The organism is Micromonospora sp. NPDC023814, assembly GCF_040639595.1.
GTDB lineage: Bacteria > Actinomycetota > Actinomycetes > Mycobacteriales > Micromonosporaceae > Micromonospora.
Genome location: NZ_JBFAAF010000044.1, coordinates 1 through 57,671, shown reverse-complemented (window position 1 = coordinate 57,671; position 57,671 = coordinate 1). Strand labels below are relative to the sequence as shown.

General features: G+C 70.5%; 24 protein-coding genes and 3 pseudogenes (1 of these 27 running past the window's edge). 14 read left to right on the top strand and 13 right to left on the bottom strand.

Annotation, left to right across the window (positions count from 1 at the left end):
* Nucleotides 1-10,523: the 5' portion of a hypothetical protein gene (locus tag AB0G14_RS22610; protein WP_357700386.1), read on the bottom strand. Its footprint begins 8,560 nt before the window's first position; 10,523 of the gene's 19,083 nt are visible here — the first part of the coding sequence; the start codon lies at nt 10,521-10,523; the stop codon falls past the left edge of the window.
* Nucleotides 10,426-11,208: a hypothetical protein gene (locus AB0G14_RS22605; protein WP_357700384.1), complete on the bottom strand. Its 783-nt coding sequence runs from the start codon at nt 11,206-11,208 to the stop codon at nt 10,426-10,428. The genes AB0G14_RS22610 and AB0G14_RS22605 overlap by 98 nt, the downstream gene beginning before the upstream one ends.
* A gap of 649 nt (nt 11,209-11,857) precedes the next feature.
* On the opposite strand from AB0G14_RS22605, the gene AB0G14_RS22600 reads away from it, so the two are divergent.
* A complete protein-coding gene (locus AB0G14_RS22600; RefSeq protein WP_357700381.1) occupies nt 11,858-12,112 on the top strand; it encodes a hypothetical protein in 255 nt (84 codons plus the stop codon).
* Nucleotides 12,113-12,303: 191 nt separating this feature from the next.
* On the opposite strand, the gene AB0G14_RS22595 is transcribed toward AB0G14_RS22600, so the two are convergent.
* A complete protein-coding gene (locus AB0G14_RS22595) occupies nt 12,304-12,441 on the bottom strand; it encodes a hypothetical protein (RefSeq protein ID WP_357700379.1) in 138 nt (45 codons plus the stop codon).
* 113 nt (nt 12,442-12,554) lie between these two features.
* A pseudogene (locus tag AB0G14_RS22590) lies at nt 12,555-12,764 on the bottom strand (ATP-binding protein); the annotation flags it as partial.
* A 283-nt stretch (nt 12,765-13,047) separates the two neighbouring features.
* Here AB0G14_RS22590 and AB0G14_RS22585 point away from each other — a divergent pair.
* On the top strand, nt 13,048-13,395 hold the full coding sequence (locus AB0G14_RS22585) for a hypothetical protein (RefSeq protein ID WP_357700377.1): 348 nt from the start codon (nt 13,048-13,050) through the stop codon (nt 13,393-13,395).
* 108 nt (nt 13,396-13,503) lie between these two features.
* On the opposite strand, the gene AB0G14_RS22580 is transcribed toward AB0G14_RS22585, so the two are convergent.
* Nucleotides 13,504-19,431, bottom strand: a complete 5,928-nt coding sequence (locus AB0G14_RS22580) for a hypothetical protein (RefSeq protein WP_357700376.1) — start codon at nt 19,429-19,431, stop codon at nt 13,504-13,506.
* Nucleotides 19,432-20,704: 1,273 nt separating this feature from the next.
* Here AB0G14_RS22580 and AB0G14_RS22575 point away from each other — a divergent pair.
* A pseudogene (locus AB0G14_RS22575) lies at nt 20,705-21,473 on the top strand (transposase family protein).
* A 415-nt stretch (nt 21,474-21,888) separates the two neighbouring features.
* On the opposite strand, the gene AB0G14_RS22570 reads toward AB0G14_RS22575, so the two are convergent.
* Nucleotides 21,889-35,196: a hypothetical protein gene (locus AB0G14_RS22570; protein ID WP_357700374.1), complete on the bottom strand. Its 13,308-nt coding sequence runs from the start codon at nt 35,194-35,196 to the stop codon at nt 21,889-21,891.
* A gap of 412 nt (nt 35,197-35,608) precedes the next feature.
* Between AB0G14_RS22570 and AB0G14_RS22565 the strand changes: the two genes are divergently transcribed.
* From AB0G14_RS22565 to AB0G14_RS22535, 7 genes are all read left to right on the top strand, one after another.
* Nucleotides 35,609-36,832, top strand: coding sequence for a thaumatin family protein (locus tag AB0G14_RS22565; protein ID WP_357700371.1), 1,224 nt, complete (start codon nt 35,609-35,611; stop codon nt 36,830-36,832).
* A gap of 46 nt (nt 36,833-36,878) precedes the next feature.
* Nucleotides 36,879-38,108 carry an FAD-dependent monooxygenase gene (locus AB0G14_RS22560; RefSeq protein ID WP_357700369.1) on the top strand — a complete coding sequence of 410 codons (1,230 nt, stop codon included), beginning with the start codon at nt 36,879-36,881 and terminating at the stop codon, nt 38,106-38,108.
* The gene (locus tag AB0G14_RS22555) at nt 38,077-39,426 is read left to right on the top strand and encodes a salicylate synthase (protein ID WP_357700366.1); all 1,350 of its coding nucleotides are present in this window, start codon (nt 38,077-38,079) and stop codon (nt 39,424-39,426) included. The genes AB0G14_RS22560 and AB0G14_RS22555 overlap by 32 nt, the downstream gene beginning before the upstream one ends.
* Nucleotides 39,427-39,471: 45 nt before the next feature.
* Complete coding sequence (locus AB0G14_RS22550; protein WP_357700364.1) at nt 39,472-40,176, top strand: transposase; 705 nt, start codon at nt 39,472-39,474, stop codon at nt 40,174-40,176.
* Nucleotides 40,177-40,320: 144 nt separating this feature from the next.
* The gene (locus tag AB0G14_RS22545) at nt 40,321-41,088 is read left to right on the top strand and encodes a basic amino acid ABC transporter substrate-binding protein (protein ID WP_357700361.1); all 768 of its coding nucleotides are present in this window, start codon (nt 40,321-40,323) and stop codon (nt 41,086-41,088) included.
* Nucleotides 41,061-41,900: an amino acid ABC transporter permease gene (locus AB0G14_RS22540; RefSeq protein ID WP_357700358.1), complete on the top strand. Its 840-nt coding sequence runs from the start codon at nt 41,061-41,063 to the stop codon at nt 41,898-41,900. Before AB0G14_RS22545 ends, AB0G14_RS22540 begins: the two co-directional genes overlap by 28 nt.
* A gap of 2 nt (nt 41,901-41,902) precedes the next feature.
* Nucleotides 41,903-42,655 carry an amino acid ABC transporter ATP-binding protein gene (locus tag AB0G14_RS22535; RefSeq protein WP_357700355.1) on the top strand — a complete coding sequence of 251 codons (753 nt, stop codon included), beginning with the start codon at nt 41,903-41,905 and terminating at the stop codon, nt 42,653-42,655.
* A 317-nt stretch (nt 42,656-42,972) separates the two neighbouring features.
* On the opposite strand, the gene AB0G14_RS22530 is transcribed toward AB0G14_RS22535, so the two are convergent.
* The gene (locus AB0G14_RS22530; RefSeq protein WP_357700353.1) at nt 42,973-45,987 is read right to left on the bottom strand and encodes a hypothetical protein; all 3,015 of its coding nucleotides are present in this window, start codon (nt 45,985-45,987) and stop codon (nt 42,973-42,975) included.
* A gap of 202 nt (nt 45,988-46,189) precedes the next feature.
* Nucleotides 46,190-47,326 carry a hypothetical protein gene (locus AB0G14_RS22525; protein ID WP_357700351.1) on the bottom strand — a complete coding sequence of 379 codons (1,137 nt, stop codon included), beginning with the start codon at nt 47,324-47,326 and terminating at the stop codon, nt 46,190-46,192.
* An 82-nt stretch (nt 47,327-47,408) separates the two neighbouring features.
* Between AB0G14_RS22525 and AB0G14_RS22520 the strand changes: the two genes are divergently transcribed.
* Nucleotides 47,409-47,741, top strand: a complete 333-nt coding sequence (locus AB0G14_RS22520; protein WP_357700348.1) for a hypothetical protein — start codon at nt 47,409-47,411, stop codon at nt 47,739-47,741.
* A gap of 44 nt (nt 47,742-47,785) precedes the next feature.
* On the opposite strand, the pseudogene AB0G14_RS22515 reads toward AB0G14_RS22520, so the two are convergent.
* A pseudogene (locus AB0G14_RS22515) lies at nt 47,786-48,622 on the bottom strand (CPBP family intramembrane glutamic endopeptidase).
* A complete protein-coding gene (locus tag AB0G14_RS22510) occupies nt 48,610-48,867 on the bottom strand; it encodes a hypothetical protein (RefSeq protein ID WP_357700346.1) in 258 nt (85 codons plus the stop codon). Before AB0G14_RS22510 ends, AB0G14_RS22515 begins: the two are co-directional and overlap by 13 nt.
* 524 nt (nt 48,868-49,391) lie before the next feature.
* Here AB0G14_RS22510 and AB0G14_RS22505 point away from each other — a divergent pair.
* On the top strand, nt 49,392-50,738 hold the full coding sequence (locus AB0G14_RS22505; RefSeq protein WP_357700344.1) for a hypothetical protein: 1,347 nt from the start codon (nt 49,392-49,394) through the stop codon (nt 50,736-50,738).
* Nucleotides 50,739-51,701: 963 nt separating this feature from the next.
* Here the strand turns inward: AB0G14_RS22505 and AB0G14_RS22500 are convergent.
* Nucleotides 51,702-52,022, bottom strand: coding sequence for a YbaB/EbfC family nucleoid-associated protein (locus AB0G14_RS22500; protein WP_357700341.1), 321 nt, complete (start codon nt 52,020-52,022; stop codon nt 51,702-51,704).
* A gap of 38 nt (nt 52,023-52,060) precedes the next feature.
* Nucleotides 52,061-52,717 (bottom strand): response regulator transcription factor, encoded by a 657-nt coding sequence (locus tag AB0G14_RS22495; RefSeq protein ID WP_357700338.1) that lies wholly within the window; start codon nt 52,715-52,717, stop codon nt 52,061-52,063.
* 351 nt (nt 52,718-53,068) lie between these two features.
* Between AB0G14_RS22495 and AB0G14_RS22490 the strand changes: the two genes are divergently transcribed.
* Both AB0G14_RS22490 and AB0G14_RS22485 read left to right on the top strand, forming a co-directional pair.
* The gene (locus tag AB0G14_RS22490; protein ID WP_357700336.1) at nt 53,069-53,518 is read left to right on the top strand and encodes a zf-HC2 domain-containing protein; all 450 of its coding nucleotides are present in this window, start codon (nt 53,069-53,071) and stop codon (nt 53,516-53,518) included.
* 603 nt (nt 53,519-54,121) lie between these two features.
* Nucleotides 54,122-55,114: a hypothetical protein gene (locus tag AB0G14_RS22485; protein WP_357700333.1), complete on the top strand. Its 993-nt coding sequence runs from the start codon at nt 54,122-54,124 to the stop codon at nt 55,112-55,114.
* Nucleotides 55,115-55,298: 184 nt separating this feature from the next.
* Here the strand turns inward: AB0G14_RS22485 and AB0G14_RS22480 are convergent.
* The coding region (locus tag AB0G14_RS22480; protein ID WP_357700331.1) for a hypothetical protein at nt 55,299-57,671 on the bottom strand (2,373 nt) is incomplete at its 5' end.

Here is a 57,671-nt window from a genome sequence, read left to right as displayed (position 1 = left end):
GCGACCTGACCGTGGCGCGGACTATACCGAAGCCGGACCGCGGGCGGTGCGCTCCGGGGTATGGAAACCTTCACGCGCTCGATGCGGATTTCTGGCATACCGATCGTCTCGAGCGTCCGCTCGGGTTCGTCCAGGCGGGCCGCTCCAGCCACCAGCCCCGGCCGCAGCCACTGGCCGGCATCGGGTGCACCCGGTGCGTGCGGCATCCAGCCCTGGGCGATCCGCTCGGGGCTTTCAGGGTGGGTCACGACGAACCGACCCCGTCGGTCCACGTCGACCGTCACCGGCGCGCGCGGCAGATGAGACGGAATCTCGATCGCCATTTTGGCGATATCCACGCTCCTTTGTTTTCGGCTGGTATGCAAGATGCGCTGCCCCGGCCCGGCCCAGGCCGAGCGGGTGGACGGTCTCACCAGCGTGATCGGCTCACTCGCGCTCGCCATGGCCAGCACGACCCGGGTCTCCGGGTGGAAATACCACAGGCCGTCCTGGCCGTCGTCCCACACGCCGACGTCGAGGCCGTCGAAGCGCGAACCGACGGGCAGCCAGCCGGCACCGGTGTCGACCTCGCTGCCGCTGACCGGTGCCGTACGGACGACGACCACGTCGCTCGGGACCGTGGGAACCGCCTCGTCCGGCTGCGGTGCGGCCGCGGTGCGCAGTCCGTCAAGGCGACGGTCGAGCAGGACGGCGCCACCGTCGGCCGTCACCGTCACCCACGGCTCGCCGTTGCGGTCGACGGTCTCGATCGTGGCGTACGAACCCACGTGCTCACCACCGACGTAGAACCGCACTCCGGCCGTGCCCCCGTGCACAAGCGTCCCGCCGAGGGACACCATCACCCGGTAGGCCGGATGCACGACCAGAACGTTCGGATCCTCCCTCTTCGCCACGAAATCCACCGCCCGGACGACCCCGTCACCGTCGATGACGGCCTGCCGACCCTCCGGATTGAACCGCACGGTGGCCTCGTCCATACCCTCGGGCAGCCACACCCAGTTGCCGAACGCCCTGCTCGGCCGTGCGATCCGTCGGGCGACGTGCCGCTGCCTCTCCCCCGTGCCCCACACCGCGATGTCGACCTGGTCTCCAACCCGCAGCCACGGCTCGTCGACGGCCCAGGTCCCGGGCACCCACCCAGCGACGACCGGTTCAGCGGTCACGCGGTGGGTGACGATGAACCATCCGGAGGGGGTGACATGGGCGTCCAGCGGCTGCGACCTCGACAACCGACGGCTGAGGACGAAGTCGCGGTTGGCGAACGTGAACAGACCAGAGCTCTCCAGAGCGACCTCGTAGGTGCCCGCCAGCAGACGGTCTGGCACGCCCGCACCGAAAGCCGAGCGAACGATCGGCGCTCGGCGTCGAGGGTTGACCGCCAGGACCTGCCTCGCGTCGACGGCGTCGTCGGAACCCTCGGACTCGGAGTCGGAGTCCGCGGAGTAGGAGTCCGCGGGGTAGGGGCCTGCGGCGTCCTCGTCGTCGGGATCGCCGAGAGCGTCATCGTCGTCATAGGGGATCGTTTCATCGTCCGCATCGAAGCCGTCACCGAGGTCGGCGTGTGCCGGGCCCGCTGCGGCGCGTGGGCTCGGCCCGGACCGGGTCGGTTCCTCGGGTCCCTCTCCTGAGGTCGATGGGGCGAGGCCGATCTGGGCGAACGCGTCGGCGAGCTCGTCCAGGACCGAAGCCAGGCCGGTTTCTCTCTGGTACCAGTCGGGAAGCGGCTCGTCGTGGTAGCGGCCGAGGTCTTCGATCAGGTCGTCCAGCGGCCGGTCGAGCCCGGTGGCCAACAGCGACTCCAGCCGGCTGGTGAGCTGCGAGTAGCGCAGCAGCTTCTCCCTGGTCTCGACGACCGCCTGCTCATCGAGCTCGAGGAGCGCGTTCGGCCGGTTGAGCGGATCGAGCAGGTTGGCCACGAGGTTCGGGGAACCGAGACCGACCAGGGAGCCGAGCTTTCCCACCAGCCGGCCGGGGGTGAAGGCGAAGTTGCTCGACCGCGGCAAGGCGCCCAACGTGAACAGCGTGCGGCCGGGTCGATTCGCCCGCCACCCACCGTCCTCCGTCGGTGTCGCGACCATCCAGACGTGCTGTTCGCGGTAGGTCCGCTTCTCCCCCCGCACGGACGTCACGACCTGCGCCGCCGGATCCGCCAGGAACCGGGACACCTCTTGACTGTCCAAGCCGAGCTGATGAAGCCGCCGGTGCATGCCATAGGTCGAGGCAAACCCGCTCATCTGCTGCGCGACCCGCTGCGACATCGAACCCAGCAGACCATCCACCACCGCGCCGTCCGGACGCCGCAACTGACCGAGATAGCGGGTGTTCACGGCGGTGTTGGGTTCGATGAAGTAGGCCATCGGATACACACCCTGCGCCAGGACCGCCGACCACAACTGATGCGTCTCCGCCAGCAGGACCGTCAGCTTCGCCTCGAAGCTCGGCTCACCCACGTGGTTCGGACCGTCGATCTCCGTCTCGCTGTACGCGATCGCCCCACCCAACCGCACCAACGGACTGTGCCGCCCACCGGCCCGGCTCGCCCGGATCTCCTCGATGTACCGGTCGAACACCGACCGCGTGTTGCCACCCCGCGGGTTGACCAGGCTCACCACGTCCGAGTCCCCGAAGTGAACGAACACCTCACCATGCGACGCCCGCAGCTCCCGCAGGTAACCCAGAAACGTCAGGCTACCCACGATCGCCTGCTGGACCCCCGCATGCGGGAAATTGAGCCGATAACGCAGCATCCAACCCTGCGGTCCGGAGCCCACCGCCCGACCATGACGCCAGAAGTCCGCGTCGACGACCGACCCCTCGCCGCCGTCCTCGTCGACGTCGAACACCGGCAGATCCAGGACGTGACCGAGCACGGTCACCGCCCCCGCCTCGTCACCCAACAGCGCGTCGACCGCCGCCTGCTCGTCGGCCACCTCCTCCCGCAGCTGCTCCTCCAACCGCGCCGTCAGCAACGACGACGCGGGATCGTTCCACCGGTTGATCCCGATCACCAACCGCATCCCGCCAAGCCGGCCGCCCATCGCCTCGCGGTACATCCGTACCAGCTCGACCGGAGACCGATCGGCCGAATCTGGCCGTCGCACCACGCGACTCGGGCCGAACACCACCGCGACGAAGCCCACCGAGTCCGGGTCGACGGCCGCGCTCGACGGCGCCTGCGCCGGGGCCCGGCCGGTGACCAGCTCCCGCACCAACCCCCGCTGGTCGCTGAACCCCTTCGCAGTCCGGGCCGCCTGTGCCGTCAACCGCTCGACCGTGGCCCGCGGCGACCGCACCAACGGACGCCGGATGTCGTCCCCATCCGCCAGTCCGACTCGCGGCGGCGGTGGCAACAGCCACGCCTCCTCGTCGATCTGGTCCACCGGCACCGCACCGTGATCCGGCCCCACCCGGCGCTGCCGCCGCAGCGACGGACCCGGCCCCGCCGCATCACCCGGGTCGGCACGCTGGCGGCGCGAGCCAGCCGTCTCCGCGCCGACGACCTCGTCCTCGGCCGGCTCGACGTCAAAGTCCGACCGGTCCCGCATGTCTACATCGGACGATGAGCTCGCCCCGCCATGAAGCCGCAGGACCCACGGATGCCGGTCGCTTTCCCGGTAGAACTCACCCGTCACCACACCGGTCTCCGGGTGCAGCGACACGCCCGTAAGGCCGCCCGGCGCCAACAGGCCCGGCACATTCAACTCCGCGTTCCGGGCGCCGAACACCGGAGGCGAATTGACGATCCTGCCCAACGACCAGCCCGCGAGACGACCAGACGCCGTCAACCGGGCTGCCTCGGCGGCCGCCGCCGGCGACAACGACGACATCCCATCGCCAGCGTCCATGGCAGACGGTCGGACCGTGGCCGCGCCTGTCGTCGTCAGGAGTCCGTTGACGTGTCCCGTCAGGTCATTGAGGAGTCGGCTCATGGTGCCCTCGGGCGAGACCAGACGAACGGACAGTCTGCCTGCCTCTTCGGGGGCGTGCCGGTGCAGGAAGGCACGCACCGCCTGCGGCGTCGCGTCGACGGTCGCGTCGTGCCGCGCCAGCACCGGCCGGCCACCACGGTTCAGGCCGACCACCACCGTGAACGTGCCCGGCGCGGAGAGCGCCGCCAAGGACGCGGCCGACAGCCCGTCGGCCGCGTACGCCGCAACCCCTCCCGGGAAGTGCGTGTAGGCGTATCCACGATCGTCGGTCCCAGAGCGCACCGTCGGCCCGGCGTCGGCCGCCTCTCGCGGCTCGACCGGGCGGGCGCCCGAGACGAGTTGGCCCAGGTCGGGCGGCACGTCCGTGTCGTCCAGCTCGACGATCCGCGGCTCGAGCGACGCCGCCTGCGCCACCGGCACTTCACCCTCGGGCTGGTCACGCGTAATCACCGACACCATGGCCGCCTCGGGTCGCGACAGCAGCGGTGCGAGGTCGTCTTCCCCGACACCGTCCAGGTACGCGCTGACGAACAGCGAGTCCCGCTGCGCCGGGGACAGATCGGCCAGTCGGTCCACGGCCGATCCCAGCTCGGCGGTGGTCAACGGATTCACCGGCGAGCCCAGCAAGACCACCGTCGCCCGCGACATCATCAGGTCGACCCGACCCCGGAAGAACGCCACCGTCAGGTTGTTCACCCCCCCGACCAGCTCCGCCAACCGCCGCGCCTCCACGATCGACGGGTAGTCCGCGGCCATCGCCACCAGCGTTACCGGGTCCAGCGGCTCTCCGCTGGCGAACCGCTCCTCGATGATCATCCGCGGATGGCGCGGGTCGAGCACCTCCCTCTCGGCCAGGAACGGTACGAACCCATGCCACACCATGCGGGTGAACAGCGACACCACACCCTCGACAAGCGAGTTGTACTCGGCGGTCCCGGGCCCGAACGTGTCCCGGTACCGGACGTATCCGGGGTGCTCCATCTTGTGGAACAGCTCGTGAACGAATGTGGCTGCCGCTTTCGTCAGGGTGCGCTGCTGATCCCGCTCGGTTGGCCCCAGCGGGAAGAGCTGGACAAAGACCATGCCGTCAAGGTGGGACCCGCCCCAGCTCCGCCATATCTTGAGGATCTGGTCCACGCGGTCGGGATCGGCCACGATCTCGTCCATGACCTCCGCCGCGATCCGCCCCGCCGGGTTGGTCGGGCGACCCCGGACATCGAACCCGGCCGACTCTCCGTGCTCCGAGGAGACCTTGCGGAGAGAGGGTTGCGCGGACAAAAGGTACCTGAGTTGTCGCAAGGCCAAGGACCGCCGGCTGGCCTCGCCTATCACGCTGAGCCATGCGCCGCGCTCGACGAACTCGTCGCGCAAGGTGCCGGGCTCGCCAGGACGGTCGGCCACCAGCCGGGGGGCTCGTGCCAACCGCCCGAACACGCGGTCGATCTGCTCGGCGGCGAGGTGCGCGATCCGCTCGAAGTGCGACAACGTGAACGGCTCGGACAACGCCCCATGCTCCGCCTCGCCCCTGCCGGCCAGTAGGGCGGTCAGTAAAGCAAGCAGCTCGTCGAAGGCAGACCGCAGCTGCTGCCGGTACTGCTCGTCGGTCGACCGGCTACCGGCGGACCCGGCGGAGCCCGCCTGAGACCTCCGAGACACCGGCGCCAGCGCGTAGACGAGGGCATCGCGCCGGCCTGGCGACGGCGGCACCGACAACGCCGCCATCAGCTCCGCCGGCGGCGCGTACTGCACGACATCCCGATACAGCAGGTAAAGCGCGACCCTGAGGACATCGGGGTTCACCGGCGCCGGCCGCTGGTCCGGGTCCGGGTCCGGGTCCGGCGAAAACAACAACCTCACGTGGCTGCTCAGCCACCGCGCCGCCAGCGCACGGTGCCGCAACGGCATCTCCAGGAACTCAGCGATCGCCGCAGGCACCGTCGGCGCGAAAAACTCCTCCGGACGGATCCCGGCCAGCGCCGCCGCCATCCGCTCCGGATCGAACACCCGCGGCGGCATTCCGCGTACGACGGCGTCAGCCGCGTCCAAGGCAGCCACGCCGCCCTCGAACCGCCCCGCCAACACCTCGGCCAACCACGGCCCCGCCTCCGGATGCTGGGCGACCTCGCGCAACACCTCCCGCACCGCCGGCACCGACCACAGTTGCGCAAGCTCTTGATCATCACTGAACTGCACCAACCCGACCACCGCCGCCGCGGCGTAGCCGGCCCCCCGCATCGACGAGATCAGCCACGCCTTGCCCTGCACGGTCAGGAGGACCGCCGGATCCCCCGCCCGGTAACGCGCCACGACCTCGACAATCGCCCGGTCCGTCAGATGCGTTGTCTGCCACGCTTGACCCCGCAGCCACATTTGGCTCGCGTCATGCCAGGCCAGGAAGGGCGCCACCTCGGCGAACCCCAAGCGCGCAGCGGCCCGCTCCGGCCCCAGCGCGGCCACGAACCTCCGCCGGCCACCGGCCCGCTCCGCCCGCAACAAGACCGCCGGCACGCCAGTTCGGGTGTGCAACCACAGGCCACCCTCGTAGACCGCCAGATCCCACAACCACCCCACCGTCACGTAATCGGCCAGCCACGGCAGCACGGAGCCAATCTCCCCGGGCGGGAGCACGAACATCCCGTCATGCGGCCATGCTGGATCCACCGTCACCGCCACCTCGTCGGCTGCCGCCCGCAGCACCGCGGCCGCCTCCGGTCCAACCGACGCCAGCGCCGACTCCACCGACCGCTCGACCTGGCCCAACCGCGTCGGCACCGGCGCCACATCCACCCCTGAGGCTGCCGCCTGATCAGCCATCGCCCGGCCCACCACCAACGCCGCCACGACCGTCGGAACGTGGATCGGCCACGCCGGACCTCGGCCAGCCAGGAACAGCTGCTCACGCAGCAGGTCCGGACGAGCCATCAACCGCTCGAACAGAGGGTGGACGGCAACCCGCGTACGCAGACCGGGACTAAGGTTCAACAAACCCAGCTGCGCCCACCGCACCAGCATCGGCTCGGAGGCGTCATAGAACACGAACGCTCCCGACGTGACCATCTGGTGCAACACCCGCACGACCAATGCCGGACTCACCGGCGCCACGACCTCCCAGACGCTCCCGCCCTCGGCTACCACCCGCTCCCTGGCCGGCAGCACGGACGCCGCCACCAACACATCACCGATGAACGCCGCCACGCGATCCCGAACCTCGGGGACGATCACTGCCGACCGCGACGACCACCAGGTCCGTAGATCCCCCAACGCGCCCGCGATCTCGTCGTTGCCCAACACGTCGTCGACAAGGTCCAGCACCGGGCCGCCCTCGGCCAGACCCGACACCTCACCGACCAACGCGCGCACCCGGTCCGGCGACAACCTCAGCTCCGGCAGGGTCGTCCCCACCAGATCCTGGTACCGCGTCACGAAACGCTCGACCAACGCCGGCGTCGCCGACGACGAAGACCCGGACTCGGGTGCCCCACCGAGCAGGGCGAACCGCGGCACCCATCGCCCCGACACCAACTCGAACTCACCCAACCGCACACCGGTATCGGGATCCACCTCCACGAAACGGCGATACCCCGCACGCCAGCCGAACGCCCGCCGCTCGTCCGCGCCCTCCACAACAGACTCAAAGGCCTCAACCGGCGTCAGAACCCCCTGCAACCCACCCACGGACTCCCCACCACGAGCCCCCCGCACCACCTCATCAGCAACCCGATCCAACACCGACCGGTCGCCGGCACCGAACAGATCCGCCCACAACTCCCGCCGCCAACCCGGCCACTGCCCCACAACCGCAGACCGACCCGCCAGCCGCCCCAACACGAACGTCAATGCCCCGGCAGACCACGGCCACGGCATTCGATCACCAGCCGCCACCCGCCAGAACGCCTCCGCCCGCACCAACCCACCAAATAGGTCCTCCCATGCCGCCGCCCACGACACCCCGGCCCGAACCGACACCTCCCAACGCCCCACATCAAGCCAGCCACCGGCGTCACCATCCACCGTCGGCACCACAGCCACCGGTGGCATCCCCACCACCCCGGAAACCAGCTCCGCACTCCCAACCAACGCCCCGTAAACACCCCCCGGATGAAACGCCCGCACCTGCCGGCCCAACGCCGACACCGGGCGCGCGTACCGGTCGTCCGTCAACCGCAGCCGTCCCACCCACGCCGCGCCCGCCGATGTCAACGACGCCACCGTCACACCCTGGCCCGCGCGGCCGGTCGCCAGCCGCTCCAGTCCGATGACAGCGGCCTCTTCGACGGCCTCCGCTTCCTGCGGATCGAGGAACACCTGGTCGTCGAGCGCCTCGCGCGCCGGCGGCGGTGCGGACCCCAGCTGTCCGATGGCCTCTCGCACGGCCCGCACCGACAAGGGCGCCTTCGGCGACCCGAGCATCGCGACCGCGAACGAGCTGACGAAACGCTCGGTGTCGCCGAGGAAGTAGAGCGCCATCAGGTTCTCGGCGCCGATCAGGTGGATCAGGCGCAGCGCGTTGACATACTCATCATAGCGAAGTCTGTTGATGCGAGGCGCGGGGTACGGCCGGCTGGGCGCGTACGGGCCGCCGACCGTCGCCAAGACGCGCTGCCACCGGCCCCAGTCGTAATACAGCAGCCACCAGCTCATTTCGTGCAGGGCGGTCGGCACGCCCTCCAGCCAGGCCCTACCGCTGCCGGTGTGCCAACTGAATGCCTCTCCGAAGGAGCGGTGGCCCGCATGCTCCCGGAAGTGCACGTCCTCGTGCATGCCGACCTGGAAGAGTTCCACCGCCATGTTCAGCCTCTCCTCATCGCGGTCGGGAAGCCACCGATCGACCAGGATCGCCCTGCCCTGCAGTGCCAGGCCGGACCAGTTGCGCATGGCTTCGGCCCACTGGAGCCTTCGGACCGGGTCGTCGAGCTGCGCCGTGATCACCTCGAGCGCGATCTGCGACTCGCGGTTGGAGAAGGTGAGAAGGTCCAGCCGAGCGCCGTGCTCGCGGTTGACATCTAGCGTGTGGATGTGCTCTCGGATTGCGTTCATGGCGAGCTCACGGATGCCGTCGTCGGTCTGCATCTTGGGCTCGAAGTACTCCCAAGGGTCGAGGATCGTGTCGTCGGGCGAGCCGGTACCGCCGACGTACGGAATCTCCAGGCGGCTGTACGGCGCGAACGTGATGTTGTTGCTCTCCCGGGCCTCGTTGATGATCTGGTTGACCCGGTCCCAGCCGAGCAAGCGCCCGGGGACCCGATCCTCCGGCCGCCGGCCGCGGAGCCGGTTGGCGACCCGGCCGGTCCGGGTAGCTTCGAGCTCATCCCACAGGCGGACACCGTACGGCTCGGGGTGGCTGGGCAGGATCTCTTGGAATTCCCGGAGGGCCTCCGCCGGCCGGGCGGGTTCCCTGCTCATCGCCGCCTCGGCGGCTTCGACGGCGGCCAGCGACGGTAGGTCGACGACCGCGCGAACCATCGCGGTGCCGCCGAGGTCGGCGAAGCGGTTGGTCACCTCGTGCATCAGCCGCAGCAGCATGGCGTCCTCGCGCAACTGCTCGTGTGTGCGCCACGCCACCGGCGGGGCACCCTCAAGTTGCCGGGCCAGCACGAACCGGAAGGCCTTGAGCTTCTCCACGCCGGGCAGCGCGAACAGCGTGTTGTACCTGGTGTCGGGGCCGTGGTCGGTCAGCATGTCGGGCGTGAACCGGCCCGCCGGCTGACCGTGCGTGGCGACCACGCCGCCGCGGTCGGCGGCGGAGACCAGCGCCGCCATCCCGCCCTCGACCCGGGCGTCGACGACCCGCTCCAGGACCGGCCGCACCACGGGCAGCCGCACGCGGTCCAGCACGGCGGCCCGCACGTCGGCCGAGGCGAGGAGCGCCGCGAGCGTCACGTCGTCGGCGTTCAGCAGCATCGCCACCGCGAGGAACTGGTCACGCTCCCGCGGCCGCGGTGTCAACAGCTCCACCAGGAGCCGCTGCTGCTCCGGCACGGTGAGCGGAAGGTGCCCGGCGAGATGGCGCATCGCCTGTGATGCCACACCGGCCTGATGGACGGCCGGCTCCGTCACGGCCGTCCCCGGCGACGTCGCCTGGTGCACCAGCTCCAGCAACCGCTGGCCATGATCGCGATCCGTGTACTCGGCCTCGTCGATGCCGAGAACGCGGGTCGCCAGGGTGGCCAGGCCCGCCCGGTCCGGCGTGAGCCGGCCGGCCTCCAGCACGTCGTAGAGACGGCGTACGATCCGCAATCCGTCGGCGGTTGGCCAGAGGCGCGGCCCGTACAGCCGCACCGCCAGCCCCGCCACTCCGCGGCTTCGGCGCACCAACCACCCGCGCATGGCGATCGCGGCCGCCGACGGTGATTCGGTCGTAGCCTCCGTCGCCGGCGGGTGCAGAGACTCGGCCAGGGCCAGTATCTGTGCAGGGGTCGCCAAGAGGGCTGACGCGTTGCCGGTCGCCGCCGCGGCCAGCACGTCGGCCGCGAGCCGGTCGGCCGGCCGTACCGGCTCACTCGCGGGCATCCGCAGCAGCGCGCGGACGTGATCGTCCGGGGCCGGCGGCGGTCCGGCTGGCTCGGCCGCCGACGCGGCATCGTCGTCGGCCATCTCGACGGCGACCGTGATCCTGTGCTGGTCCACGCGGTGTTACCTCCGGATGGGGTGGGTCAGGAAGCCATGCAGAGCCCGGCGAGGGCGGTCGGCGCGACCACGGTCGGCATGCGCCGCCCGGCGTCCGCTCCACCGCGAGCCTGGACAGGCTCGCCGCCGCGAGCTCCACCCGCGAGCGGCAGCCGGTGCGGATACCACGGCCGGGTTCGGCCGGGGGGTAGCAGGGGGGGATCCCGCGCTCCCGCATCACGGCGGTCACCCGGGACCGCAGGAACGGTGCGGGGACGGTGCCGCACGCCTCGTACGCCTGGCGCAGCCAGGGCCGCGGCTCGGCCGCCACGGCGCCAATCGCCAGGCACGTCTCGACCAGGTCGGGACGGTGGCCCCGCCGCCGGGCCAGCGCGGCACTCGCCCGCGCCGCGACCGTGTCGCCGCACGCCAGCGCGCGCACGAGCAGGACGGTCTCCCGCGTGATCCACGGCTCGGCCCGCGAGCGCCACGACTCCACCTCGGCGAGCAGCCGGTCGGCGAGGGCCACGTCGCCCGTCCGCACGGCGCGCCCGGCCAGTCTCGGCAGCAGCTGCTCGACGCCGATCCGCCCGCCTGCGTCGCGCAGCCGTTCGACGGCGCGCCAGCCGTCGCGCAACGCGGCTGCGGTGTCGCCGCCAAAGCGGTCCGCCATGCCACGCACACGACCCACGCGGGCAGCGCCCGGTCTCCGGCCGGTCCGGCATGACCGTCAGGCTGTCGGCAGTCCGGCGGGCATCGCCAAGCAGCGCGCGTGCCTCTGCCGCAAAGATCCGGGCCAGGTCGGCAAGGACACTCGGCCCCGCAGCGTCGCCGGCCGGCAGGGCCCGCGCCGCCGAGACCACCGCACCGCCGCCAGCTCCGCCGCGCTGACCGCCGTCTCCGCGGTGGCGGGAAGCACGGGGCTCTTCCTTTCCGTGGAAGGCGTTGTCCGGGTCGGAGAACCACCATGCGTAGGGGCCCGCGGGGTCAGCGCCGGCGGGCGATACTTCCGTGTGGACGGACGCTGACGCGGCGGCCGCCGTGAGGTCCGGCGGGAAGCCCTGGTCGCGCGGCGAGGACGCGATCGCCTCGGCCAGCTCGTCGTTCCGGCCGGTCCGGACCAGCAGCGGCAGCAGCCGGGCGCGGATGCCCTCGCCTTCCGGGCCGGCGCCGGCGTGCCACAGTGCCGCCCGGATCCACCGGACCACCCGCTCCGGGTCCTGCTGAGATACGGCGGGGTTCGCTCCGTGGCTCTCCGCCATCGCGGCGAGCCATGCGGCGAGCCGGGCGTCGGACGGCATCAGAGGGCCGGCCAGGGCGAGGTGACCGGCGAGCGCCGCGTCGTCCGCGGTACCGCCGAGGCTGGCGCGGCGGAGCAACGCCGCGGCCAGCGCGCGGTGCAGCCGGGCGACAGCGATCGGCCCGGCATCCTCGACGAGGCGTGCGGCGAGCGCAGGGCAGCCCGCATGGAGCCGGTCGGCGGCGTCGACGACCAGCACGCCGGGCTCCACGAGCCGGTCCGCCGCCACGCCGTACGCGCCGAGCCGTTCCCGCGTGGCCTCGGCGAGCACCGGTAGGTCGTCCAGCGACAGCGGCGCCACCGCAGCCGCCGTGGTCAGCACCATCGCCGGCACCCCGAACGCACGGGCCCGCACGACGAGCTCGTCGCCAGGGGGAGACGCGGTCGGCGCAGTCGGATCGGCGATGCACAGGCGGCCGCCGTGCAGCGCCAACCGTCACGCCCGGTCGAGACTGTCCATGACGGACATCAGAGTGCCGGATGGCCGAACAGCGGTCCCAGCGCCGCGCGCAGCGCCGGAAGCACCGCGCTGTCCGGCGACGCTCCGCAGACCCGGGTGAGCAGCGACTCGGCCGCGTCGTCCGGCAGCCGCGGCACATCGACCACCAGGTCGGCGCGCGCCGCCAGCTGGATCGCCGCCGGCTGGGACCCGTCCCGGCAGGCCGCGACGACGAGGCAGCCGCGGCGGGCGCCGCGTCCGCCAGGCAGCGGAATCCGTACGGGTCGGTGGCGTCCGCGAAGCTGGCCCGGATCACCAGCACGCCGGCCCTGCGCCAGTCACGGGCGGCGGCTTCCAGCAGAGCCGTCTTGCCGATCCCGGCCGGCCCGCGCACCAGCACGAGCCGCCCCCGCCCGGCGCTGTCGTGCTGGGCGCCGCGCAGCGCCGCCAGCTCGGCCCGCCGACCCGAGAACGTGGTGCGCTGACGCATCCGCTCCCGCAGGTCCACGCCACTCCCCAATCGCCCGTCCGCCTGTACGACGGACCGGTCGCCCCGTGCGTTCATGCTGGCGTGGCGCCATCCGCCGTCGCGCGGATCGGCCTGAGATCCCCCGCTCTGATGGAGCGGTGGTTACCTGCTGCCGGCTGGTGCAGGGGTAGCGATAGTTGGTTCGGCTGGTTCCTCCTGGCGGGTGTGCCCAAGCGGTTTCGTACTCGTCGGGGCTGAGGTAGCCCGGTTCCTTCTGGATGCGGCGGGTGTTGTACCAGCCGTAATGGCAACAGAGGACGCCCGTACCAGCCGCTGGCCGTCGAGTCTGGGAATCGAGATCGGCGCCTCGTTGAGGACCGCGGCCGCTGTTGACCCCTGCAACAACGTTGAGGGCTGGCCCCTGGTTTCCGCGTGGGGCGCAGCGGTCGCGGTGATCGACGAGGATGATCTGCCCCTGGTTCGCCGGCGGGCTGAGGCCTTGGACTGGGCGCAGGATTATCACGACGTGGCGCTGGTCGACAACAAGGGCGTTGTCGTGGCCTCAGCCAGGATCAATGACGGCGCCACAGGGCTGAGCCAGGTCCTGGCCCTGCTCGCCGAGCATGGTCCCGAAGGCGGCAGCTGCCGGTAGCGATTGAGACGAGTCAGGGACTGCTGGTCGCAGGGCTGCGGTCCGCCGGCCCCGGTGTCGGTCGGCTCATTGGCCGCCAGCCCCGCCGCCGACCAGCCCCGGACGCGTTCAGGAGGACACCGGCGCGCAGCGCACCAGTGTCTGCATAAGCGGCTTCAGAGCATCCCGAGACCGCGGGAGCTTCCTGTGAAGGGCGAACACCGCACTGCTCCACTCGTACCTCCCGACCGCGTCCAAGCCGGCGATCCAATCCGGCTCGCCGCCCGCCACATACGACGGAGACAACGCGAACGCCAGCAGCCGCAGCACTTCCACGTCAGCCCTGTCCCCATCAGTGTGGGCGTTGTCTGCCGCGAAACCGGCAAGCGCATGCATGGCGACGTGAGTCAACCCGGGCAGAGCATCAATGAGAACCGACCGCCGCCCAACGTTGTCCGTCGCAGCGAGGTACGCACGCTCAATGGCCGAATCGTACCGGCGCAGACCAACACGGCCTGGCCATGAACCCCGATCGGACGTCCACGCAGAAACGGCTCGTCGACCACCGACAACAGCCGCCCGGAGACCACCCCGACCAGCCCGCATCACGCCACCACCCTCGACAGCCGTGGCCGGTCCAACGCCGTCACCGGCACCCGACCTCGGAACCCACTCGATCACATCCCGAACCTGCGCTCCAGCCCTCCCACCCACGACCCGACCCCGCCACGGCTGACCCGGCCCGACCACCACCTCCGGATCAGACACCCGCAACTCCCCGAACCACCCAGGCAACCCCCCCGACGACCGCTCCGAAACCGGGCCCACGACGAGGTTCCGCAGCCGCTCCACACCGGACAACGCATCCGCGTCATCCCCGGAAAGCCGGTGGTAGAGCCCGGGGGGGATCGGCAGGCCCGTCCGCGACGGCGTCGCCGGCCGCTCCGGCTCGTCCGGGTCTGTGGGCGACGCGCCGGAAGGAGCCTGCGCTCGATCAGGCGGTGGGACCGAGCCGACGGGCAGGGTAAAGCGCGTCGGCTGAGGCTTGTGGAGCAGCGCCGAAACCCGGTGCTCGCTCTCCATCCTGTGCACGATCACCGCGTTGAGCGCCCAGCCAAGGATCTCGGCGAGTCGCTCGGCGTCGTTGGCGTGGTCGGGGTGGACGGTGAGCTGATGTGTTTCGCCGCGATGGGTGCGGAAGAACGCATGCCGCAAGTCGTCCGGGGCCAGCCGGAGTTCGGCACGGGTGCCGGGGCCGGGCACGGCCGTGGTGATCTGTACAGCGAACCGGTGCCCGTCGGGCGGGAACGCTTTGATCCGCCCGGCGGCGCGCACGTCGATCCGGTACCCGGCCAGTCGCGGACCGTTGACCGCCGCCCACAGCCGCATGGTGAGCGGATCGTTCCGGTGTGCCTCCCCGAGCGCCCGCCCGGCCGCCGCAAGGTGGGTGTCCAGGACGACCCCCTCCGACGCGGGCTCCTCTACACCGACGTCGTCGGTCTTGAGGGCGGGGTCGGCCGGCAGGGTGTCGCGGAGCCGGGCCAGCGGGCTGTTACCAGTGACCAGGTAGCCGTGCCGGCGGCGCAGGTCCGCGGTCACCGCCGCCCACCGCCGACCGTCGGGGTCCTGCCCGGTACGCAGGCCGAACCGGTCGAGCAGCAGGGACACCTTGATGCCGACCCGCTCGGGGGTCAGGTCGGCGCGGGCGGTGCGCAGCGGGTCGTACGCGTGGTCCAGGTCCTTGGCCAGGTCGTACAGCTCGTTGATCGCACGATGGTCCCGGCGGGTCAACCGCACCCGCTCGACCGGCGCCGCACGCCACAACGCCGGCGGCTCCCCCCGCCGCGACACCGTACCGATCCGGATTACCGCCCGGCGGACCAGACGGCCGTGGTGATCGAGCCGCTGCCGCAGCGACCTGGGCATGTGCCGCAGGGTGTCGAGGGTCCCCGGCCAACCCGGACCCGGCACCGGCCTGATCCGCTCGTTCACCGTCTTGGCCCGGTCGAGCAGCCGGTGGATCTCATCTGCCAGCTCGGCCTTGGTGCTGGTCATCCGCTGGGTCTCGGACAGCGCCGACCTGATGCTGGCGACCTGCCCGTACAACGGCGCCGATACCCGCAGGATGTTCTCGCCGAGACCGGTGACGAGCTTGGCCGCGGCGCCGACGCCCAACACCACACCCGCCGCGATGCCGACCGGGAAGACCAGGGTGAGCGGGCCGGCCGCGGCCAGATACGACGCCATCGTCGGCAGGTGCTTGTAGTAGAGCTGCAACCGCCCGGAGACCTCGCGCGGGCGGCCGGCCGCGTCGTTGGCCCGACCCTGCGCCCGCGCCTCGGCCAGCGCCGTCATGCCCAGCGACCGCACCTTCCGGAGCCACCAACTGTTCCCGGGATCCGCCTGCGAGTGCTCATCGATCGCACGCGGCGGGGTCAACTCCGCGTTGCGGTCCCCGTTCAGCAGGTAGTCGGCCGCCTGGTCGATGTACCGCAACCGCTCCAGCGTGTCCCAGCTCGCCACCGCCACCAGGTCGGCGAACTCGTGCCATTTCAGCCCACTCCACCCCGCCCCGTAGGCGCCGCCACTAACCGCCGCGGCCACGACGTTCAGCTGCAACAGATCGACCGCGCTGGCCGCCAGGAAACCCAGCACCAACGACGGCAACTGCGCCGCGCTGTGTTGTGAGCTCACCCGGAGCGCGTTGTGCAGGCGGCTCGGCTTGCCGTCGGCCACGCCCCGCGCGACCAGGTTGTAGGTCTCGGCCAGCTCCGACCGGTGGAACGGAGATTTGCGACGACCGATCATCTCGGCGATCAGATTGTCGGTCTGCCCGGCGATGTCCGCCATCATGTCGGCAACCAGTCGCCGGGTCTGTTCGAGGTCGGCGCGCATCGCACCGTCGACGCGCAGCCGGCCGGACACCTGGCGGTCCCTCTCCTTCCGCGCCAGCAGCTCCCGGATCCGGTAGTAGGCGCTCTCCACGAAGTCGTTGCGCAGCTTGTCGTTGGTGCGGGACCACGCATGGGCGTACCGGTCGGAGGCCACCTTCTCCGGATGGTCGAAGACCCAGTCGGCCGCGGCCTGGGCAAGGTTCGCCAGCACCGTCAGGCCCACGGCGATCCCGCCGGTGACGGCCCGGCTGGGATCGGCCGCCACCACGGCGGCGAGCGAGGCCAACGACTGCGCCAACCCGGACGGAGACCGCTTCGTGATGTTGGCCATCGGCCCGGCCCAGGACGGTTTGTCGAGCGCCGACCTGTCGACCTCCAGGTCCGGCTTGGCCAACCGGTCCTTCGGTAACTCGTCGCCGCCGGCGCTCATCCGCGCGTTCGCCGCGTCCGACCATGCCTGCGGCGCCGCGGCCGCCCCCTGACCGGCGAGGCTGGCCGCGATCAACTGTGTGGTACGGCCGGCCAACAGGCCCGCGCCCGCCGTCGTCGCCATCGGCAGGACCGTCGACACCACCCGCCGCATCGTGTGTTCCGACAACCCAGGCTTGCTCGGTACCGGCGCCGGTGACGTGCCGCTCCGCGCGGCGGCACGGACGGCCGCGATCGGTCCGGCGTGCTGGGCCGCGAGCGCCGCCCGCAGCTCATTACCGACGGCGGCCGGCAGACCCGGCTCCTGGAGCAGTTCCCGCATGCTCTGCGCTTGCATTCCCAGCAGGCGGTCCAGCATCCGCTGGTGGAACGTCGGGCGTCCCGCCTTCGCCCGCGTCCACCGCGCGATCGTCGAGGTGCCGGCGTTCCGCAGGCGAAGCAGTGCCTCGTGCTCGGCGAGCAACCGCAGGCCGTGCAGGAGCTGATCATCCAGCGGCTGGCCCAGCTCGAGGCCGAGCGCCGGCCGGCCGGAGGCGGCTTCGGCCGCGAGCCACGCCGTCAGCACCCCGGCCACCCCGACTCGCAGCGCGGCGTCGCCGGCGTCGCGCCGCACCTGGAGCACCCGCCGGTCCCCCGCCACGTCCAGCCTGACCGCCATGGTCCGCGGCCACTGCGCGCCGGACACCACCTCGATGTCGAACGCCATGAGCCGGCGGTCGTCATCCGGCTCCGGGCGCACCCCCGGGTCGAGCCGCAGCCGCAGCACGTCGCGGTCGCCGTCCTTGTGCACCCCGGCACCCCGCAGCTCCCGCGACGTCGCGGCGAACGCCGCCGCAGCCGCCCGTACCGCCTGGACGAGCTTGTCCGGATCGGTGTCGGCGCGGGTGCCGAACAGGTGCTCCATCACCCGTACCACCGCCGACGGGGGCAGACCGGCGCCGAGCAACCAGCGGCCGACCGCCTCGGCCCGGGCCAGCCCGCCCTTCTGGTCGCGGAGCACTCCCAGGTCGGCCAGGTCCCGCGCCATACCGGCGTCGAGGGCGGCGACGACATGTGCCGGGGCTTTGTCCGACGCGGACTCCAACCGCTGCAACCGGTAGGCCAGCCTGGCCAACCTCCCCTGATCCTCGGGCCCGAAGTGCAGGAACCGCTTCCGGGCCACGCCCTTCGGGTTAAGCAGGTCAGGGCGGGCCGAGTGCGAGTACACCTGCCAGAGCCGCCGGCCCAGCCCACGGCGCAGCGCGCCGACCCGCCCGCCGGCCCAGACCAGCCAGCCAGCCAGCTCGTCGGTGGGCAGGCCGACCGGCACCCGCAGCACCGCCTCCGGAAGCCGGCCGCGCACGGCGGACTTCACGTCGTCGGGCGCAAGCAGCAGTGTCGGCGTGGCGTACGCCTCGTCCATCTCCACCCGGATGTCGAACGACCGCCCGTCGCGGTGGTACCGCACCACCCCCGGCCGGCCGTCAACCGCGATCATCCGCCGGCCGAACGACGCCGGATCGGACACGCCATCGATGTTCCGCAGGGCGGCGTCCACCATCGCCTGCTCCGTCGAGTGGATCACGCCGCCCACCGGCACGGACTCCGACCGCACCGGGTCGTGCAGCGGCTCGGGCTTCGAGCGAGTGGATCCGGCCGCAGCGGGCCGCGCCGGATTCTCGGGGCGCAGCATGGTTTCGATCCACGGCCCGCGCCGGCGTCCCATCGCCCGTACGGTCCTGCGCATCCACGGCGACCGCTGTCTCCAGTACTGCGCCTGCAGCGTCGCCGCCCGCTGCTTCGCCCCGGCGGCCTTCGCATCAGCGCTCGCGTCCCGGTCACTGGCGATGATTTCGGCGATCACACCGGCCAATTCGGTGGTCAACGCGTCCACACTGACGTCCGTACGTACGCGCAGGACTCGTGGGGAGCCGTCGTACTCCACGTCGTTGACCGCGCTCCGGCCGTCCGGCTCGACGAGGATGAGCGGGACGACCCGCCCGCCGTTGCCGGGTAGCCGCAGCCGCAGTTCGTGTCCGCCGTCGTCGGGAAGCTCTCTAGCTAACCCGCCCTTGAGGTCGCCGATCAACGAGACCAGGTCGGTCAACGCGCCGTTGATCCGCTCCAGTGCGCTGGCCGGGTCGGTGACGGCCGCCCGGCTCCAAACCCGCTCCAACACCCGGCGACCGTGGGCGTTGAGCTCGCCGAGCTGGGACAGCAACCGCCGGCGCACCGTCGAGTGCGGCTGTCCGTCCAACAGGCCCATGTCGCCCAGCCGCAGGATCAGCGCTTCCTCGTCCCGTACCGTCCACTCGTCCGGATGTTCCTTGGCGTACATGGACATCACGGCGACTGCAGCCCACCGCCCGCGATCGGCCGGCGTCAACACCGCGAACCGTCCGGGCCGCGACGCCTGGTCCAGCACCAGGCCGTCACGCTGGTACAACAGGTGGCTCAGCCGCGCCCACCACTGCTCGGCGAACCACTGGGTGGCGGTTCCGGCCAGTTCGGCGGCGACCACGTGCGGGGCGGACCCCTGGGCCACCACCAACCGGGCGGTGTGTTCGTTACGCCGTACGACCGACGCGACGCTGTCCGCGATGGCGAAGCGCGACTCCGGCGCTGGGCCGAACTCGACACTCACCGTCAGCCGCCGCGTGCCCTGACGGAATGTCAGCTCACCGGGCAACGTGTCCGGCAGCCGGTCCGACTCGAGCTCGACCCCGAGCCAGCCCCACGCGAATGCCCGACGCACCGCCTCGATCGGGCCGACCGCTTTGACGGCCGCTGCCACATCAACCGGCGTCTCATCGATATGCTTCGCGTCAACGGGCGGGCCAGCCGGCGCCTCGGGGTCGGCTCGGGCTACTCCCCGGTCTGGCGGCTGACCGCCGGGTTGTCCGGGCGACCGTCGCCGCATGGGCCCCGCACTCGGCAGGTAGACACCCCGGCGGTCCGTGACGCCGAGCGCCGCGGGCGGCAGCGCACCGCTCTCGGCCGCCTCGAGCCGGGCCGATATGCTGCCGATCGGTTCGGCGAGCGTCTCCCCGGTAAGGCTGCGCAGCGCGGCAACCACAGACGGCGCCGCGCCCTGTATGAAGGTCGACTGACGGGACACGGCCGGCGAGTTCGCCAGCGGCTCGGCGGTGAATTCGGGCAAGAAGACCGGCTTCTCGTCACCACGCACACGTGCTGCGAGGCTTTCCCCCGACGCGGTTCCAGATGCCACACCTGCCGAAGATGGTTCCGCGGGAGGTGACTCGTCCTGCGTCTCCCCGGCCCGCGCCATCCAGGTCATCGATCCGGCGAGCGTGGTCTCCCTGCTGCTGAAAGCATCCTCATCGACGCCGACCACGCCCGCCGAGGGTCCGCAGTCGGCAAAGGGTCGCCCGGTAGCTGCCGTCTCCCCGTGAAACGGCGTCGCCGGGAGCGTCACCCACGGCGACGGTCGGGTCGGATCCCTTTCCAACCTCGCGGCCGCTAGTTCACCCATTCGACGCCCATCGTGTAGTCAACTTGATGCTCCGGTCGAAACGACGGCAGAACCCCTTGATCGAGCATGCCCGGTCGACTCGAAGGCGCGACTCCGCTCAGTTGAATTCAAAGCGAACCACGATTGAAGATGACTTCAGCGCTCGTCGGAACCGGCGGGCACGGCATCAGCTGTTTGACATGGATAGAAGCGTTGAAGCAATCACCCTGACCAGCCATGTTGGTAGAAGGCCAGCGACAACACGCCAGTTCGTAGCCGGCCCGGAACAATTCTGTTGCGAGCCGTTCAGGCAGCTCACGACAACCACAATTAAAATTCGGGAACTCGACGGATGCTGGTCTCTTCGTGTTTACCGCTGCAACTGCCTGTTGCGGTGGTTCCCCATCAATTAAGGAGACCTTCAACTACTGAGCCCTTTCCAAACCTGATGTTGCTGGTCAGGCTGGTAGGCGGGGGCCGTAGATCGATGAGGGCGAGGCTCCAGGTAAGACAGCAAATCGACCAAAACCCGATGCCCCGACCGGGAGCCTCGCCTGTGCTGTCCTACCCCTCCACGATCTCGTTGTCCAGCCGGACCTTGAATCACCTGGCCGATCGCATCCGCAGCCACCGCAACCACCGCCGATCCAGGTGGCGGCGCCTCGACGCGGGACGGCAGGCACTGCTCGCCCTGGCTCACCTGCGCAACGGTGATACCTACACCCGGCTGGCCGCCGGGTTCGCCGTCGGCGTTACCACCGCATGGCGGTACGTGCATGCTCGCGACGGCCGCCGACGACCTGGCCACCGCCATGGACCGGATCCGCCGGCTGGCGTACGCGATCCTGGACGGCACCCTGATTCCGATCGACCGGGTCGCCGACCAGAAGCCGTACTACTCCGGGAAACACAAGCACCACGGCGTGAACGTGCAGGTCATCGCCGATGCCGCCGGCCGCCTCGTATGGGCTTCGCCAGCGCTGCCCGGCTCGGTCCATGACCTGACCGCAGCCCGAACCCACGGCATCATCGAGGCGCTGACCAGTGCAGACGTGATGACCTTCGCCGATAAGGGCTACCAAGGAGCCCGCGGCAGCGTGCGCACTCCGTTCAAGCGGCACCGCTTCCGGCCGAAGCTGTCACGCCGGCAGAAGGCCGTGAACCGCGCCCACGCGAAAATCCGCGCCCCCGGCGAACGCGCGATCGCCACCCTCAAGACCTGGAAAATCCTGAACAAGCTGCGCTGCTGCCCACGGCGAGCGACCACGATCGTGCAGGCCATCCTCGTTCTGCACCACGTCGAAGCCAACCGCTACGCAGGATGAAAAAGGCTCACTCCACCGGCAGCCGGTCCAGTCAGTCCTTCGCGGCCGCGACGAGCAGCGCCGAATTCCCGATCCCGGCCCGTCCGCGCACCAGCGTCAGCCGACCGCGCGGCGGCGTCTCCCGCAGTGCGGCGTCCAGCGCGGCCAACTCGTCCTGGCTGTCCGCGAAGACGCATCGACGGCGGGGTCGGTCGAATCGGGGCCGCAAGAACACCGCAGGCCCAGGTCGTCACGGGCGTCGGGTCACGGCCGCGTCGTCCAGCCGCGACGGCAACCGGCGGAGATCGCCGCCCCTGGCGTGCGGCAATCCCGGCGGCCACCCGGGGAAAACCCTTACCGCGCGACAGCGGCCAGGCCTGAACTACCGGAGTAGACCGCGAGCTCCGCGACGGACCACCACGAGCTGCTGCGCTGGTCAGGCGCAGCGAGCGAATGTCTTGACGAGCAGCGCTGTCAGTCGCCCCGCGTGCTGCGGCCACAGGGCCCGCAACGGCAGCACCGCGGAGATCCACTCGTACGTGGCCTCGGGGCCGAGGCCCGTGATGGCCCGACCATCCAGGACGAAGCTGTCGGCTCCTGACAGCGCCTTCGCGACAAGCTCGAGCGCGACCGCGTCGGCCCGGTCGGCACGCGTGGCCGCGCGGGCCGACACGAACCGCGCCAGTGCATCGACCGCCTCGTATCCTGCCGCCGGCAGGATCTGCAACAGCGCGGCTCGCCGCCCGCGGTTATCGGCAGCGGTGAGGTAGGCCCGCCGCACGTCCCACCCATGGCCGACCGGTGATGCCCGCTCGCCACGACGCCGGGGATGCTTGCCCGCCGCCAGGCGCGGGCTCCACCGGATCGCCCCAGGCATCGCGGCCAGCCGGGCCGCCGCACCGGCACGGAACCGGGAGAACCACGGCCCGGCATGCGCCAAGGCCGACTTGGCGTCCAGCCCTATCACCGGCGCATAACTCGGCTCCGCCGGATCCGACCCGTCCGGCTCGAAGCGCCTGAACTCGCCCATCTTGGTGACCACGCGCAGGCGACCGTCCGGCCCGATCTCGGCCCGACCGATGAACACCCGTCCACCACGTGGGCTGACGAAAACCCGATCCTCGGATGCCCAAACCGTCAGCGCGTGCGCTGTGGCAAACGCCTGCGCCTGCGTTTGCTCGCAGGCCAGCAATGCCGCTTGCGATACGCCATCTGCCCTCGCGAGCGTCAGCCCCTCCCGCAGCGCCGCCCGCGTGCCTTCGGTGAGCGGCGAGCCGTCACCCGCGCCATGTCTGTGCACGACCGCTGTTCCGGGGCGCACCGCCATCCATCGCATCACCGCCGGATCAGGCTTCAGCCCCACCCACACGTGCCACACGCCACCGCCGCGGAACAGTCGGACATCATCGATCCCGAGCGGCACCTCGACCTGCTCCCCGGTCGCCGCGGGTACCGGGCCGAGTTCGAAGGCCGGCTGCTTGCCAAGCCGGACGAGAGTGATCTGCTCCACGACCCCCGGAAGCCCATCGTCCTGCAACGCCGCCCGGAACCGGTCCAGGAACTCGTCAACCAGCCGCGGGCCGTCGACGACCCACTCCAGCGCCGTCCCACTGAAATGCCGGCGCTCCACCATCGCCACGACCGCAGCGGCTACTTCCTCCGGGCCGAGGGTCACGACCGTCGCCTGCTCCCGGTGCCAGACCTGGATCCGCTGACCGTCGTTGGTGGTCGTGGCCAGCACCCGGTTCACGCCCGGCAACACCCGCACCAGGTCCGTCGTCCGCTCGTCCCGAAGCCGGGCGAACCGCTCCGGGGGCGTCAACACGAGCACGGCGCCACCCCCATCGGAGATCAGCAGGCCGGACGCTGTGCCGCCCGCTATCGGCAGCGGATGATGCCGAGCAGGGCGCCCGTCGGGTAGCAGCCAGACCCAGTCGGCCGTCCGCCACTCGGTCATCAGGTCCGCGATCATCTCCACGATGACCCGTCCCCCCGACTCGACCAGCATCGAGTCCGCAGGCACGGCCGCCGCGTCCACCGGCCCGGCGGCACCCGGCGGGAGGTTGACCCGCACGCGCGTCCGTCCGTTGGCATCGCGGGACACCCAGGCCCGCTCCCGGACCTGCGGCAGCGTCATGCCCTCGCGCAGCGGCGGTGGCGGAGACGGCAACGGGCGCAGCCGCTCGAGGACGACCTCCGCCTCCCAGTGGTCGGGCACCCCGTGCGCCGCCGCGTCGGCGACCACCACGCTGCCAAGCGGCAGACCGAGCAGGACGGACACGTCCCGGCCCGAGCCGGAGGGGAACCGCAGCAGAACTTCGTCGGGGCGGACGAACGCCGGCCGGGCCGCCGACCCGAACACCAGATGCCGGCCGTCCAGCAGGGTCTCCCGATCGGCCACCGCGTACATCGGCGCGTCCAGCACGGGGAACCGGCGCGTCGCCGCGTACGCGGCACGCAGCACCGCCCGCATCCCGACGTGCCCGTCCGCAGCCAGCTTGTCGCCATCTGACCCCGCCTCGATGCCCGATCTGGTCCGCTCGGCGGGCGTCATCGTCCAGGCTGCCAGATAGAAGCGCAATGCCAGGATCTCCGCGGACACGGGGGCCAGGCCTTCGCGTCCGCCGGTGACCACACGAAGGTCGGGCGGGCCGTCGACCCGCATTTCGCGCCGCAACTCCTCGGCCCGATGATGGTTGATCGTCCAGGCGGCCACCGACAGATCCGCTGCAGAAACGTCGTCCCGCGCGTCCACCGGCCACCGCCCGAAATCCCGTGGCGCAGGCCACCGCGGACGAGAGGGAGGTCGCAGTCCTCGACCACGCCCGGCACGCCCGCGCGTAGTCGCGGCCGGGGGTTCACGTGGCAGCCGGCCCACCGCGTGCCCCAGCCGCTCCATCGCCAACCGCAGCTCCGAGAGCATCGCAGAATCGTTCTCGGTGGACGTTTCCGGCTGCTGAGTCACACGCTGGTAGATCCGTTGGAACTCGGCGTTGAGACGCGTCAGCCTGATCGTGTAGGGATGCTCCGTGACAGCGGGTCTGGTCAGGCCCCGCTCCGTCAGCGCGGCGTAGACCTGCCTTTCCAGGTTGTCGAATTCCTCTCTCACCCGCGCCGCGCGCGCCTCCGGCGCCGGGGGTGCCGCCTGCACCTCCGGTACCGGCCGAGCCTCCCCCGATGACGACCGGGCCGAGTCGTTCGGCAATGCCTGCTGGGGCTCCGCCGCCGGCATCCTCACCGCCGAGTCGTTCGGCAATGCCGGCTGGGGCTCCGCCGCCGGCACCCTCACCGTCGCCTCGTATTCGGTGCCGGCGGCTACAACGGTCACCGTCGGGCGATCGGACGAGCCGTGCGCCCGCTGGAAGCCACGGTCGGTGTGGTTGAACACGACCAGCCGCAGGCCCCACACGTCCGCGGTGACCTGCTCCACCGCGGCGGCGGCGCCGGTCGCCCACACGTCGTCTCTCCGGATGGCGTCGAGCACCTGGCGCTCCGCCGCCCGCCGCTCGGATGACATGCCCTGGAACGTGAACAGCCGCGCCCAGCGGGACGGGGCACCCCGCGCCGCCGCGGCAAAGTCCTCCTCCAACCGGCGCGCGACCTCTTCAGGCATCACCTCGCTAGACAGCCCACCTGGCAGAGCGCGAGGATCGTTGACGGTGTCGGCCTCCCGCACCGCGCGGAAGAAGCTGCCGTTCCGGACCAACCGCCGCCGCAGGCGCGCCTGCCAGAGGCGTCCGCTTAGCTGCCCGGCAGCGAAGGCGACGAACTCCTCCTCGGCTTCCGTCGCGCGCAGGTTGTCGGCGTCCAGTCCTTCGGCGATCAGCGCCTGGTGGATGTGTAGCCGCGATTGCCCGGGGTCAGGCGCCTCGGCCAGCCGGCCCAGGAATGGGCGGGGCTCTTCCGCCAGCTCCTCGTAGCTCTCCGGGTCGCCTCCACCGGGTATTGGCTCGACAAGCAGTCCGCGGCCGGTGAACTGGTCAAACCGGAGGTGCGTGTACCACCCGGTCCGCGGATCGCCCACGATGAATTCGGGAGCGCCGGTCCGACCACGGGTCGCCCGCAGCATCCGGTATTGCTCTCCGGTCCGCGGCGATTCGGCGTTCGGCTCCCGGACGTGGACGCCGCCCACCTCCCACACGTGCCGCCAGAAATCCGAGCGTGCGGCAACGTCACGGATGCGAGCCCCGAGGTCGTCCGCGGGGGGAAGTCGCTTATCGAAGGTCAGCCCACGCCCGATCTGCTGGCCGTACTCCTCGGCGTCGATCGCGACCGGATCAACCGGAGAAGATGAGCCGTCGTGCAGCACCGGCAATGGCCGGTCGAGCCCGGCCACCTCCCCACTGAAGGTAGCCCGCCCGTCGATCGTCACCTCTTGCCGGAGCCACCGCCCGGTCCGCTGGGCGAGCACCAGCGGGTCGCCGGGGCAGTGCGTCGCGACCTGCCTCCAGGTGACCTCGTCGTCGGACTCCTCGAGCCTGGCCCGTGCCGACCCTTCCACGTCGTGCCATTGAACCCTCCACGCGAGCGGCGCCGGCACTGGCGCCGTCTCCTCCGCGTCGACGGTTAAGGTCACGCGGGTACCGGTCGTAACGGTTGTTTGCTCTTCGGACTCACTCCAGGCGCCGAGGTTGACATAGCGTGCCAGCTCTTGAAGGCTGCGGCCAAGCCGCTCGACCAGGGTCGCCGGGGACGCCGGCCTCCCGCCCACCTCAGCGCCGCGGACATGCACCGGGATACCGTCCGAAATCGCCTTGTCAATGGCTGCTATCGCCGCTCTCGCAGCTTTCAGCCGCTCCTCCGCCGTTTTCTCGATCGTCCGATGCGGATGTTCCTGGTCGGGGAGATCCAACAACAACGGCGTTTCCACCGCCAGGCGCTCCAGCGCGCCTGCTACGTCGTCCACGAAAGACCGGGCTATCTCCACCAGGCCCCAGAGATGCACCCTGCTCCGGAGACCCCAGAGGTGAGCGGCCGCCGCGGCGCCGTTCACCCAGGTGGTCTGCTCCGCGCGGCCAACAGCGTCCCAGGCCCGCGCCACGGCCCTGGGCGGCGGCATTTCGGCCAGGCGGTCACGCACCTTCTGCCGGAGGCTGGGCGAGAGTCGCAACAGGTTGAGCCGGGCGAGCCGCTCGTGCAGCGGGAGGTCTGGGTCATAGCCGATGACGCCGAAACCCGTACTGCTGCCGAACGGATCGGCACCGTCCTGTACCGTTCCCAGGATTCCGCGGAGGGCCCAAGGCAGCTGACGGAAACTAATCGGCTCGATGGTCTTTCGCGTCGAACGGTCCTGGTCGTGCCAGACCTCCTGGGTCGGCACCAGGGCAACGGCCAGCAGCAGGTCGGCGACGGCCTGTGCCAGCTTGGCACGGCAATCGGCGGGGACGGGCCCGAGCCACCCGTCAAGATCGCGCAGAACGGCGGTGACCTGGGGATCACCGAACACGTCCGGCACATACGATGTCAGCCAGCCGAGGCCGCCGGCGAACCACCTCAGTCCCGCGCCCATGCGCTCGAGTTCCGGATCCGTGAGCCGCATCAGCTGCGGCGCCTGGGCCCGCAGGGCCCGGTATGCGGCAATGAACTCGTGCACGGCCGGGTCGTAACGGTGAGCGGGCCTCGTGCGGCGCAGCGGTGGCCGCCAGTCGGCGACAGCCGCCCCCTCCGGGTGGGCCGCCGCGGGCTCAACCTCCCATCCACCGGCCAGCAGACCCGTGACATCCACCTCGAACACGCCAGTTACCGTCACCTGGCCGAGGGAGGACTCCGGCAGGAGGAACGTGTCCGGGTCGGCGAAGCGCAGCTCTCGCCCATGCATCATCGGGGGCGCACGGCGTGTGCCCACCGCGATCGCCGCCCCGGCACCCACCCGTACCCGTAAGAGGTAGCCGCCCGAGTGGCCGGCCGCGGCGGCGACCGGGTCGGCCATCGCGAGCACCCACGGTTCCCAAGCGGCGACGCCTCGGAAGCTCCCCTCCAGCGCATCCGGCGACCACACCACCAGGTCCACCGCGTCGGCATTCACCGCCGGAGGTCCTCCGGCCGCCCACAACAAATCCGCCTCTCGAGGCACAAGCGAGGGCAGCCTCAACCTGGGCCGGGACGACGACGCGGCCACCGTCATCGCTATCCGGCCGTGTTCCGGCGCCGGAGCCTCCCCCCCGGCCCATTGCGCCCCGGTGACCGGCCGCAACCACCCCAGGGCCGGCACCCACCGGGCCGGCGGTCGCCATCCGTTCTGCAGCAGGCCGTCATCCGGGCGGGTGCCCGCCTCGCGCGCCCACGTCGTGGCGACCAGTGACAGCTCCGGCCCGTACTTGCCGATGATCGCCTGGCCCGTGGCGGTCGTCCCGAGCACCGCGACCCGCGTCGAGCGAGCCAACTCGACCGGAAGCTTGTCCAGCAGGGCACGCAGCCGGTCCAGCCGCGTCTGGCCGCCCGAGCCGAGCAGCAGCGTCAGCCATCCCCGTCGCGCCGGCAGCAAGGCCAGCCGCTCCGGCACGGCGTCAACGGGGTCATCCCCGAACACCAGGAGAAGATCCGATCGGATTCGCAGGACGCCGTCCGGCAACCGCGCGTTATCCTTCCGTCGCCAGGCCGGCACCGGCAGCAGGTGTCCCTCGTCCGTGGTCGGCTTATAGAGGGCGTTGCGTTTCCACGCTTCGGTGCTGTACAGCACCCCATCCTCGCCTCCGAACACCTCGCCTGCGGTGTGCAGCAGCGCCACCGCGCCGTTCCAGGAGACCGGGTCCACCTTCAGCCACCAGGGCAGCCCCGCCGGCAGCGCGTTGGCGAACACCAGCTGGTGAGACTCGTCCGGGAGGTCGGCCAGGACCATGCGGTCGGTCAAGTCCACGGCGAACTTCCCAGGCCCGCCGACCACCCACATCGGCGGGCTCGCCCGGGGGAGGCGATGGACCGCGGTCCGGAAATCGTGCTCGCGGTCGGTGGTCCCCTCCACCGCCGACCGCAGCCACCAGCCGGCGGCGATCCGTTCAACCCGCACCCCAGTCTGGACCGCAGGTCGCTCGGGCCAGCGGCCGAACCCGTGCCGGGCAGGAGTCGTGTACGCCAACGGCACATGGGTTCCGTCGACAATCGCACCCGTCTCGGTCGGCACCAACGCGCGCCGAGGTCCGCCGGCGGCGTGCCACAGCCGCAGCGCATCGTGCAGTTCGAGTTTCTCCAGCCGGCCGTCGAGGTGCAGCATCAGCCTGAACGAGACGTGGACGAACCCGCCGACAGCCCGCCGCCACCCGAACCACGAAACCACTGGGAGGTCGGGTATGAAGATCCGGCCATCCGCGAAGACCTGGAACCGGGGGACCAGCCGCGTGTCGTCCCAGGGCTCGGGCCGCACCTCACGCGAGACCTGCGCTCCCTCGATCGCATACGCCGAACGCTCCGCCGGAACCCGGGCCACCTGGTTCGCCCGGGCGACGTACTCCCGCACGGTCGCGTCGGGATCCGGGCCGCGGCCCCGCCGCCCCGGCTCCAGAAGAGCCGCCGCCTCGGCCAACTCCCGGTGCGCCGCGCCGGGCGCGTACGTGCCCGCTCCGAACATGTCCCGGTGCAGCTCTTGCCGCCAGGCCGGCCAGTCCGCCGGGGCCGCGTCCATGCTCGCCAATGCCGCCAGCTGGGCCACCAGCTCGTCGCGGCTCAGAATAAGCTGCCGCTCACCGACCGCGAGCAGGTGCAGCGCCGCCAGGTGCGCCGCTGCGTGCAGGAAGGTGACCCCCACATCCGTGATGGGCAGGTCCGGACGCACCCGGAGCGACCACGTCAGCGGGTCGACCCGCGCCGGCTCCTCCGGCCGCCCCGACACGTCGTCCAGCTCCAGCACCGCGGGTGCCGGCACACCCAGCAACGGTGCCGCCTGCCGCGCCAGATCGCGCACGAACTCCTGGACCGGACCCGCGAACGGGCGTCCCTGCGCAAGATGCCATATGTTGCCGGACGTCATGCCATCGGCCAACCGCATCCGCCAGTGCCAGGACGGCAGCTCCCCCCGGCTCGCGTCCAACAGGTCCACGTCGCCGTCGACGATCACGCGCGGCAAGCCATTTGACGGCGGTGCCCCGGGTCGGGTTGGGTCCAGTGCCGTCGCAGGTCGTCGAGGCGCACCGGACGGCGGCCCTGGGTCGCCTGCACCGCCGGCACGGTGGACAGCATCGACCACATCCGCCACGTCCGCCCGCTCGGCAACGCCGCTCGCCTCCATCAGCCCAGACCCGGGCCGGTCGAGTCCTGTGCCCATATTGATGTCGCCCATCGAGTTTACGACCGCCACGTCGTGCCGGTCGAGCGGCGTCTTCTCGACGTCCCTGACCCGGGACGCCGCGTCCGGCGCGCCGAGGATGTCAACGGCGAACTGATGCAGCCTTTCCCGGCGGCTCGGCGGCGCCCACCGGATCAACGCCGCGGAGGGTACCTGCGCCGCCGGAGCGAGCACCTCGACGCGAACCAGCAGCGCCATCTCGCGCGTCTGCACCGGAAACCATCTGCTGGTGCCGGCCGGCCGCGCCTCTGTCTCGCCGCGCACCCGAAAAAGCACGTCGCGAAAGACGAGTCGGTTGGTGTTCGTACAGTGCGTCGGCGAGGTTTCCGGAGCGACGCCGGGAAAGCGAACGCCACGGCGAGATCGAGCGCCGGACAGCACCCGGGTCCGCGAGGTCGCACCGGCGACGAGCGACACGTCGAACCAGTTCACCGTCAGCGAGGATGTGTTTCCCGGAGCCGAGCCGAACCGCCGGTCAACGACCGCGTTGTTCACGTACGGCGATGTGCCGCCGACGAACTGCACGCTGACCTGCTGCTGCCCCTCGGCGCTCAGGTGCGAGACCATCGCTCGGATGGGTTGGTTCTCGATGATCACGTCGCTGCCTCGCCCGACGAAGTACACCACCGGCGGGTGCTGCTGGCTGTCGGGCTCGAAGTGGTCGGTCGACTCGGCCCAGGGACTAGCGTGCGTCGGCTCTATCGTCACGGTGCCGCGGAGGTCGACCGAGCCAAGCAGGCCCCTGCGATAGCTACGCCGATCGCCGCCCGGTCGAAGCAGCCAGTGCAGGGCCGCGTTCGTCGATCGCCCGGCGAGCCACCCGTCGATCTCGTCGGCGACCGCGTGCGACGCGGACAGCCAAGGGATCGAGTCGTTCGCCGCCGACGCCAGGAGCTCGCTCGCGTTGAACCAGCTCACCATGTAGTCCCTCGGCATGTCCGCGAACGGCGCCATCGTGCCTGCCAGTCGCAGGTACGGATCCGCCGCCGACGGGGTAGCACCGAGGAGACCGGGCAGACGCGGGTCGCGCAGCGTCGCGGGCACCAGCCGCGGCCCGTGCTCCTGCCACGACGGTGGCGCGGGTAGGACCGGGCGGCGCGGGGTGTCAGCGCGTGGTACCCGCAGATGCGCCAGCACCGGCACCCACTGGGGGCTCCGGCGGGTCCCGTGCCATCCCAGGGCGACCATGGGCCCGACCGAGTTCAGGGAGACCGCGCCGAGGGGCTGCACCTGGACCGTGATGCCGAGTTCGAGCGGGTAGCTGAACAGCACGGCGTCCTCGTACGCCTTGGCGCCGGTGCGCGGCGCATACCGGTAGAACCGCACCAGCCGAAGGGCGGCGCGCCGCGTCACCGTGGCTGACATTCCAGGGGTGTGCCCACGGATCGTCTCCGGACTCCCCGGCGTGAGCGCGTTGACTCCTGCCGTGACGCTCGGTGAGACGACCCGCCAGCGCCGTTTTCCCACCTCCCTGCCGGGCTGCTCGTACGTCTCGATCCCGGCTTCGGTCGAGTGCCGACCGGGCAGCCGGCGAAGGTTCTCGGGCGGGACGCTCTGGTCGGGTCTGGCCACGACCGCCACCGTCAGCCTGACCAGACCGCCGTATGCGGTCGTCACGAACGTCAACGACTTCAGCGTGACCGGCTGGGTGGGGAGCATGTGCCGGCCCGCCTCGAAGTAGCGAGGAACCATGGCACGCAAGGCAGCCGGCGCCGAGATGTCCGACAGGATCTGGTGGACACCGGGTAGGTAACGGGTGGAGCCGGGCTGGGCAACCCGGGGCAGCGCCGCCTCGATCGCCGCCACGCCGCTGGCGTGCAGCTGCGAGCCCATCGCCGCCAGGGTGGTTCGTCCCTCGTCGCCAACGCCGCGCTCACGCACGTCGGAGATGGTTCCCATGCCCAGGCCCTGGCGGTCCACCAGCCGCCTGGGCAGGTAGCGCACCGCCCTGTCGGCGGGAAGGCGGCCTTCGCGGAAGGCCACCTCGTCCTGGCGCAAGGTGTGGTCCTGGGCATCGAGCCGCGCAACGACGTCGGCCGGTAGGCCCGCGATCGGGGCGGCCTGCGGCGGGACGCCCGTGAGCTGGTTGATCCGCTTCATCACCCGCCAGAGCGCGAGCAGCTCGTCGAAGTTGAGATGGGCTTCGATGCCGTACTCGACATCGAGCGCCAGCGTGTGGGTCTTCGCCACGTCAAAATCCAGCATGGACAGCACGGACCGTGCTGGGTTGCGGGAAGCGGCCTCGACAACGGCGATGAACGTGAGGGGAATCTCGATGTGCCACATGGGCCCCTCGTGAACGGTGACGCGGGTATCGGTGGCGTCGTCGGTTGTGAGGTCCGTGGTGGTGTTCGTGACGCTGTGCCGATACGCGGCATTGGGATACGTGAGCAGCCAGTTGCCGAGGCGGGTACGGAACAGGCTCGCCCGGACAGGGGTGATCTGGTGGTTTCGGGATCCCGTCTCGTTCTGCGTGCCGCCGTCGGTGATGTGCACCCAGTCCTCGAGATAGAAGACGCTTCGGCCGGCGAACGGCGGCACGTAGCGCGGTTGCCGCGGATAGGCGGTCAGGAGCAGCTGCCCCTCCTCGTCACTTCCGAAGCCGTGCGAGGACACCTGGTCGGAGGCGATCGCGGTCCGGGTCAGCTGGTCGTTGGCGGCGCGTAGCCGTGCCGGGCTGACCAGGTAGCGCCGGATCTGGGATGAGTTCGAGCCGTGCGCCGCGGGCGAGTCACCGAACAGGGACGCCGCCATCCAACCGCGGGCGGTGCTGCCGGTCGCGGTCTGCATCAGCTGTCGGAACATCGAGCTGAGCTGCCGCGAGCCGCCGACCTCGGCCACGCCGGCGACGGTCGGGAGTCGGGCATCGCCCGGCCTGCCGAGCGCCGCGAGGTCAGCCTCCGTCACGTCCCGTGGCTCGCTCACCGTCGGCGGTGCCGCCTTCGTCGACAGGACCCGGAACTCGGGGACCCAGAAGCGTGCCGACCAGACCTCGAAGTCCCGGCCCGTCTCGTCGACGAAGCGCCACACGGGATCGTCGTCGTGGGGCGAGTAGATCGCCGCCCGCAGCTGAAGGTTGGCACCGAAGGTGTGCGTCGGCTCGCCGTCCTGTTGCTGGAAGAACACCTCACGGGTGTACGACCATCCGGTCGGCGACTCGTAGCTCGCTTCCCGGGTGTACTGGTACATGCCGAGGGTCAAGGGCACGTTCTTCAGTACCTTGTTGATCACACCGATGACGAGGTCCAGCGCGAAGCCTCCCCAGATCCGGCCACCGGTGGTGTGCGAACCCTCGAGTTCCACGTTGACCTCGGGGTTGAAGATGACCCTGTTCGTGATGCTGGCACCCTCGTGCCGGGCCACGTCGTTCGCCGGCCTCGTGAAGTACAGACGCAGGTAGACGCGCTCGATCCCGAAGAGGGTCTGGCGTTCGAAGGGGATGAAGACGCCCTCTCCCACTCCGGCGTCGTCCCAGTTGGCCTCCAGGTAGTCGCTCGACTGGACGTTGAGCAGTTTCCGGAACTGGATGACAGCCTTGCCGGTCATCTCTCCCTTGGAGCACACGTAGCCGTTCTTCGCCAACCATCCGCGCACCGCCCGTTCGAGCGGCCCGACGGCCGGGTGCGTTGCCAGTTGCCCGCTGCCCCGCTCGCCCCTGCGCAGCTGGTCTAGGTGCGCGAACCCGGTGCCCAGGCCGTACTCGATGCTGGCGGGCGGGTGCAGTGCGGGATTGGGCGTGCCGAGTGCCTCCGGGATGTGGCGCGTGCGGGCCCCTTCGTACTCGCTGGCGGCACCGATCCAACTCACCGGCTCGGTGGTGCCGTCCGTGGTCTCGATGGTCGCGGTCCAGTGCACGTCCACGTCCTGGATGAGCGCGGGCGCGGGCTGGAGCTTGGTGGACGAGCCGTCGCGAACCATGCCGGACTTCAGGCCGCGGTAGACCACACCCGCGCCGCCCGACTGCTGAGTTGCGGACTCGCCCACGCCCATGCCGACGACCCCGCCGAGTCCGCCGGTCGAATACGTGCCAAGCTCGGTCATCGTCTCGGTCGCGTTCGGCGTCACCACGGTGCCGGCGCTGGCAACCGCGCTGACGTCGTTGCGGATGGTCACCGCGCCCGTCTCCTCGACGGTTCCCTTGTGGTAGAGCTCGAGCGGATTACGTCGAGTCCGCGCGACGTCGAACCGCGGTATGAAGTCGGCCTTGAGACGGAGGACTCCGATGTGGTTGCCGTCCTCGTCCAGCAGCGGCTCGGAGAAGAGGCCGTCCGTGCGCAGGACCGGCCCGGCGCCACCGATACTGTCCGCGCCGAGCAACTCCAGCAGGTGCCGTTGCGACTCCGGCTCAAGCTTGTCGAGACCGGGTAGTCGACGGCGCAGCTCCCGCTCGACACTGCCGGGGTCGTGCAACTGGTCGATGACGAACATCGCATCGACGATCTTCGTAACGTTCGCCACGGGTCTGATCGCCCGTCCCGGCCGGGCGAGATGGTCCGGCCACCACACGGTCAACAGGTTGGGGTCGGGCCGGTCCAGGATGCTCACCGACTCCCGCGGGTTGCTGCTCACCGCCGGGGCGACCGTGACCGACCAGCTCAGCTTGTAGTACACAGGGTGATGCGGGTCGCGGTTGCGCTGCACGTAAAAGCTGTCGGCGCCCATCCGGGTGAAGACCGCACGACGGAACTGGTTCACGGTCCAGCGGAAGTCGAACCCGGGCGTCAGCGACCTGAGCCACCGAAACAGCCGCCAGCCTCGGCCGAGTCCGACGACCGAGCGAAGCGAGAAGGGTAGGTCGCGGAAGTTGGCCGTGTGGTACGAGGCATCGGCCGACGACGAGGTGCCTGCCCGCACCTCGCCCTGCACCTCGGTCGTGTCGCGCGGGTCCTCGGCGCGCTGCTCGTCGGACGGCTCCGCCCGCACGGCAAGGAGCGCGACGGTCATCCGCACCGCGTCGGGACCATGGCCGAGAACGTACGTGCTCCCGCTGGGCGCGTGCAGTGCGGGAAGGTCGTGGCTCAACCGAGCCGGGATGGCGATCTCGTCCAGGTCGGCGTACACGTCCCGCCGAGCCCTGCCAGACACTCGGTGCCGGTCCACGAGGGCCTTCGCATATGCCTCGCCGAAGTCGCGCCGCACCCGCAGCAGCACCGCCTCGCCAGGCACGCTCTGCTCCCAGAACTGGAGCAGAGCGGCTTCCGCAAGGTCTTTCACGAAGACCGCCGTCTCGGGGGTGAACTCCCGCTCGTTGGTGCTGCCGACGTAGCCGCCCCCGTTGCTGAGGTCGGTCAAGTCGAGCTCGAGGCGGTTGCGCAGCCGCTCGATCTCGTCGCTCGACGAGGGGCCAGGCTGAGCCGTGAGCTCATCCAGCCGTTGCGCGGCCTCCGCGTAGGTCAGGTTGTACGCCTCGTCTTCGATCGTCAGTTCCGGTTCAGCGGGGACCGTTGGTTGCCCTGGCGACGTCACACCCTAAGACTACCATTCCGATAGGATAACCGGGTTTCTTCCCGGCGGGCCTGGGCAGGGCCTGAGCTGAGTAGGGAGCGTTCGCGCAGCCCAGGGGTGTGCTGACTGCATGTTGGGGCGGTCAGCCTGGCTGGACACCCGGCCGGTCCGCGCGGTGAAGTTCGTACCGCCGACGGACCTGCGTCGCTGGGGCTCAGCGCGAGGTTCGTGGATTCGGCCGGCTGGCCCGACGCGGGCGGCTGCGGTGGCGGGCCGTGCAGCGTGAACCAGGGTGGGGCCGCTGCCGTCGTACGGGGGTGCGGCCCGCACGCAAACCCACGGGTCCACACTCCACCATTCGTCTCCCTGACTGGAGAGCTACATGACTGGAAAGACTGGGATATCTCGGATCTGCGCGGCTCGCCTCAAAGGGATGGCCGCGTATGTCGTGCTCGCGCTGCTCACTCTCGGTTTGATCGTGGTCATGCCCAGCCTGTCCGACGCGGCCACCGGCGAGCGCGTGACATTCGTCAATTCCACCGGCGAGACCCTGTGGGTCGGCGCGACCCCGAGCGACGACGGCTCACGGGACATCAAGGGTCTTCCGACGTTGCAGCCGGGCCAGTCGGCGACAATCGTGATTCCGGATGGTGACCAGCCGAACTACTGGCGCGGGCGCTTTTTCGCGCGCCAACGGTGCACCGGGGAGCCCGGTAGCACGTTCCGCTGCCTGGTGGGTGACTGCGGCGTCCAGGCCGATCGCTGCGAAAGGACCTCGGATCCGGTGAGCCTGGCCGAGTTCAACTTCGATCAGAACGATCCGGGTGCCCCCTGGTACAACGTCAGCTACGTCGACGCGCTGTCGTTGACGATCACGATTGACACACCGAATCATCCCAGGCCGACCATCGCCGGCAGCTGCGCAACGTCGGACTGTTCGGCCGGGCAAATGCTCGCCGCGTGTCCGGCGGCACTCGCCGTCACTGATCCGCAGGGCGGAGACCGGATCAACTGCATCAACCCCAACCGTGATGCGGAGAGCGACTACACCGCCGCGCTCCGCACCTTCGCCCCGAGGGCGTACCTGTGGTCCACGCATGACCAGGTCCCCGACAACGAAACCATGTTCAACTGCGTCGACTGCACGGACTTCGTGGTCACCTTTCACAACGCAGTGTCCATGAACAGGCGACCGGCTGACCGGGCGGAACTGGCTTCGGCACTGGGGGCGGCCCCCGCGGACGTCGCCGTCTTCGAGCGGCTCGTCGCCGCCTTCGAGCTGCGCGGGTACGCCGACAAGTGCATCGACGCGCCGGGCGGCGACTCGACTGACGGCGCACAGCTCCAGCTCTGGGACTGCAACGGCACGCCAGGGCAGCGGTTCACGCGCGGCCCCAACGACTCCCTGGTGATGCTCGACAAGTGCATGGACGTTGCCTGGGCGTCCCAGGACAACGGCGCGAAGGTGCAGCTCGCGTGGTGCAACGGCGGTCCGGCGCAGGTCTGGATGATTGACGGTCCGTTCCTGCGGAACCCGCACTCCGGCAAGTGCGTCGACGTGCGGGACTGGAACTCCGCCAACGGCGCGCCGCTACAGATCTGGGACTGCAACCCCGCCGGGCAGGCCAACCAGTCCTGGCGGGTCGCCAGCCGCTGACCCCTTCCCCAAAAGGCGTGTGACTCTGGTGCTGAGGGAGTGTGGGATGGCGGCAAAGGAACTGCGGGTAGCCATCGTGGGTGCCGGTATCAGCGGGCTCACGACCGCGATCGCCCTGCGCCAACGCGGCATTGGAGCCACCGTATTCGAAAGGGCTGATCAATTACGGGAGGTTGGTGCGGCTGTCGCCCTTGCCGCCAACGCAACCCGGCTGCTCGACCGCCTCGGGCTCGGCGATCCGCTTTCGGCGGTCTCGGCGGAGGCCAGCGAGCTCATATTTCGATCCTGGCTCGATGGACGGCGGATTTCCGCGCATCCCGTCGGCGAAGTCTATCGAAATCGATTCGGTGCCCCATTCTACGGAGTGCACCGGGGCGACCTGCTCGATATACTTGCCAACGCGTGGGGTCGGGAACTCGTCCACGTGGGCCACAACCTGACCGGGCTGCGCGAAGCTCGAAAGGCCATCGTCCTGGAGTTCGAAGACGGTACCGAGTTCCCGTCCGATCTCGTGGTGGGTGCCGATGGCATACACTCCACCGTTCGCCGCTACGTGACCACCGAAGGCGGGCCGGTCTACACCTGCACCAGTGGGTTCCGCGGATTGGTGCCGCTCGCGGCGGTCCCCTTGCTGCCGGACCCACAGGCATTGCAGTTCTGGATGGGCCCCGGTGCGCACCTGGTGCACTACGCCATCTGCGACGGACGGGTGAACTTTCTTGCAGTTCTCGATGGCCCGCAGAAGTGGTCCGCCGGCGCCAACGCCGCGCCGGCAGCTCCAGACGAACTGGCTGCGCGCTTCGCGGATTGGCATCCGGCAGTCCGTCAGTTGGTCAACGCCGTGCCGCAGGGCCCATGCTGGGCGTTACTCAGCCAGCCGCCGCTCCGGCTCTGGAGCCGGGGCCAGGCTGTCCTGATCGGCGACGCCGCACACGCGATGTTGCCGCACCACGGGCAGGGCGCCAACCAGGCCATCGAGGACGCGGTGGTGCTCGCCGAATGCCTCGCGTCGGTATCGATTGGTGGTCACCGCGAGGCATTCGACCGCTACCAGCGCCTTCGGCGCACCCGCACCCGGGCCATCCAGCGCAGTTCGTGGGACACGTCGCCATTGCTACACCTGCCCGACGGCCCAGCCGCCATCGCGCGCGACATGGACTTGAACCGATTGGTTGAGCGATTCGGGTGGATACATGCGTACGACGCACAGAAGATGCACAAGCCCGACATGACGAGGATCCTTAATGACCACCTACACCGACCTGACGCTAAGTGATCAACCTGACTCCGTTGTCGATCCGCTTGCCCTCGCCGTGCGCCTGGCCCGGTCCGCGCTGTTCGCTGACTATCTGTTGTACGAGCGTGACGGCTGCTGGACCTTCGCCGGGGGTGCCCGGACCACAGTCTCGCTGGATGCTCAGTACGTACACACCGCCGACGCGGGAGGCGAGCGTGTCACCCGATGGTCGGGGTCGCCGGGAAAGGCGCTGCAGGCGGCACTGGCGGCAGCCTCACGGGCGGAGGAGTGGAACGCCTACGGATGGCTCGGGTTCGCCTTCTCCAATCTCCTGCCCTCAGTCGCGCCGCAGGGCCTCGCAACGTCGGACGGGGAACTGGCCCGGATGATCATTCCGCAGGTCGAGGTGCACATCTCGCGGCATGGAATCCGCAGCCGAGGGGTCGACCCGGCCATGTGCGACCACATTCGCCGGGCGTTCGCCGCGATCGACGCGCCCCCGATAGGTGAACCCGGCACCGTCGACATAGACGTGGATGGTGCCCGGTACCGCGCGAGCGTCGCACAGGCTGTCAGCGAAATCCGGCAAGGATGGTACCAGAAGGTCATCCTCTCCCGAGGAGTACCGATCCCGTTTCCCGTCGACATCGACGCCACATACGAACTCGGACGCCGCGCCAACAATCCGGCCCGCTCATTCCTTTTCCACCTCAACGGCACCCGCGTCGCGGGCTTCAGCCCCGAGGTCATCGCGGCAGTCGACACCGCCGGCCGGGTCGTGACGCAGCCGCTCGCCGGGACGCGAGCCTGCGGTCGCGGTACTGCCGCCGACGCGCTCGCCCGCCGTCAGCTCGAGGCCGACCCGAAGGAAGTATTCGAGCATGCGATCTCCGTTCGTACTGCCCAGCAGGAGCTGCGCAGCGTCTGCCGGCCGGAGTCGGTAACCGTCGAGGACTTCATGAGCGTCAAGGAGCGCGGCAGCGTGCAGCACCTCGGTTCGCTTGTCAGCGGTAAACTGCCGGACGGTGCGACCGCGTGGGACGCGCTGGAGGCGCTATTCCCCGCAGTAACCGCATCCGGTATCCCGAAGCGGGAATCTCTCGACGCGATCCACCGGCTGGACCGCACTCCGCGCGAGATCTACTCCGGGTCGGTCCTTTCGGTCAGCCACGATGGCGCACTGGACGCTACTTTGGTGTTGCGCGCCATTTACGAGCGGAACGGCCGGTCATGGCTACGAGCCGGTGCCGGGATCGTAGCCGACTCCACACCCGAGCGCGAATTCGAGGAGACCTGCGAAAAGCTCGCCAGCATCGCGCCATTCGTCGTACCACGGGACACATCCGCTTCTGCTTAAAATTCTGGAAGATAGAACGCTACGAAGCCTGTTGCTTTCAACCCCGTGTCATCCCCCGTCGGTCGCCGAACCTTGTTGAGACCACCTCAACGTCCCGCGTCTGAAATTCGTCGACAATGTCGGGTGAGGGAGCCGAGGGTTTCCTCGGCGGTCTTGACCCACGCGAACGGCTTCGGGTTCTGGTTCCATTTCTGGTCGTGCTTGTGCGGGCGGTTCGGCTTGTGTTGGGTTGCCGCTCGGCGCGCCGGTCGGACACCAGTCCCGCGATGGCGAGGATGGTGTCTTCGAAGTGTTATCGGCGTCCGAGGTAGCGTTGCAGCGGTTGCCACTGAGGTGATCTCAGCCGAAGGCAGGCAGCTCTACGCCCGCCGCGGCGCCCTCGTCGAACCAGGCTTCGCCCAGCTGTTCCAACGGTTCGGACGCCGCATGCACCAACGCGGCACCGCCGCCGTCGACACCGAGATCAAACTCCTCGGCGCGGTGCACAACCTGAACAAGATCTTCCGCCACGATGCCAGGCAGAAGACCTCTCGACAGTCGAAGATCGAAAGCTGTGCGACAGCCTCCGACAACCGGTGCCCGCGCACCGAAACCCTCCCGGCCAGGGCCCGGCCGACCACCCCGACTACGCAACCCCCACCCGGCAGCCCGCCACGGCGTCCACATCGTCACCGCCGCCACCAGCACAAACCGAAAGGCGGCATGAAAACGAAGACTTCGAACAACCCGAGGCCACGCCGCACAGCTTAAAGATCAAGCTGCCGCCGTAGCTTATAACCGACTACTCAGGTAGAATTAGTAGGGATATCGAAGTTATACCCACCGATGAAAGGCGGGCAGGTGCGTCGACCACTGAAAGGCCAGCTCTTCGCTGGCGCGCTCCTCGTAGTAGTAGTGTCCAGCCTCACGGCGTGCACCAGCACGGGCGCCAACTCGGGCGGTGACGCCACACATCTGGTGCAGGCCGGCAAGCTGACGACATGCACGCATCTGCCCTATCCACCGTTCCAGTCCCGCGATGGCTCCGGGAAGGTTGTCGGGTTTGACGTCGATCTGATCGATCTGGTCGCTCAGCGCCTCGGTGTGGTCCAGACGATCGTGGACACTCCGTTCGAAGGCATCAAGTCCGGGGCCGACCTGAATGCCGGGAAGTGTGACATCGCCGCCGCCGGCATGACGATCACCGACGAGCGGCGCAAGGTTCTCGACTTCTCGGCCCCTTACTTCGACGCGACTCAGCTTCTCGTCGTCGCGTCCGGGTCCACCGCCAAGTCGCTCAGTGATCTCGTGGGCAAGCGCGTCGGAGTCCAGGGCAACACCACCGGTGACGACTACGTAACTGGTCAGGTATCGAAGCAGTCGCTCCAGGTGGAGGTCGTCGACTTCCCCGATCTCGGCACGTTGCAACAGGCTCTCGCCACTGGACAGGTGGCAGCCGCCGTCGGCGACCTGCCGGTGTGGAACGACTATGTGAAGAAGAATCCCGGCCAGGCTGAAGCCGTGACCGAGTTCAACACGGGCGAGCAATACGGGTTCGCCGTGAAAAAGGGTGGTGACCGCCGACTGCTCCAGACGGTCAACGACACGCTCGCGCAGGCGAAGGCGGACGGCACCTACGACAAGCTCTACCAGCAGTGGATCGGGCCGAGGCCGAAGCGATGAGCTCTCGCCTGCGGCGCCGCCGGATAAGTCTTCGGCGGCGCCGCCGCCTGCTGCGCGGGGCCGCCTACGCACTGTTCGCGGCCGTCGTGGTCATGCTCGTAGCCGCCGCCGACCGGCGTAGGGTGGCCGACGCCTTCTTCCGGACCGACATCGCGGCGTCGATGTTTCCTGAGGCGGTCACCGTCGCGTTGCGAAACACGGTCATCTACGTGTTGCTCGCCTTCTCGTTCGGCCTTGTGGCCGGTCTGGTCCTGGCGCTGATGCGCCGCTCGTCGGTCGCCGCCTACCGCTGGACCGCGGCTGTCTACATCGAGGTGTTTCGCGGGCTACCCGTCCTGCTCGTCTTGTTCCTCATCGGCTACGGCATCCCGCTGGCCTTCCCCGAGCAGCAGATCGTCGGTGGCAGCTACGGCGCCGTGACCATAGGGCTCGGGCTCACCGCCGCGGCCTACATGGCGGAGACGATCCGCGCGGGCATCCAGTCCGTCCCGAAGGGACAACACGAGGCGGCTCGCTCGCTCGGAATGTCGCACCGGTGGGCCATGACCTCGGTCGTGCTTCCGCAGGCCCTTCGGCTGGTCGTGCCGCCGCTGACCAACGAGGTCATATCGCTCACCAAGGACACATCGATCGTGTACATACTGGGCGTCACCGCGAGCACGGTCGAGCTCACCAAGTACGCGGGCGATGCGCTCAACTCGCGGGTCAATCCGACTCCGCTGGTCGTCGCGGGCGTGCTGTACCTCGCGATCACCGTGCCGCTGTCGCAGGTCGTGCGCTTCCTGGAGAGGCGCGTCGCGAAAGGAAGTTGACCGTGGCCATCGTGGAGGTCCGCGATCTACACAAGTCGTTCGGGTCCGTGGAGGTGTTGCGCGGCATCGACCTGACCCTCGATGCCGGCGAGGTTGTCTGCCTCATCGGAGCGTCGGGCTCCGGCAAGTCGACGTTGCTGCGCTGCCTCAACGGCTTGGAGGTGCCGACCCGGGGGACCGTTCTCGTGAATGGTGTCGAGGTCACCGACCCCGACTGCGACATCGACGCAGTGCGTCGCCACGTCGGGATGGTCTTCCAGCATTTCAACCTCTTTCCTCATCTGACGGTGCGCCGCAACGTCACCATCGCGCAACGTCGCGTGCTGCGGCGTAGCGCACGCGAGGCGGACAGGGTGGCCGAGGCGAATCTCGCGCGGGTCGGGCTGGCCGACAAGGCCGACTCGTTTCCGGCCCAGCTGTCCGGTGGCCAACAGCAGCGCGTCGCCATCGCGCGGGCGCTCGCGATGCAACCTCAGCTCATGCTCTTCGACGAGCCGACCAGTGCGCTCGATCCGGAGCTCGTCGGCGAGGTCCTCTCGGTGATGCGTCGCCTGGCTGCCGAGGGAATGACGATGCTGATCGTCACACACGAGATGGCGTTCGCCCGGGAGGTCGCCTCCCGGGTCGTGTTCGTCGATCGTGGCGTGGTCGTCGAGTCGGGAGCCCCCGGGCAGGTGCTCGGCAATCCGAGGCAGGCCCGAACCGGGGAGTTCCTACGACGGGTGCTCTCCCCCAATCTGGTGGACGGCGCGTGAGTAACACGGCGTGGCCGAGCGTGTCACAGGTGAGTCGGACCAGCTCGGAAGGACACGTGCGGCTCCGGGTGCGTGCCTGTCCCCCGTGCGTGCTACCGGCAAGTGCCCACCGCACGGTGACGATTCCCCGGCGGCCGGATCCATCGCGTTCGACGTAGCCGCGGGCCGCCGGTTCCGGTCCGGCTTGCGGCGGCGGTGGGCACGTCCCGTCCAGGCGCGGGGCGCGGCGAGCGAGACCTGGAGCGCCGGAAGCGGGCCGGACGGCCGCGCCGAACCTGGCGTTGCTGACCCGTTCCCGACTCGGCGGGCGACGACGGTCAGGCCGGCTCCGGGCGCCACGCATCGAGCGTGCGGATCGCGGAGGACCTGATCCGGCGCCATCTCCGCCGCTCCGCCACGTACTCCCGCTCGACGCGCACGTACGGATAGGACGCGACCGGCAGGATGTACTCGTTGCCGTCGGTCATCAACCGCGGCAGAATCGTCCGGACCCGGGTCAGCCCGGCCAGGGCCCGTGCGGTGCCGGCGACGTCGATGGCGCGGTCGCGATCGACCAGCACCTCGATCAGCCGGTGGTCGGGGAGCACCGGGGGCCGCTGCCGGTGCAGACGTTGCCACTGGCCCAGCCCCTCCGGGCTGTCCGCGCGCACCATGATGAACCGGGCGGCGGCGGTCTGCAGTCGACCCCGGGGCCACCGCTGTACCTCGTCCGGCAGGCCCGGAACACCGTGCGCGGCCCCACGGCTGAGCAGACGTACCGGCGCGTCGGTCCATCGTCGGTGCGGCGTCAGATCGCCGTGCGACCCGACCTTGAGCGCGGCCACGATACGGCACCGATCCAGCCAACCGGCCGGTAACAGGTACACGTCGCGGTCGCGCAGCGCCGGCGCCAGCGCCGGGGGCGGCTCGGCGTCGCTGGCCGCTACGTCGACCGCGCCGCCGGGGCCGACCCGCAGCGTGAGCAGATGGCGGGCGCGGGTCCGGGCGCCCAGACCCACCGCGTCCAGGTGGGCCAGCAGGAACAGGCCGGGGCTCGGGACGCCGTCGGTCACGGCCACGTCCGGGTCGACCGCACACTCGACGAACAGCTCGCACTCGTCTTCGTTGACCTGCGGTTGCGGCTTCAGCCAGGTGAGTCCGTGCCAGGTCGGGGAGCGCTGCGCCTCGGTCAGTCTGGGGCCGTCGATGAGTCGCGAGGCCGGGGCCGGTAACGGCACGGTGAACCGATCCGGCGGCGGGTCGGCGTCGGGGCCGGGCGCCTCGGGGCCGGTCGTCGCCGCGCGCTCCGGGCCGTCGACGGACGGGGCCGCGATCTCGGAGACGAGCGGGGTGTCGACGGCGTGGGCACCGGCCACTTCGGTCCGCCGTGAACCGTCGATAGGGAGCGCGCGAGCGGTGGCCGTGTGACCGGCCACCGCGGAGTGGAGGGCGGCCGACCGGGCGGTTTGGCCGGCTTCGCCGGGGCCGAGCTCGGTAAACGTACTCGCGACGGTCGATGCTGGGTACGGCGGAAGCGCGTTCTTGCCGATCTTGGCCGGGACGGCGCTGTCGTGCCCGGTGGACTTCGAGGTCCCGGCCGCCGGCCGGGCCGAGTCGGCGGTCACGGGCAGCGCCTCGGGTGTTCGCTGCGTGGCCGGTGTCGGCTCCGGGGTGGGCTCCGCCGACGCGGCCGGCCAGGGTCTCGCGGCAGGCCCGCGCACGGCCTCCGGCCTGGGCAACGCGGCAGGCCCGCGCACGGCCTCCGGCCTGGGCAGCGCGGCGGGTCGGGGCGCGGTGGCGGGCTCCGGCGTCGGCGTGGGAACGGGCCGGACGGCCGCGGCCGGCTCGGGCACGGCATGCACCACTGACATCCGGGGCGCCTCGACCGGGACCGCTCGGGTCGCGGGCGGCGCGGCGAGCGGATACGGCTCGGGTTCGGGCGGGGTCAGCTCGGCCGGGGCCGGCTGCGACCTCGGGTCGGATGCCTCGCTGAGGGTGATGCCGCAGCGCAGATACCGACCCAGCCGGTCGGCGTGATGCCGCGCTCCGGCCGCCCGCTCGGGCGAGATGGCCGAGAGCAGCAGCAGATCCGTGCCGCGCCAGCCCGCGGCCTCCAGAAGCTGGCTGGTCTGCCGTTCGCCGGCGGCGAGCAGCGAATCGTCGCGGTAGCGCAGCGCCAGCCGTCCGTCGGCCAGCACCGCGAGGTCGGCGCGGAAGATCGCCTGGCTGGGCCGCAGGCGTTCGTAGATCGCGAGCTGGCTCTGTTCGTGGGCGGCCGGCACGCTGACGAGGGGTACGCCGGGATAGCTGGTCGTGACCAAGCCACCGACCGGAACCAGCCGACCGTCCACATCGGTCTGGAACAGCGCTTCGCCGGTGGAGTCGCCGTACCGCTCCCATCGGCCGGGCCGGGCGTCACGACGGATCACCGACAGGTCGCGGCAGCCTTCCAGGATCTCGACCTGGTCACCCTCAGCCGGAGCCCACACCGTAGCGCCGGTGGTCTCGGCGAGCCGGGCCAGATTCAGTCCGAGCCGCCGCCGCTCCTCGGCCGTCTCGGGCCAGCTCAACCACAGTCGCAGATGCCAACCGTAGAGCGGCAGCGGGGCCAGCGCGGCCGCCAGTTGCCGACCGTCCCGCAGGCTCACCCGCCCGTTGTAGTCGCCGACGACGAAATCGCCGGCGCGCACCCCGACGGCGACCGTGAGCACACTCGGGTGGCCCGGTCGCATCGTCGCCGCGGCGGACCGGCGTTCTACGAAGTCCTCCCGGGTGGCCAGGCTCAGCCCGCCACCGGGCAACGGCAGCGCCGCCGTTCCCTCCCGCTCCCGCACCAGCCCGCCGACCAGCTCGAACCAGCTCTGCCCGGAGCCCTGATCGCCGGACGGCTGGACCACGAGCCAGTTGACCGGGTGGCCGGTGAAGAGATCCACCGGCACCACATCGCAGTCGCCGCCGCCACCCCCGTCGGTGCCGCTGCGGCGGGCGGATGTCAGGCTCAGCTCGGACATCGACCGGATGTACGTCAGCTCGCTCCCGGCCGGGGCCACGAGCACGTCCCGGCCGAGTTCGTGGGCCATTGCCTGGATCGTGGCCCGGGTCTGCGGCCCGGTGGCGACCAGCAGCCGTACGTCGAAACCGTCGCCACCGTTCTCCCGGACCATGTCGGCCAGCTGGGCACCGGTCAGCGAGCGGTCCGGACGTTGCCGGGTGGCCAAGCCACCGTCGGGGGCGACCACGACGGCAAGGTCGAACAGGCCCGGGATCCGGCGAGGTTGTTCGCCACCAGCCCGCCAGTGACGCCGCCACGGCCCCCGGACGCCGCCCGCGGGTGCTTCCGTGGTAATCGCCATGCCATTCATTACGGGTCCTGAACGCCGGCGGTTCAGGCCCTGGCTGTTGGGACCGCCAGCGCGGCCGCAGGCGATCCTGCTCGGCTACCAGATGCCGATCGCCGACGGGCTCTCGGTCGTCACCGCGCTGTCGAATCGAATCACAGCCAGGTGCTGGTGCTGACCAGCGGCCCGCCGGCAGCGCGTCCACCCGGCCCGGAGGTCATCGCACCTCGATCGACCAGCGCCCGGGCGGCACCTTGCCGACGAGGACGACGATCGTGCGGGGATTGGTCCGCGCGGTCAGCCGGCGCAGAACAGGCGCGTCGTCCGGCTCGGGGCCGCAGAAGATGATCTGTACGGCGGTCGGCTCGTCGGTCGCGGTCTCCGCCTCGGTCAACGAAGGCACCATGCGAGCGTCGGCGAGCCGGCCGCCAATCGTCCCGCCGACGACGGTCACAGGTACGCCACGCTCGATGAGCTGCTCGGCGAGGGCGGCCGACAGCCGCCGGGCCTTCGCCTCGTCCCCGGTGACCGTCAGGACGTCCGGCGCCTGGACCAGGTCGAGGCAGAGCGCTCGGCCGTCGAGCGCGCCAACGGCGGTGTAGGTCGGCGCCGGCGGGCCGGCGGCGTCCACGTCCAGCCACAGCCAGGGCGGGGTCGTCCGGGGCAGGCGCACCCCGGCCAGCCGTACAGTGGCCCGATCCAGCCCGGAGGCCGCGGTGAGCGGGACGTCCAGCAGGTCGTCGGCCGGGTTCTGGGCGATCCGACGGTCACTGTCGATGCCGAGAGCGGAAGCCGGGGCGGGCCTCGTCGGGCCGTCATCCGACGGCGCCCGGGGGCCCTCCCCGCCGTCGGCCGGAACCTCGGGCCGCACGTCCACCGACCCGGGGGCATCGGCCGGCAGGAACGGTGCGTCGGGCCGGTCCCGGAGGCGATCCCGCGACCCGGGCAGCCGCAGCCGCTCGCCCCGGCGCAGCAGATGGATGGCCACGATCATGACGACGACCACGAGCAGCAGGCCGAGGCCGCGGACGACGCGGTCGAAATCGTCCGCGCCGGCCGCTTCGGCCGGGCCGGACCCCCTCGTTGCTGGGCCCGGCGTCGCCGCCTCGACACCCGGCGTCGCCAGCGGCCCGATCAGTACGCCCGGACCGGAGGCGTCGGGCGGCAGGAGCAGGATCCAGCCCGGATGGAGTACCGCCGGGTCGTCCAGGGCGAAGCCGTCGGGTTGGCGCCGGCCCTTGTTGAGCTCAAAGATCTCGTCGGCCCGGTTTCCGTTGCCGAGCGTGCGGGCGGCGATGGCGAACAGGTACTCCGGCTGGGCGTTGACCGGCGGCCCGACGATGTAGTGCTTCACCGAGCCGCTCGGCACCGCTCCCCTCGGGGCTGATCCGCTCGGCGCCGATCCGCTCGGCGCCGATCCGCTCGGCGGCGAGCCGGTGGCCAGCGAACCCGATGGTAACGACAGCCTGACGGCGGACACCGGCCCGGCCAGCACCGGCGGGCCCAAGGTGAGCGTCGAGACCAGCACGCTCAGGACCGCTCCGCTGATCGCCACCGTCACACCAGCCCGCCGGGCCCGCGCCCGCCCGGACGCCTGGCCGCCCGAGTGCATCCGTTCTCCTGTCTTCGAGTACGCCACGCCCCTGTTGCCTGTCGAATACGTGCGCGGGCCGGCCAACGGCTCATCGCTCGAGCCGGGAACTGACGATCGTGCTGCTCTGCTCCCCGCCGCGGGTCGCGCCGATGCACACCCCGTCGACACTCGGTGAGCAATCAGGCCGGCTTGTGTTGGTAGGAGGGAAGGTGGGGTCGATCACCGGGCGAGCGTAGCGACCGCGTCGGCACCGGTGGTGCGCCGGCGGCGGGGCATGACGTGGCCGCGCCTGCGGGCCAGCCTCACGAACACGACCGTCAGCACCGCGCCGGCGAGCACTGAGCACAGGCTCGCCTCGGGCCCGAACTCGCCGCCGCTGAGCAGGGTCGGGCCCGACACCCGCGCCCTCGAGCAGCCCCTGGGAGGTGCCGTTGCCGGAGACGTCGGTGCCGAAGATGCCGGCCTCGGCGAAGTTCCAGCCGAAGTGCAGGCCGATCGGCACCCACAGGCTGCGGGTGGCGGCGTAGGCGGCGGCGAGCATCCCGCCGGCCTCGACCGCGATGGCGAGCGCGCCCCACAGGCTGGCGTGCGGGTTGAGCAGGTGCGACAGGCCGAACAGCAGGCCGGTCAGCGCCAGCGCGCCCCACGTGCCAATGCACTCCTCGACGATCCGGAACAGGACGCCGCGGAAGAGCAGCTCCTCCGTCACAGCGGCAGCGGCCATGAACCCGAACAGCGCCACCGCGCCCGTCATCGAGCCCCAGCCGGTCACCCGGTAGCCGCCGAGAAAGGCGATATTGGCGATGACGACCGCGAACATCCCGACGCCGATCAGCACGCCCCGGGCGAGGGCGGCGCCGGCGCCTGACACAGCCACCTCCGCTGGTGCGCGGCGCTCAGTCCGGCGAACCACCCAGGCGTACGCGAGCAACGCAAGCACCGCCGTCGCGACACCGAGGACCAGCGTGAGCCACGTGTTCCCGCCCACCGCACCGACGCCCAGGCTCCCGGCAAAAGCGACCGCCGCACCACCACGATCTGCTTCAACAGTCGCATGACGACTCCAAGCTGAGCAGGATCCCCTGGTAATGGACGGTGCCCGGAGGCGCGACGTCGGCCTGGGCGATGCTGGCGACAACACCGACGCCCGCGAAGACGGCGGCCAGGCCGACCACCGCGGCGGCCAGGCGTCTGTACGTGCGGTGACGGCCGCTCAGCGCCGTTCGGATACGACCGAACACTCTCTTTCCTTCCACATCGGAGGCGATCGGCTCGAACTGCTTGCGGCCGGTCGTCCACACTACGAACAGCGCCGATATTCGGTTCACGCCCGGCCCCGGCCGGCGGCGAGTGGCTAGGCCGCCGCATCAGCCGTCAGCAACTTCAGCCGCCGGCCGTTGACAGCTCGGCGTCCCAGTGGGCTCGGACAGGATGAACTGCAACCGCTGCACCGCCGGGGCTGTGCGCCCACCACGGGCTCGGCACCCGCCAGGGCGGTCGCCGTCTTGTTCCGCTCCCGGCAGCAGCAGCCCCGTCAGATACTCCCGAAACCCCCGCCGTCGGTGTCAGCCCAAGTTTTCCTACGTCGGAGCGTGACGAGTGGAGCGCGAGCCGAACGACGACCCTGATCCAGCTGTCGCCGGAACCGTGCACCTCGCGGAAATTCCGGATACCGGTCCCGGCGTGAACCGCGGCGCCCGGCCGGCCGTCTTGGTACGAAGCCACCATCGAGAAGGGGTAGACCCGGATGCGAGCACACGCGTTTCCTGGCTGGGCCGTTCGTCCGTTGCGGCATTTCACCCGCGGGCGCACCATGATAGCGATCGTGGTCGTGCTCAGCGCACTGGCCCTGTGGCTGGTCCTCGGCGTCGGCAACGCCGCGACCAGGTCCAATGCAGTCCAGGTCGAGCCCTCGGTGGTTGCCAGCCTCGTCCGGGCCGCGAAGTCCTGCCGCACTACTCTCACGCCGGCCCGCCTGGCAGCCCAGGTGATGGCGAAGACGGGGTTCAAACCGACACCGGACGGTGGCATCGCCGGGCTCACCGCAAAGCAGTGGAAGACTTGGGCGCCCTCGGCCGACTCCTCCCCGGCCAACCGGGAGGCGAGCCTGCTCGCCCTCGCCCACCTGACCTGCGACCTGGCCGGCCAGATCAGGGTGAGCGGGGTGACCGGTGACCGGTGGCGGCTGGCCGTCGCCGCTTCGCAGTCCTCGATCAAGGAGGTCAAGGACGTGGCCGGCGTGCCCCCCTCGGCCGCCGCCTTCGTCGAGCGAGTTGTCGGATACGCCGACTTCTATGAGAGCGGGCCCCTGCTGGGCAGCGGGGCCAAGACGCCGACCCCCTCCACGCCCGCGACGCCGGAGGCGACAGCGTCGGCCACGCCCACCGCGTCGCCGACCCCTAAGCCGAGCGAAACCGGCGGGCTCTCCTCGCTGGCCAAACCGACCCGGACCGCCAGCCGGGCCGAGCAGAGCGTGCAGATCCAGCGGGACGGCTTCGTCGACGCGTCGGGCCTGCGGCTCAACGGCTCAGCTCGCGTGTCGGACGGCCGACTCTACCTGGCCGCCGGCTCGGCACAGGCGGCCAGCGCCTGGGCGAGCACGCGGATTGATCCGTCCCGGTCGTTCCAGACCTCATTCACGGCCCAGATCAGCAACATCACCGACGGTATGGCGTTCGTGGTCCAGGGCCAAGGGCCGACCGCGCTCGGCAACGCCGGCAGTCGCCTCGGCTACGGCCAGGACACCACTGACTCGGTCTCGGCGGTCAAGCCTAGCCTCGCGGTCGAGCTGGACACCTGGGACAACAGCCCGGACGGGTTCGACCCGGCCGGACACCAGCACATCGCCGTGACGTTGAACGGAGATCACACCAACCACCGGATCTGGCGTGACCCCGGGTTCAGCATGTGGGGCTCCCAGCCGCTCCACGTGTCGATCGCCTACGACGCGTCGGCCCACCGCCTGACCGTGTGGGCCGCCTCCGCCACCCCAACCGCCGGGCGGGACCTGATGATGATGGCCACGCGGCCTCCGCTGTTCACCTACGGGGTCGACCTGTCGGCGGTCGTCGGGACCGGACCGGCCTACGTCGGCTTCACCGGCGGCACTGGGAGGACCACGGTGACCGATGCCCAGGAGTCGATCACCCGGTGGGCGCTGGTCTCGCGGTGACCCGGCCGGCGGGCCCGGTGCGGTCGGCCGCACCGGGCCCGCCGACGCGGTGGTGAACTGGTCCAGCGATCGGCGCACCGCCGGATGGCGTCCGCATGCCGCAGCACGGTTCCGTTGATCCGGCTGCCGTCGACGGGCAGCCGCCGTCGGGCCGCCGTGCTCAGCCCGGGCCTCGACCCGCCGGCCGGTGTCGGTCATGCCATCAACCGTTGGCCAGACCGAGTCGGACCTATGATCGGCGCGCCATTGGTTGCTGTTGAGAATCGCCGGCAGTGCGCCGGAGGACCTGGTCCATCGCCGCCGGCGCTGGCTGGCGGGAGGCCGCGCCCTCGACCTGGGACGCGCTGTGGCCTATGCGGTGCTCTCACGACGCATGAGACCCAACCGACGCCGGCATCAACCTGCTGACCGAGCTGCTGGCCACGGACGGGATGAACAATTCAGCCTTGTCGCTGGTCGGAGTGGACGGCCAGACCCGATGCCGTTGTGTGGATCCGCCGCCAGCCGAGCAGGGATGGACGCGCGGTACTTCAAGGGCCGCTCCGTCATGCGGACGGCCGAGGTGCTGGTGGATTCCGGTCGGGACGGCGAAGTCGCGCGTCTATGACGCTCTGCGGGCGCCGCTCGGTTCACGGGCCGCGCACTTTGATCCTCGGCTCTGGCCTTGGGTCAGGCGAAGGGGGCGGCGGGTGACGCACCGCAACACCGGCCGGCAGTCCGCGCCGACAGCTGACGGCGCGGAGCTGCGTCATCCCCGGCCGTTCCAGCGGTGGTCCGACCGGGGCCGACGCCGACGACAAGGGCTGGGAACCGGTCAGCTCGAAGACTGGAGCCGGACGCGCCGTGGCGGCGACGTCGCCCAGCCGGGCCCCCCGATATCGGCAGCCTACGGCCATGGCTGCCGGGTGGCCCGACCGGTCGCCGTCGACGCCGGTCGAGCCCGCCGGGTGCTGCGCTGAAGCCCTATTGCCCGTCCCATTCGAGGTTGCCGATCATTGTCTGGAACGGGCGCATCGTGCTTTCGACCGCCTCGCGCACGGCGGCCAGAGCCTGGGCGTGCGCGGCCAGGATGTCACGCCGGAGACTGTCGGGGTCTGGCAGGTGGTCCCCGTCGAAGCGGACGTCGTGGAGCTCGCCCGTTGCACCCAGGCTGATGGTGACCGGGCCGGAGGTTCCGGCCACCTCCACCTGGAACAGCCGGGATCTGGCCTCGATGAGCTCGGACTGCATGGCGTTGGCCTGCCGCATCCAGGCCTCGAAGTCGTCGGTCTGGTGTGTCGTCATCCCTGCCTCCTCGGCTTCCGGTCGTACGCGGACAGAAATCAGGCGGCGTAGTAGTGCCGATCGCCGCAGTCGTCGCTCACCAAGCCGAGGCCGATCGCCGCCCGGGTCAGCTCGGCCTTGTTGCCGACCTTCAGCTTGCTCCGGATCCGCTTGGCGTAGGTGTTGACCGTCGCCTCGGACAGGCCCATCCGGGTGGCAATCTGCCGCTGCGTGAGACCCAGGCTGATCAACCTGACTGTCTCGATCTCTCGGGGAGCCAGGCCGGCCGTCACCTCGCGCCCGGGTCGTCGGGGTCGCTCGAGCTGCTCATGCAAATGCCCGATCAGGTCAGGTGAGACATAGAGGGCCCCCGTCGTCGCGATGCGGAGCGCCTTGACCATTTCGCGCTGGTCGCAGCTGCGGGTAACGCAGCCTCGAGCGCCAGCCCGGATCGCGTCCCACAGCATGTCCTCGCTGTCCCACGTGGATGTGACCACAGGGTACGCCACTTTGGACACGCTGATCACGGTGTCGACGCAGCTGCGCACATCCCGCGCCGAGATGGCCACGACGACCACACCGTATGCGCCGGCTCCGTCCAGCGTGTCGATCTCGTCGACCGACGAGACCGACGCACCGATGGTGAACCCCGGCTCATCGGCCAGCACCCGCTCCATTCCAGCGCGGGTAATCGGCTGGTCGTCAATGATGGCCACCCGGCAGACGCCCGCCGCGCATTCGGGCGTTGAACCTTGAGCTACCACAGTCATCTCCTAGGAACGTCCACCCCGACAGTGAGGCGGCGGTGTAACAGTCTTACGAGGCGCAGCGTTTTTCGGTTCAGCATGAACAAGTTTCGACGGTAGGCACGGCCAAGGCTGCCCTGCGGCACCGGACCCGGCCGGAGCTGGCCGGCGGTGCTCGTCCGGGCGGCCGTGCCGGTCACGGCCGCTCCCACGGTGGGCGGATCCGGTCGATTGAACCGTCCGGGTCCGCCAGACGTCCAACAGGCAACACGCTGCGTACCCAGCGGCGAAGCGAAGCGTCGCACGCCAAGGAAGACAGGCATGACCCAACCCCCGTCAGGACCGGAACACGTCCAGCTCCAGCTTGGTTTGTATGTGCTTGGTGCGCTCTCCTCGATCGAGGCTGGAGTGGTCAATCGGCATCTGGCCCGGTGCGCCGAGTGCCGGGCCGAGTGCGCCGAGCTGAGCGAGGTGCTGACCTTCCTCCCCTTGCTGAGCACGGAGGATGTCCGCTCCATCGGCAACGAGTTCGCGCCGAGGACCGGTGCGGCCGAGCGCCCGCCGGCGACGCCGGCCGGAGCGTCGTCGTCGGCCCCCCACCGACCCGCGACACGGCCAGCAGCGGCCCGACCGGAGGCCCCGGGCCCACGGCCGTCAGCCGGTCGGCGCCGAATGCGGCGGTTTCGCTCATCGCCGCGTCCGTGGGACTGGCGTTGGTCGTCAGGGTCACCATCGGGCTGCTTCTGGCGCCCGGCTCGCCGACGGAGGTGACCCTGGCCGCAGCGACGCGAACACGGCAACCGGAGCCACGATGTCGGTGGCCGTCGTGGGGGCGGACCAGCCGGTCCATGTGACGGCGAGCATGACCGGGCTCAGCCCGGGCGTGCCGTACCGACTCTATGCGGTCGACTCGCGAGCACCATCGGCTGGGTGACCCAGTGGGTTGCCGAGAACAAGCCGTACACCTACTCCGGCGGTTGCCGTGCCGACGAACGACCTCGCGTTCTTCACCGTCACCCAGCTGGAGCCGGGCCGTGATCAGGGTCAAGGTCGCCGGTCCAGCTGAGGGCGCTCAGTGAGCGTCGGCCAGCTCATCATCGAGCTGTGGAGATTCTCGCTTGGCGAGTTCGCCCCGCAGGGAAGACGTCCCAAGTCGGGACCGGCCGGCCGCTGGAACGCGAACGGCTCGACGTGCGGCTTGCTGGGGATGGGGTAGCTAACTCCGCCCACCTCCGTATGATCGCCCCTCCGCGCCATGTACCTGCCGCTCCCAACCCGTGGGTCAACCGGCGCCGGCCAGACCCGATCGCGAACGGCGGCGGCGCTCCATTCGTTGATCCGAGTGGACGCACGCGGCGCCGAGGAGGAGAGCCCATGCCCATCGACGACACCGACGACGCACGCATCGACTGGCACCTGCTGTTGCTAGGCCTGGCCGGGCGGATGAGCGACGACGCCATCGCACGCTGCCGTGGTCTGCTCGCCGATCGGCGGCTGACCGACGTGCGCGATGAGCTGATCGGGGCCGTCCTGGGTGAAGGCGCACCGCTGTTCCCGGGCGAGGTCGACCTTCTCGAGGAGGCGCTGGGCGTTACCGGCGAGACGGTCGAGCGCCTGTCGGGTATTGAAATCACCGAGAACGAGGTCCCGGTGGGATACCGCTTTGCCGAGTCCACGTCGGGCACCGATCGGAAGGACCGGGCCGTCATCCGGAGCACGGTCGCCCTTGTCGGCGCCCGCGGGCTGTGGCGCTCCCGCCGGCTGGCCGCAGCGGGCGGGGCGTCGCCCGACGCCGGCCGGGTCTATCTGGTCGAGGCGGACGAGGACGCCGACCTGGTCGCCATCACCGGGGAAATCCAGCGCGCCCTCGGCACGATTGGACGCGACCAGCCACGGGTCGAGGTCTATCCGACCGGGCTCGACCTCCCCGACTATCATCGCCTGGCCAGGGCGCACGGAAAGCTGCTGTGGTCACGCGAACCCGACCCGGGGGTACGGGTGGCGGTGCTGTTCGACGCGGTCGATCCCCCGCTCGGTCCGCGGTTCCGACCCGATCATCCCCGGGCCGAACAGGAGGCGCAGGCGGAGCTGATGGACTACCTGCGGCGGGGCAAGGCACTGCTGCTCACGACTGGGCGGCTGGTCGATGTCGTCGACCACACCCGCGGCCGGGTGGTGCCGACGAGCTACCGCACCGACGGCCGCTGGGTCTGGAGCGACGCCACGACCTACTATCTGGAATCCCATGGGCTCCTGCCAGATCCGGACCTGGTGACCCACATCCGGGCCCAGCGCCACACTGCCCCGGTCGTTGACGATGTGGGTATGCACCGGGCGATGCTGGCCCTGCGGCAGCTCGCCGGTTGACTCTTCATGACTGAACAGCAATGAAGGTGGATGCCGTCCGACCTGGTGTGCATCCTGCGGATGGCGATCGGGCGGCCCATCGCGCCTGACTGGCTCCGCGACCGTGCTCGCCACGTCCGGCGGGTGTGTCGCGCATCGATCTTGCCGTTGTGGGTCTCAGCGTCTCCGACCGGCCCGGGACGATTCAGGAGGACCCCGGAGCGCAGCGGACCAGTGTCTGCATGAGCGGCTTCAGGGCGCTCCGAGACTGCGGGAGCTTCCTGTGGAGGGCGGACACCGCACTGCTCCACTCGTACCTCCCGACCTTGTCCAGGCCGGCGATCCAGTCCGGCTCGCCGCCCGCGACATACGACGGGGACAGCGCGAACGCCAGCAGCCGCAGCGCTTCCGCGTCAGCCCTGTCCTCAACGGTGCGGGCGTTGTCTGCCGCGAAGCCGGCGAGCGCGTGCATGGCGGCGTGGGTCAGCCCAGGCAGGGCATCGATGAGAACCGACCGTCGGCCAGCGTTGTCCGTCGCAGCGAGGTACGCACGCTCAATGGCCGGGTCGACGACATGCTGATCATCGGTGGCAGCGGCTGGTGGTGTCGTGGCCTGCGCGTCGCTGGGAGACGGCAGCTGCCGGGACGCGATCGATGCCTGAAGGTCACCGATCACCGGATGGCGGGACGCGAGGGACGTCAACTGTCTGCGCCAGGCATCGACGGCCGACGGCGGAAGACTCCGGTGGGCATCACCGATCTGCTGGGCGGCGGACGCGATCTGTTCCACCGATGGGGAGTCATGACGTAGCACGCTGACGACGGCGTCCATGATGGCGGTGTCGGCACGCTCTTCGTCGTTGCCGGCTCGGCCTTGCGCGGCCTGAACCAGCGAGGCCCAGGTCGAGGGGGAATCGACGAGCAGGGCGTCCAGCAGCACGCGCCGGCGTTGCTCGGTCGTCCTCGCGCTGAGGTACGGCGACCGCGGACGCCGCGCGCTGACGATGGACTGGCCTGCCGTGCCCGGCGTGGGTGTCCACTGGACCTCATGCTGAGTCGTTCTTCGGGGCTGTTCGTTGCCGGGGGCCTGACCAGGAACGTGCGGCAGGCCGGCCGAGCGGAGCGCCCGGCCGTCGGGGCGCGAGCCTTCCGGAGTGTGCGCCGCCGCGGCGGCTCGGGCCCTGAACCGCGGGCGGACGCCCCAGCGGTGCTGCCACGGCCCCGGATGTACCGTCGCCGCCTGTGGGACCAGCCCCACCAGCGGCGGGCTCCCGCCCCGCACCGGGCCCGATCCATCCGGCTCGAACTGGTCCAACGCCACCGGCTCCCCGGCCCCGACCGGAACCAACCGCCCGAACTGATCAACATCGGCCCTCCCGATGAACACCGACCCGTCATGCGGACTCACGAACATCATCTGGTCCGTCGCCCAGACGCGCATTCCGTGACGGTCTGCGAACGCCTGCGCCTCGGCCTGCTCACAGGCCAACAACAACGCCTGCGTCGCACCACCGGCCTGCGCCAGCCGCAACCCGTACTCCGCGGTCTCCCCCAACACCAGCCGACCGCCGTCGCCATGCCCGTGTACCACCAAGGTCGTGGCGGGCACCGCCAGTCGCCGTATCAGGGTTTGATCCGGCTCCAAGCCGACCCACAAGTGCCACACGTCATCCCGGCGGAACAGCCGCGCGCCGCCCCTCAGGACCTCCACCTCGCTGAAGGCGTCGGCACCCTCGCTCGCGGCCCGGGTACGTCGAGTGCCGACGGCACCGCTGCCCTGGACCACCTTGCTTTCACGGCCGGTCCGCGGCGCTTGTGGCTCGGATTCGGAATCCTCCGCATCGGAACCGCCGCCGCCACGCAACGTCACCGGGCTCGGCTCCGGCTGGGGCGGGGTCCAGTGCCGCAGGTCATCCGGGCGTACCGGCCGGTGTCCCGCAGCGGTCTTGGCCTCCGCTACGGCTTCCAGCAACGACCGCACGACCGCGACATCCTCCTCGACGCCGTTGATCGTCACCCCCGGCTGCGGCTGCGCCGGCCCCCCCAGCGCCCGTATCCCCTTTAGCAGCTCGGGCCAGGTCCGCGGACGCGGATCCAACATCGCCACCAGCCGGCGCATGGTCTCCAGCTGCTCGTGGCTCGGCCGCTGTGGGGAGTACGCCGCTCCGGTGAGGGTGATCAGTTCCCGGAGCATCTGATCCTCGTCCGGGTAACTCTGCTGGTCGGACCGGATGAGGCGGCGCCAGCGCTGACCCATGCTGGTGCCGTGGCGTAGCCCGGCCCGGATCGGCTGTACGTCCTGCTCGGGAATGCTGTTCCGCAGCGCGTCCTGCCAGAGCTTGGCCAGTTCGGCGACCGCCGGGCTGCGGGAAGGGTCGATCCCCGTGATCAGCCGCCGCAGCTCGGTCTGGGTGACGTCGCCACGGTCCAGCTCGCGCATCACCTCGATCAGCAGCCGGGCCGGCTCCTCGATCGCGACCCCTGTGTCGTGGAGCAGGTCCCAGGTGAAGATCAGGATGCGCCGCCAGTCGCTCCGCTCGGACCGGGCGGGGCTGTCCGGCGCGGCCGACAGGTCCAG

Excerpts from the sequence above, each read along its gene's own strand:
- AB0G14_RS22605 (WP_357700384.1), bottom strand. The coding sequence starts at position 11,208 with ATGGCGGACCGCTTTGGCGGCGACACCGCAGCCGCGTTGCGCGACGGC.
- AB0G14_RS22585 (WP_357700377.1), top strand. The coding sequence starts at position 13,048 with ATGGCAACAGAGGACGCCCGTACCAGCCGCTGGCCGTCGAGTCTGGGA.
- AB0G14_RS22565 (WP_357700371.1), top strand. The coding sequence starts at position 35,609 with ATGGCCGCGTATGTCGTGCTCGCGCTGCTCACTCTCGGTTTGATCGTG.
- AB0G14_RS22560 (WP_357700369.1), top strand. The coding sequence starts at position 36,879 with ATGGCGGCAAAGGAACTGCGGGTAGCCATCGTGGGTGCCGGTATCAGC.
- AB0G14_RS22555 (WP_357700366.1), top strand. The coding sequence starts at position 38,077 with ATGACCACCTACACCGACCTGACGCTAAGTGATCAACCTGACTCCGTT.
- AB0G14_RS22530 (WP_357700353.1), bottom strand. The coding sequence starts at position 45,987 with ATGGCGATTACCACGGAAGCACCCGCGGGCGGCGTCCGGGGGCCGTGG.
- AB0G14_RS22500 (WP_357700341.1), bottom strand. The coding sequence starts at position 52,022 with ATGACGACACACCAGACCGACGACTTCGAGGCCTGGATGCGGCAGGCC.
- AB0G14_RS22490 (WP_357700336.1), top strand. The coding sequence starts at position 53,069 with ATGACCCAACCCCCGTCAGGACCGGAACACGTCCAGCTCCAGCTTGGT.
- AB0G14_RS22485 (WP_357700333.1), top strand. The coding sequence starts at position 54,122 with ATGCCCATCGACGACACCGACGACGCACGCATCGACTGGCACCTGCTG.